Here is a 57,671-nt window from a genome sequence, read left to right as displayed (position 1 = left end):
CGGCGACACCATCGAGCTCACCGGCTTTCTGCCGGGCCGGCCCATCACCAAGGGCAAGGCCCGCGTCGGCGGGCACCGCATGTCGGCCGACTTCGCCCCGGTCGAGGGCGGCAGCCGCTTCTCGCTGTCGCTCGCGGTCGGCACCCTGCTCAACGCGGAGTCCCGGCGACTGTGGGTCGAGCCCAAGGGAGACCCGGCCGCGGCCGTCATGCTGGAGGGCGCGGAGGAGACCCGTCTGCTCATCGGCGAGCGCGAGGTCACGGTGCAGGGCGACCGGCGCGACCGCGTCGTCATCTCGGGCCACAAGATCCTGCCCCTGATCACCTCGGCCGAGTGGCACGACGAGTCGATCACGCTCACCGGCCGCTACCCCGACCCCGACCAGGGCCCGCGCGACCTCGTGCTGCGGCACCGGGGCGGGCTCACGATCCGCGTGCCGCTCGAGCGCGACGGCGAGCGGTTCACCGTACGGCTGTCGCCCGGCGCGATGCCGCGCTTCGGATCGGCCGTGCCGCTGGCCGAGGGCACCTGGAACGTCTCGGTGGCCCCGCCCGGCAGGTACGGCCCGGCCATGGTGCCCGCCCGGTTCGACCACGCCGGCCTCGACGCGCTGGACGAGAGCCCCCGGATCATCGGCGGCCGGGTCTACCGGTTCGTCGCCACCCGCTACGACGTGCCGGTGCTCGTGGCGGCCGAGGATCGGCCCGGCGACGAGCGGAGCGCGGCGGGCGTGTGGGCGCTCAGCCGCACCTTCTACCCCGCCGAGCGCGCCCGGCCGCTGCGCGAGGCCACCGTCTACGTCTCCTTCGACGGCCGCGCCTACTCCGACAACCCGCGCGCCATCTACGAGGAGCGGCTGCGGCGCGGCGACGAGGGCGAGCACATCTGGGTCGTCAGGGACGGCGCGTTCGTCCCGCCGGGCTCGCGTGAACTGGGCCTCGGCGACGGCGTGGTGCCCACGGTCGTCCGCGAGGGCAGCCGGGAGCACTACGAGGCGCTGGCCCGCGCCCGCTACATCGTCTCCAACAACTTCATGCCGCAGTGGTTCCGCACCCGCGAGGACCAGGTGCTCCTGCAGACCTGGCACGGCACGCCGGTCAAGCACATCGGCCGCGACCAGGCCCACATGAAGCGCGAGCCCCGGCCCCCGGTGTGGCACCGCCAGGCCGTGGAGGTCCGCGGCTGGGACCTGCTGCTGTCGCAGAGTCCGTGGGCGTCGTCCGTGCTGCGCAAGGCCTTCGGCTACGAGGGCGAGATCCTGGAGTCGGGCTACCCGCGCAACGACGTCCTCGTCGCCGGCGACCGTGACGCGCTGGCGGCGGAGATCCGGCGCCGGATCGGCATCCCCGAGGGCAAGCGGGTCGTCCTGTACGCGCCCACCTACCGCGACTACGACCGCAGGAACGCCGCGGTCAAGCTCGACCTGGCGGACGCCAAGCGGGCACTCGGCGCCGACCACGTGGTGCTGGTCCGCGGCCACATGATGCAGGCCTTCCCCCACGTGAACGCGCACGACGGCTTCGCGATCGACGTGACGACCTATCCCGACACCGCCGATCTGCTGCTGATCGCCGACGTGCTCGTCACCGACTACTCGTCGGTCATGTTCGACTTCGTGGCGACCGGGCGGCCGGTCGTGCTGTTCACGCCGGACCTGGCCAAGTATCGCTCGTCCCGTGGGCTGTACCTCGACCTGGAGTCGCAGCGCCCGGGACCGCGGCTGGAGACCTCGCCCGAGGTCGTGGAGGTCCTGCGGAACATCGACACCGCGACCGCCAAGCTGGCCGACCGTTACGCGGCCTTCGTCCGGACCTACGCGCCGCACGACAACGGCAAGGCGACCGCCCGCGTCATCGACCAGGTGTTCTCCTCCTGACCGGAACCGAGAACGTCGCGGATTGCGAGGTAGAGATGTCCGACGAACGAGGCTGGCAGGGGACGAGATCGGGACCGCGGCCATACGGGCGAATGCTCGTGCTGGCCGCGGTGGTTCTTCTCGTGGACCAGGCCTCCAAGTTCTGGGCGATCTCCGCGCTTTCGGACGGTGAGGGCATCACGCTGATCCCGCGGCTTATCGGGTTGCGGCTGTTGCTGAACCCCGGTGCCGCGTTCTCGATCGGCGAGGGGACGACGTGGGTGTTCACCCTGACGGCGGCCGCCGCGGTCGCCGGCATCCTGTACGTCGGGCGGCGGCTGCGTTCGCCGGCGTGGGCTTTGGTGCTGGGTGCCCTGCTGGGCGGCGCCACCTCCCATCTGCTCGACCGCCTCTTCCGCCCGCCCGGCTTCGCCCAGGGGCATGTGGTGGACTTCATCGACTACGGCGGCTTGTTCGTCGGCAATGTCGCCGACATCGCGCTCACCGTGGGCTGTGCCCTCCTCCTGCTGCTCATCCTGCGCGATGTCCCTCTCGGAGACGTGGCCGGCAAGGGACGTCCATCCGCGTAGGCGGGTCCCGCCGGTTCTTCCTCCTGGCCGGTAAGCCTGCGACGGCCCGGGGTTAGGCATCTCGCGCCGACGCTTGGCGGGATCCCGTCGGCATGTGTCGTCAATTCCCCTGGGAAGGGATGCCGGCCGACTGGTTGGCTTTCTGACGCGGGTCCGCCGTCACCATTCGCAGTGCGGCCGTCTGCTCGCGTCATCGGAGACCCATCCCAGAAAGCCGCACGCTCATGAGTCTTGTCCTGCCGATCCTGATCGGCCTCGCCTACGCCGTGCTGATGTCGCTGATCCCCGAACCGCACCGCCGCCGCTTCAACGCCGTCATGGTGGCCGGAGCGGGGGCCGCCTATCTCAGCGGCGGGGGCCTCGGCGGCTGGGAGTTCCCCTTCACCGCCCTCGTCGCGTACTGCGCCTACCGCGGCCTGGAGTCGTGGACGTTCATCGGGATCGCCTGGCTGCTGCACACCGGGTGGGACATCCTCCACCACCTCAAGGGCAGCCCGATCATTCCCTTCGCCCATGACTCGTCCTTCGGCTGCGCCATCTGCGATCCCGTCATCGCCCTGTGGTGCTTCTGGGGCGGTCCCTCGCTCATCAGCCTCGTCCGGACCCGACTCGCCCGGCTTCGCACCCCGGATGGGTTTTCCTCCTAGCGGGTGCGCCCTATTTCCACCCCCGGGGGGGGGGGGGGGGGGAGCGCCTTTCCGCCTGCTGCCGTCACCTCCTTCGACTCTGTTACTTTCTGTGTCTCTCAAATGACTATGCGTACTATCGAGGTGTAGGGAGACGGAGAGGATGGCGAGGGGATGGCGCTCACGAAGCCGACGAGGCAGGGCAGACGGCGGCACGTCTTCAGATCTGCGGCCTCGGCGCCCGCCGATGTGCCCGAGCCGGAGCCGACCGACGGCGAGGACGACATTCGGCGACTGTGCCAGGAACTGAACGACGCCGGCTACCCGGCCGAGATCACTTATGGCCGGGTCGTCGTGAGCCCTAAGGTCAGCCGTGAACAGTCGAACATCACCTTCCGGCTGATGAACCAGCTTTTCGACTCGGTCCGGGAGAATCGGTGGGTCATCCATTCCAACTGGGGAGTGCACATTCCGCCGTTCCCCGACATGCGGCTTCCCGATCTCATGATCGCGCCCCAGGACGCCGAGCAGTACGACGACATGCACATCCTTGGACACAGTGCGCTGCTCGTGGTCGAAGTGTGCTCCAGGGGAACTCGGTCGGTTGACTGGGACGAGAAGCCGCTTGAGTACGCGCGTGCGGGGGTGCCGCTTCTCCTGATCGTCGACCCGGTGACCGAGCCCGCGACCGTGACGCTGATGAGCGAGCCGCGCAAGGATCTCGCAATGGACGACCTCCGCGAGCCGTACGAGCGGATCGAGACGGCCCATGCGGGCGACTCGCTCCGGTTGCCGGCGCCGTTCCACATCGACCTCGACACCGGCACGCTGCTCGCCTGAGGGAGGCCGGGGACCGGTTCGGCTGGGTGAGGCGACGGTCGGATGGCCCCCGGCTCACGACGAACCGGGCCTGCTCAGGCCTGGTTGGTCGGCAGCACGACGACCTGGCGGAGGTTGACGTGCTTGGCCCGGCTGACCGTGTACCCGATCAGGTCGGCGATCTCCTCGGCGGTCATGGGCGTGATGACCTGGAACATCCCGGCCAACTGCGCCCCGAGCTCCGGGCTGTCGACGTGGTCGCCCAGCTCCGTCGCCGTCAGGCCCGGCTCGATGTTGGTCACCCGCACGTCGCGCGGGCCGAACTCCGCACGCAGGTTCGTGGACAGGTGGGTGAGGGCCGCCTTGGTCGCCCCGTAGACGGCGTAGCCGGGGAAGACGAGGTGGGCGCCGATCGACGAGATGTTGACGAGGTCGGCCGTACGGCCATCCGCCGCAGCGGCGAGCAGGTCGGCCGTGAAGGCCCGCGTCACCCGCAGGACGCCCGCGATGTTCGTGTCGAGCATGCGCGTCCACTCGTCGATGCGGCCGTCGTCGATCGGGTTGGGCAGCATCACGCCCGCGGCGTTGACCACCAGGTCCACAGCCCCGAACTCGGCGTGGACACGGTCCACGGCGGCGGCCACGCTGTCGTCCCGGGTGACGTCCGCGGTCACGGCCAGCGCGGTGCCGCCGTCCGCGGCGATCTTCCGGACCAGGTCCTCCAGCCGGTCGGCGCGGCGGGCGAGCAGCGCGACCTTCGCGCCTGAGGCGGCCAGCAGCCGGGCCGTCGCCTCTCCCATGCCGCTGGCGGCCCCGGTGACCACGGCGACGCGTCCGGCCAGGTTCTCGTAGCTCATCGTGACTCCTTCGCGTTCGAGCTTGACGAGAGCCACTCTGGCGGGGCGTGCCGGGCTTACCCAGCGCACGCCTTTTACTGGTAACCGCAGTACTAGTCTTGGGCGCATGGATGGTGATCTGGGACGGTTCCTGCGCTCTCGCCGGGCCCGGATCCGGCCCGAGGACGCCGGGCTCCCCGCAAACGGGCGGCGGCGCGTCAGCGGGCTGCGGCGTGAGGAGGTCGCGCTGCTCGCGGGCGTGAGCGTCGAGTACTACATCCGCCTGGAGCAGCAGCGCGTACGCAACGTCTCCGACGAGGTGCTCGACTCGGTCGCCCGAGTGCTGCGCATGGACGGCACCGAGCGGGCGCACCTGCGCCGCCTCCTCCGCCCGCCGGACGACCAGCGGGCTCCCCTCGCCCATGTCCGGCCCGGGGTGCGGATGCTCCTGGACGCGGCCGACTCCCTGCCGGCCTGCGTCATCGGGCCCCGGATGGACGTGCTGGCCTGGAACGCCCTCTCCGACCGGATCAACGGCTTCTCGGCCATGCCCGCGGATGAGCGCAACATGGCCCGTCAGACGTTCCTGTCGCCCCGGGCGCGTTCGTTCTACCGCGACTGGCCGGCCGTGGCCGCCGAGACCATCGCCCACCTGCGCCTGTACGCCGGGAGGCACCCCGACGACCCGCTGCTGGGCCCGCTCGTCGCCGACCTGTCCGCCGACCCGGACTTCGCCCGCCTCTGGGAGGAGCACCGGGTGGCCGAGAAGACCTTCGGGGTCAAGCTGCTGCGGCACCCGGAGCTCGGCGACCTGGACTTCGCGTACGAGACCCTGGCCCTGCCCGGGGAGCCCGACCTGCTGGTCGTCATGTACACCGCCGATCCGGCCTCCCCGACCGGCCGCACGCTGGAGCGGCTCCGGCAGGCCCATCGCGGCGACCTCCACCACGAGCCGGGCGTACGGGTGACGGCGGCCGGCTGATCCGCCCCCACTAGGACACGGAGTGGGCATTCGGGCACGATCTGTCCCAGTGATCTGGTGGAATGCTGTGCTGTGAGTGGTCAGAACTACCGGCTGGTGCGGCGCGGGGGCGTGGGACGTCGCGCGGCTCCCGTGCTGGACGAACATCAGCGCGCCGTCGTGGAGCACGAGAGCGGGCCCCTGCTCGTGCTCGCCGGGCCGGGCACCGGCAAGACCACCACGATCGTGGAGACCGTCGTCGACCGGGTCGAGCGCCGCGGCGTTGACCCCGAGCGCGTGCTCGTCCTCACCTTCAGCCGCAAGGCGGCCGGCGAACTGCGCGAGCGGATCACCGCCCGGATGCGCAGGACCACCAGGACCCCGCTGGCCCTCACCTTCCACAGCTACGCGTACGCGCTGCTGCGCCGGGAGGCGGTGCTGGCCGGTGAGCCGCCGCCGCGCCTGCTCACCGGTCCCGAGCAGCTGCTGGAGATCCGGCGGCTGCTGCACGGCGAACTGGAGGACGGCGCGCGGCACTGGCCCGCCGACATGCGCGAGCTGCTCAAGACCCGGGGGTTCGCCGAGGAGCTGCGCGACTTCCTGTCCCGGGCGGCCGAGCGCGGCCTGTACGGCGACGCGCTGGTGCAGCTGGGCCGCGAGCACGGCAGGCCCGACTGGGAGGCCGCCGGGCTGTTCTCCTACCGCTACCAGGACCGGTTCGACCTCGATCCGGTGCCCGCGCTGGACTACTCGGAGCTGATCCGCGAGGCGGCCGGCCTGCTGGCCGACGGCGAGGTGCGGCGGCGCGAGCGGGACGCGTACGACCTGGTGCTCGTCGACGAATACCAGGACACCGACCCGGCGCAGGAGTTCCTGCTCAGGCAGCTCGCGGGAGACGGGCGCGACCTGATCGCGGTGGGCGACCCCGACCAGTCCATCTACGGCTTCCGGGGCGCCGACGTGCAGGGCATCCTGCGCTTTCCCGAGCGGTTCCCGACGCGGGACGGACGGGACGCCCCGGTGGTCGCGCTGCGCGTGTGCCGTCGCAGCGGCCCGGCCCTGCTCGAGGCCTCCCGGCGCGTCGCCTACCGCCTGCCCGCCGTACCGGGTCACGAGAACAGGACCGGAGGCCACCGCGACCTGATCCCGGTCGGGGACGCGGACCCGGGCGAGGTGAAGGTCCTGCTGGCCGACAGCGCCAGCCAGGAGGCCGCGGTGGTGGCCGACACGCTGCGCCGGGCGCACCTGCTCGACGGGGTGCCGTGGTCGCGCATGGCGGTGCTGGTGCGCAGCGCCGTACGGCACGTGCCGCTGCTGCGGCGGGCGCTGGTCACCGCCGGCGTGCCCGTCGTGGTCGCGGGCGACGAGCTCCCGCTGGTGCAGGAGCCCGGCGTCCGGCCGCTCATCACGCTGCTGCGGATCGCCGTCGCGCCGGGCACGCTCGACGTGGCGACCGCCGAGGAGTTGCTGACCGGCCCGCTCGGCGGCACCGACATGATCGGCGTACGCCGGCTGCGCCGCGCCCTGCGGATCGCCGAGCACGAGGCGGTCGCCGCGGAGTCCGCCGCGGCGGAGGAGGCGGGCCAGCCGGCGCTGCCCTTCACCCCGCGCTCGTCCGACGAGCTGCTGGTCGCGGCGCTGCGCGACGCCCGGGAGCTGGGCGGCGTCGAGCCGCACGTCGCGGCGCCGGCCGAACGCCTCGCGCGGCTCATCACGACCGCCCGCGAGGCCGTACGGCACGGCCAGGGTGCGGAGGAGACGCTGTGGGAGATCTGGCAGGCCAGCGGGCTCGCCGAGCGCTGGACGGAGGCCAGCCTCGCGGGCGGGGCGCGGGGCGCCCAGGCCGACCGGGACCTCGACGCCGTCGTCGCCCTGTTCGACCACGTGGCCCGCTTCACCGACCGGCTGCCCAAGGCCGGGGTCGCGGTCTTCCTCGACGACCTGACCTCCCAGGAGATCGCCGGCGACTCGCTGGCCGAGTCCGCCCCCGAGGGCGACGCCGTACGGATCCTGACCGCGCACCGGTCCAAGGGCCTGGAATGGGACGTGGTGGTGGTCGCGGGCGTGCAGGAGGGCCTGTGGCCCGACCTGCGCCTGCGCGGCTCGCTCCTCGGCACCGAGGCGCTGGTGGAATTCGCGGGCGGCTCGGCGCTCGACACCACGCAGGCCGCGACGGCGGCGCTGGCGTCCAAGCTGCTCGCCGAGGAGCGGCGGCTGTTCTACGTCGCGGCCACCCGCGCCCGCAGGAGGCTCGTCGTCACCGCCGTCGGCGGCGAGGACACCGACGAACGGCCCTCCCGGTTCCTCACCGAGCTGCTGCCCGGCGGCGTGGAGCCGGCGACCGTGGACGACCGGGCCCGGTGGCCTCGAGCATGTCGGCGCTGGTCGCCGACCTGCGCGCGGCCGTGTGCGACACGAGCAAGCCCGAGGCGGTGCGCCGCGAGGCCGCCGCGCACCTCGCCAGGCTCGCCCAGGCCGGGGTGCCCGGCGCCAATCCCGGCGAGTGGTACGCGCTGACCCCGATCTCCGACGACCGGCCGCTCGGCTGGCCCGACGACGTCGTCCAGATCTCGCCGTCGTCGGTGGAGAGCTTCACCAAGTGCGGGCTGCGCTGGATGCTGGAGACCGCGGTCGGGGCCGGGTCGTCGAACGTCACCCAGAGCCTCGGCACGGTCGTCCACGCGATCGCCGCGATGGCCACGGAGGACGGCACCGACTACGTCAAGCGGCTCGACGACATCTGGGACCAGTTCGACTTCGGCGGGCTGTGGTTCAACCGCAAGCAGCGCCGCGTCGCCGAGCAGATGGTCGACAGGTTCGTCCGGTGGCAGAAGGACAAGCCGCGCGACCTGGTCGCGGTGGAGGAGGCGTTCACCGTACGGGTGCCGGGTCACGACATCCAGATCACCGGCCGGGTGGACCGGGTCGAGCGGGACGAGGCCGGCCGTGCCGTGATCATCGACATCAAGACCGGCAGCGGCAAGCCCAAGGACACCGAGATCGACCGGCATCCGCAGCTCGGGGTGTACCAGCTCGCCACGACGCTCGGGGCGTTCGAACGGCACGGCCTCGTCCAGCCGGGCGGCGCGTCCCTGCTGCACCTGGGCAAGGCGGCCGGCCAGTCGGCCGACGCCAGGGGGGCAGGCGCAGCGGGCGCTCGCCGACGACCCCGAGCCCGACTGGGCGGAGAGCCTGGTCAAGACGGTGGCGACCGGCATGTCCGCCAACGTGTTCGTCGCCACGGTCAACGACGGCTGCCGCACCTGTGCCGCTAAAATCGCCTGCCCTGTGAACGACAACGGAGGACAGGTGTGCTGACGCCCGGTGAGCTGGCCGGCCGGCTCGGGATCCTCCCGCCCACCCCCGAGCAGGCGGCCGTCATCGAGGCGCCTCCGGAGCCGATGGTGGTCGTGGCGGGGGCGGGATCCGGCAAGAGCGAGACCATGGCCGGGCGGGTGGTCTGGCTGGTCGCCAACGGCCTGGCCAGGCCCGAACAGATCCTCGGCCTCACCTTCACCCGCAAGGCCGCCGCCGAGCTGGCCGAGCGGGTGCGCCAGCGGCTGGCCGGGCTGGCGGCGGCCGGGCTGGTCGAGCCCGAGCTGCTCGACTCCGAGCCGACGGTCTCCACCTACCACGCGTACGCCGCCCGGCTGGTGACCGACCACGCGCTGCGGGAGGGGCTCGAGCCCACCATGCGGCTCGTCACGCCAGCCGTCGCCTGGCAGATGGCGGCCCGGGTGGTCGGCCAGTACGACGGGCCGATGGACCGGGTGGACCTGTCCCCGCCCAGCGTCACCGCCGCCGTGCTCGAACTGGCCGGTGAGCTGGCCGAGCACCTGCGCGACCCGGCGGACGTACGCGAGGTCGGCGACTGGCTGCGCGAGCGCCTGGCCTCGCTGACCGGGCGCATCGTCAAAGAGCAGCGCAAGCCGGTGGAGACCCAGGCCGTCCGCGAGCAACTGCTGCCGATGGTCGAGGCGTACGAACGGCTCAAGCGCGGCCGGGAGGTCATCGACTACGGCGACCAGATGGCGCTGGCCGCGCGGATCGCCTCGCGGCACCCGGAGGTCGGCGCGTCCGAGCGGTCCCGGTTCTCGGTCGTGCTGCTCGACGAGTACCAGGACACCAGCCACGCCCAGCTCGTGCTGCTGCGTTCGCTGTACGGCGGGGGCCACCCGGTCACGGCTGTCGGCGACCCCTGCCAGTCGATCTACGGCTGGCGCGGCGCGTCGGCGGGCAACCTGTCCCGGTTCCCCCGGGACTTCCCGGCGGCGTCCGGAGATCCGGCGCAGGTGCGGCGGCTGTCGGTCAGCTTCCGCAACGGCGAGCACGTGCTCGGCGTCGCGGCCCGGATCCAGGCGCCCCTGCGGCGGGAGGCCCGTGAGGTGCCGGTGCTGGTGCCGGGCGGCAACCGGGCGGGCCGGGGGCGGGTGCTGTGCGCCTTCCACGAGACGGCCGAGGATGAGGCGGAGTGGATCGCCGAGGGCCTGGCCGGGATCCTGCACGGCGAGGGCGCCCCGGACGGCCTGCCCTGGGGCGAGGGCGAGCGGGCCAAGCGCGGCCCCGCCCTGCAGCCGCAGGACGTCGCGATCCTCGCCCGCAAGCGGTCGCAGTTCCCGGCCCTGCGCCGGGCCCTGGAGGCCCGGGGGATCCCGTGGAGGTCGTGGGCCTCGGCGGGCTGCTCACCGTGCCCGAGGTGGCCGACATCGTGGCGACCCTGCGGGCGCTGTACGACCCGACCGCCGGGGACGCGCTGGTCCGGCTGCTCGCCGGGCCGCGCTGGCGGATCGGCCCGGCCGACCTCAAGGTGCTCGGCGACCTGGCTCGCGAGCTCAACAAGGAGATCAGGGCGGCCAGGGGAGGGCCGCGCCCGGAGGACCCGCTCGACCAGGTCGTCGCCGACCTCGCCGAGGAGCGCGGCAGCCTGATCGACGCGCTCGACGAGCTGCCCGACCGGCCTGACTGGCTGGAACGGTTCTCCCCGCTCGCGCGGATGCGGCTGCCCGCCGTCGCCCGCGAGCTGCGCCAGTTGCGCGCCCATGCCGGGCAGCCGCTGCCCGACCTGATCAGCGAGATCGAACGCCGGCTCGGGCTCGACGTCGAGGTCGCCGCCAGGGGAGGCAGCCCGCTGGCCGCCCGCGCCGACCTCGACGCCTTCCTCGACTCCGCCTCGCGGTTCGCCGGAGACTCCGAGGACCCGACGCTCGGCGCGTTCCTGGCGTACCTGAAGGCGGCGGAGAGCGAGGAGTTCGGCCTGGAGGCCGGGCGCGTCGGCGACAGCAACACGGTCAAGCTGATGACGGTCCACGCCTCCAAGGGACTGGAGTGGCCGGTCGTGGTGGTGCCGGGCCTGTCGCAGCTCACCTCCCAGAAGGGCGGGCTGATCAAGGGGAGCATTTTCCCCGCGACCCCGGTCACCAACTCGCGGTGGACGGAGAACCCGCGCAAGCTGCCGTACCCGCTGCGGGGGGACAGCGCGGACCTGCCCGAGCTGGCCGGGCTGGACCGGGAGGCGCTGGGCGCCTTCGACGAGCGCTGCCGCGACCGTGACCTGATGGAGGAACGGCGGCTGGCGTACGTCGCCGTCACCAGGGCGCACTACCTGCTGATCGCCTCCGGCTACCGCTGGGGGACCTCGTCGCGGCCGCTGGAACCCTCGGAGTTCCTGCGGGAGATCCGCGAGGCGGGCGCCCGCGTCGTCCGCTGGGCCGAGGATCCGGAGAGTTCGGACAACCCGCTGCTCGCCGAGCCGCCCGTGGCCGAGTGGCCGTCCGTCACGGTACGCGACGCGATCCTCGACGGCGCCCGCCTCGTGGAGGAGGCGATGATGGGCGACGGCCCGCCCCCGGCGGCCGACGGCCACGCGCTCCTCAGGGACCGGGACCGGGAGCGGATGCGGGCCTGGGCGCGCGACACCGACCTGCTGCTGCGCGAGCGGGAGACGAACCGCCAGCGGGCCGGGGCGGTCGTGGAGCTGCCGTCGCGGCTGTCGGTGTCGTCGCTGGTCACGCTGGCCCAGGATCCGGCGGCGTTCGCCCGGCAGGTGCGCCGGCCGGTGCCGCGCAGGCCCGCCCCGCTGGCGCGCAGGGGCACCACCTTCCACCGGTGGCTGGAGTCGCGCTGGGGCCAGCAGCGCCTGATCGACGACCTGGAGCTGCCGGGCGCCGCCGACGAGATGTCGGAGACCGACGTCCAGCTCGCCGAGCTGCAGGAGCGGTTCGAGGAGAGCGAGTGGGCCGCGCGTGAGCCGGTCGACCTGGAGATCCCGTTCGAGACCATGATCGGCGACCGCCTGGTGCGCGGGCGGATGGACGCGGTCTTCCGCGAGGGCGACGGCTATGTGGTGGTCGACTGGAAGACCGGCGAACGGCCGCAGGGCAGGGCCGCCGAGACCGCGTCGGTGCAGCTCGCGGCCTACCGGGTGGCCTGGGCCGCGCTGGCCGGGGTGCCGCTGGAGAAGGTCGGGGCGGCCTTCCACTACGTCCGCTCGAACGAGACCGTCCGTCCCGTGGACCTCCTCGACGCGGACGGCCTCACCGCGTTCATCCAGCGGGTTCCCGAGGACTGACCCAGGGGAGCCGCCGGCCGTCGCCGGATCACGAGGCTCGCACGCCGCGGGAGCCCGCGGTCAGTCCTGCCCGCCTGCGACCGCCTTGATCAGACGCATCAGGTCGCCCAGGTCGGCCTCGAACTCCGTGTCGAGGTCGGACGGCAGGTCGAGCCACGGCGCGAGCCTGCTGTGGCCGGGAAGCTCGCCCTCGGGCAGCCGGCCTCGGCGGCCGCGCGGATCGAGGGAGCCGGTGCCGAAGCGGCCGGAGGCCTCGGAGGCGGCGAAACCGATCACGAAGGTGGCGATCAGGCGCTCCAGCCGGGGCACCTCGCGGTCCGGAACCCCGGCCTCGAGGAGCGCGGTGTAGATGAGGTCCACCACTCGCACGGCGTCCGGTGTGACCGCCGGCCGGGAGAAGAGTAACTGCGCCGCCCAGGGATGTCGCCGGGTCATCGTACGGACGGCGTGCGCGAGGGCGGCGAGCCGTTCGTCCCACGCCTGATCCCGCCCCGCGTCGGGCGGCAGGAGCCCGGCGAGGAGCCGGCCGACCATGCCGTCCAGGAGTTCGGCCTTGTCGCTGACGTGCCGATACAGCGCCATCGGCGTCACTCCGACACGCTCGGCCAGCGCACGCATCGAGACCTTGCCGATGCCGTGCTCGTCGGCGATCGCCAGCGCGGCGTCCAGGATCTCTTCCCTCCTGCCACTCACGTGTATACAGTGTAGACGTATACGGTGTAGACCTGGTGGGGGCGGGATGCTCGTCGCGGAGGGGTTGGTGAAGCGCTACGGCCGGCGTAGCGCGCTCGACGGCTTCGACCTCGCGGTCGCGTCCGGCGAGATCGTCGGCCTGATCGGGCACAACGGAGCGGGCAAGACGACCTTCGTCGAGGTCGTCACCGGCCTCGTACGCCCCGATGCGGGCCAGGTACGCATAGCGGGTCGTTCCGGTCGTGCCGTACGTCGGCTGCTCGGTGTGGCTCCGCAGGAGTTCGCGCTCTACAACGGCGTCAGCGTGCGCGACAACCTGCGGCTGTTCGCCGGGCTGGCCGGGCTGCGCGGGCGGCGCAGGGACACGGAGATCGCCCGCGTCCTGGACGAGCTTCACCTCGCCCCGCTCGCGGACCGGCCCGCCGGCGTCCTGTCCGGCGGCCAGCGCCGCCGCGTGCAGGCGGCCACCGCCATGGTGGGCTCGCCGCCGTTGCTGCTGCTGGACGAGCCGACCGCGGGCGCCGACCCGGAGACCCGCTCGGCCCTGCTGGCAGCGGTCAAGGCCCGCGCCGAGGCGGGTGCCGCGGTCCTCTACACGACCCACTACCTGCCGGAACTCGTGGACCTCGACGCGACCGTGGCGCTCGCCCGAGCCGGTCGGGTCGTCGCGCGCGGCACCCAGCAGGAGCTGACCCGAGGGCTGCCGGGCGAGCTCAGGGTCACCTTCGCCGACCCCGCCGAGCCCGAACTGCGCCTGCCGACCGTCGACCCCGGCGCCGACCTCGCCGCGTTGCTCGCCGCGGGCCGTACGCCCACTTCCGTCGACGTACGCCGTCCCAGCCTGGACGATCTCTATCGCTCGCTGGAAGCCGGGAAGGCTCGTGATGTCGCCGCGTGAGTCCGTGTTCCGTACGGGTGTCCTGGTCCGTCACAACCTGCTGCTGATGCTGCGCGAGCCCGGCCCGCTGCTGAGCCGGATGATCCTGCCGCTCGCCTTCCTCACCCTGCTGCGCCCGCTCTACGTGGCCGCACAGGGACGGGCCGCGGGCACGGAACAGGCCGTCGTCGGCACCCTGGTCACCTTCTCGCTGCTCGCGCTCAGCATCTCGGGCAACTCGATTCTCACCGAACGGCTCGGCCGGACCTGGGACCGCATGCGCGCCACGGCCCTCCACCCGGCGGAGATGCTCGTCGGCAAGGCCGTGCCCGTCTTCGCCGCTCTGCTCGCCCAGCAGGTGCTGATCATCGGCTTCGGCGTGTGCGCCCTGGACCTGAGCGTTCCCCACCCGCTCCCGCTGCTGGGCGTCCTGCTCTGCTGGAGTTGCACCTTGCTCGGTATCGGCGCGCTGCTCGGCGTGCTTGTCCGGAGCACGGGCGAACTGTCGGCGGCGTACGACATCGGTGGCATGCTGCTCAGCAGCCTGGGTGGCGCGCTCGTCCCGCTCGACGCACTGCCGGGGTGGGCCGCCGCCGTGGCACCGGTCTCTCCCGGATACTGGGCCGTCCAGGGCCTGCGCGCCGCCATCGCCGGGGATACGCACACCGTGGCGACGGCCTGCGGCGTGCTGCTCGTGGTCGCGTCGGCCTCCGGCGCCCTGGCCGCTGTCCGCCTTCAGGGGCGCGGCGGACGCCTGGTCGCGCTGTGATCCGGACGCCTCCAGCGGCCTCCGGACAGGATTGCTAGTCGAAGAGCGCGCTCGTCTCGATCTTGATTCCGAAGGGCTCGGGCAGCTCCAGGACCTCGCCCTCCTCGACGGTGACGATCCGCCGGTACGCCTGCCGATCGTCGAAGGGGTCGAGGTCGGGGAGCGGGTCGCTCATCAGGGTCATCGTGCGTGGAGTCGCCACGGGGTCCACGATCAGGAACAGCGGGACGCCCGCCCGCGCGTAGTCGAGCGGCTTCTCCTTCCAGTCGACCTTGTATGTCCCGGGCGAGCACACCTCCACGACCAGCAGGAGGCTGCGCCCGTGAGCACGCATGTCGTCGAACGCTTCGGCCGTGTCCGGCACGACCATGAGGTCTGGCAGTCGAAGGTCGGGCTGGGGCGGAATGTGAACTCCCCAGTTATAGAAGAAGCGCCAGCGGTTGGGCAGCTTGAGGGGGTACAGCAGGTTGGAGAGCCGGTCAAGAATGACCTCGTGCTCCATGTTCGCCGCAGGGCTCACGACGACCTGCCCGTTGTGGATCTCCGCCCGGTAACCGGCTTCGTTGAGCGCCAGGCACAACCGCAGCAGCTGGTCCTCGAGACTTCCGGGCTCCCTGACCTCCTGGGGCTTGTGCTCGTCGAGGATGGGACCGTCCTGCATGTGCGGGACGGGGTGGTCGTGCCTGCCGCGCTTGATCGGCTTCGTGAGGGCCATGTCGCCATCCTCTCCTGCTCCTCCATGTGATGGTACGGAAGGTTTCCGGAACGCCACGGAAAGTAACAGGGGAGTGAGGGGAGGGAGATTCTTCGCAGGGGGCGGCGAGGTGAAGGAAAGCCTCACCGGGAGGAGGAAAACCGGCTCTGTGAATCGGTCATGAGTGACGTACCTGCCGCAAGTGTCCGGGGCCGGGATCGGGATTCTCCGCGAGCGCGAATACTTGTTCCGCCGACGCCGACTATTCATGATCGGCTATGAATGGCCAACGTCGGTTTGCGGACGGCGATGGCGGCTGATCCTGTCCTGGTGAGGTTCAGCGCAGGTAGTGGAACGTCGGCTTCGGATGCATGAGGAAGTCGTGGTGGGAGATGTTCCACGCGTACGCCCCGGCCATGGCGAAGGCCACGACGTCGCCGACGGCGAGTGCGGCGGTCACCCCGCGCGCGAAGACGTCCTTGGGGGTGCAGAGCCGGCCCACCAGGGTCACCGGCCCGTCCTCGCCCTCCCCGCTTCTCGCAAGGACGGCGAAGGGCTGGTCGTGTCCCTTCGTGACCGGGGTCCGCAGGTGGTGCGTGCCGCCGGAGAGCACGGCGAAGCGCTCCCCGTGGACGCGCTTCACGTCGAGCACGGTCGTGAGATACCACCCGCAGTAGGCCGTCAGGGCGCGTCCCGGCTCCACGCGCAGCGTCTCGCCCGGCCGGGCCAGCGCCCGCAGGCCCGCGCCGTACGCCGCCCAGTCGAACCGCTCCTCCGGGCGGGTGTAGGAGACGGCCATGCCGCCGCCCAGGTTGAACTCGCGCAGCCCGAGGCTCCTGCCGTACGCGAGGACGGCCTCGGCGAGCGCGAGCAGGCCGGGGGCGGCCAGGCCGCTCGCGGAGGGTGGGCGGTGGACGCCGCGCAGTCGCACCGGCGAGGACCCGAGCAGGGCGAGGCACTCGGCGATCCCGTCCGGGTCCATGCCGAACGGCGTGGCGCCGCCGCCCATCGCGAGGGCCGCACCGGTGACGTTCACGTCGAGGTTGACCCGCAGCAGCACGTCCGCCGGTTCGCGCAGACGCCGCAACTCGGCCGGGCTCTCGACGTGCCACCGGTGTGCCGAGGAGGCGAGGGCCAGCTCGGCGTCGGTCTTCCCCGGCCCGCCGAAGCTCAGCGGGACCTCCGGCAGCACCGCCCTGACGTGCGCGAACTCGCCGCCGGAGGAGACCTCGAAGCCGTCCACGTGCGGCGCGAGCGTCCGCAGCACCTCGGGGTCGGGATTGGCCTTGACGGCGTAGCAGATCTCCGTTCCCGCCAGGGCGGCCCGTACGCCGGCCGCGTGGCGGGCGAGCCCGGCCAGGTCGTAGACGTAGGCGGGGACGTCGTCCAGCGACTCGGCGGCCCTCCGCACGCCCGCCGGAACCTCGATGCTCATCGGCGCTCTCCTTCCGCCGCGCCGAACGGGTTCGGGACGGGCACGTATCCGGCGGCCCGGTCGGCCGCCCTCGCCCAGCGCACGCCCAGGTTGGCCTTGGCCGGCAGCGGCGCCCCGGCCAGCAACCGGGTCAGCGGCTCGGCCGGGTCGGTGGCGTGGTCCGCGACGTAGCGCTCCAGGCACTCCCGGGCGACCGCCCACAACGAGCGCAGCACGCCGTCCGCCCCTGTATCGGCCCCTGTATCGGCCCCTGTATCGGCCGTTGTCGCGGCCACCTCCGCCAGGTGATTGACGAACAGGCAGTAGGCGACCCGGTCCCAGCCGCGCGCGGCGTCGTACGACAGGGGGCCCGCCACCTCGCCCGGCACGCCGGTCAGGTCGTGGCGGCCGGAGACCAGCTTGGTGCCCTCCAGGTCGCGGAAGACCGCCTCGACCGGCCAACCGGCGGCGTCGAACCCGACGAGCACGTTCTGCACGTGGGCCTCGAGCACGACGCCGTGCCGGAAGAAGGCGTCGAGCACCGGGAACGCGACGCGCTCGACGTACGCCTCCCACCACGCGACCGGGTCGGCCGTCCGGCGGGCCAGGACGGCCTCGGGCACCCCGTCCGCACCGGCGGCCAGGGCGCCGGCGAGGACCGGCGTGGTCCCCGGCTCGCACACCGCCCACGGGCCGGTACGGACGATCACCCCGAGCCCTTCGAGCAGCCGGGTGCCGAGGGCGGCCGAGCGGTAGCCGGGCTCGGGCAGCCACCGCGTGCCGGGAAAGCGCCGGGCCAGCCGCTCGAAGACGGGGCCGAGCCGCCGGGTCAGCTCGACGGCGCCGGACAGCTCATACCACGCGTTCTTCCGCACGCAGTTGGTGATCCGCACGTCCAGGCTGAACTTCAGGCACATGCCGGTGCCGGGGTCGTACACGGTCCGGACCGACGAGGTGGGCACGACCGCGCGGGGGCCGGTCCCGAGGTCGAGCAGGCGCCCGTCCGCGAGCGGTTCGCGCAGCTCGGCGGCCAGCAGGTTGAGCTGCCAGGGGTGGGCGGGCAGCGGGACGTATCCCGCAGGCGCGTCGCCGAACGCGTCGAGCGCCGCCGTGTCGCCCTCCTGGGCGACCAGGTCGGCGCGCACCCCGAGCAGCCGCGGCGCGAACCGCGCGTGCGTCTCCGGCGCGTAGTCCAGCCAGCCGTCGCCCGAGCGGGCCTTGGGAGCGGGGTGGAACGGGTGCCCGGCCACGAGGGCCTGCTCGGAGGCGAGCCACGGGTCGGCGGGTGGGACGGCCCGTGCCCGGGCGGCCAGGATCGCCGCGACCGCCTCCCGTCCGGCCCGCACCTGGGCGGCGAACTCCGCGTTGCCGCCATCCAGCTCCCGTTCCACCAGTGCGACGAGCGAGGGCAGGTCAAGGGGCCGCCAGTGTCCCTCCTCCAGGTGCTCCGGCGGGCCGTCGAAGCGCAGCGCGATGCCGCCGCGGGCGCGTACGCGCACCGGCGTGCCGGCCACACGGAGCGTCAGGTGGGGCCCGGCGGCGCGCACGTGGCCACGGGGGCCGCCGACCTCGCGCAGCCAGCAGCGCAGCAGCGCCCCGAGCGCCGCCTCCTCGGCCGGGGCGGCGTGCGGGTCCAGCAGGAGGCGGTCCATGCTCAGGCACCCCTCAGGTAGTTGGGGCCGGTCGTGCCGTAGAACTTGTTGACGTCCCCGGCCCCGGTGCGGTCCTTGGCCACGAGCGTCCCGGCGACGACCATCGACTTGCCGGTGAGGCGGGCGGCCTCCAGCGTGCGGGCCCGCAGCAGCCGGGCCATCGGGTCGTCCCCGTACGGCTCAAGCGCGGCCCTGAGCGCCTGTGTGACCATCGCGGCGCCGGAGCCCGGCAGTACGCCGTGGGCCACGGCCGTGGCGGCCAGGTGCAGGGTGATCGTCACGAAGACGTCGGCGAGCGCGTAGGGGTCGTCGGTCAGCATGCGCTCGTCGCCGAAGCCGGGCGCCTCGATCCCCGCCGCGTGCAGCCGCAGGGGCGAGGCCAGCAGCCCGTCGTTGTCCTTGACCAGCAGCCGCATGGGCCCGTCGCCGAACACCAGCGCGAGGTTCTGCTGGTGGGCCTCCAGTGCGACGCCGTACCGGACGAACAGCGTGACGTTCCACGCGAGCAGCGCAGTGAGGTAGTCGCGGAGCAGCGCCTCCACGTCGCCGCCGTGGTGGCGCTCGGCCACCTCGTGCACGACGAGCCGCCCGCCGGAGTCGGCGAGCGGCGCGAGCAGGGCCGCGACCGGCACGATCTCCCCTTCGGGCAGGGCGCGGACGAGCCAGCCCAGGTATTCGTGCTCCGCGTGCCCGTAGGTCTGCTCGTCGGCGAGGCAGACGCGCAGGCCGGGCTCGCGCGCCAGGATCTCGCGCAGCAGTGACTCGGCCAGCGCGCCGTCCCGCAGGGTGCCCGGTTTGATCGAGCGGCGGTTGCGCAGGCCCAGCGTGCTCACCGGGAGCGGCACCTTGAGATGGACGCGCTCGGAGACCTCGACCGTACGGGTGGACAGGGTCGGCCGCACGGTCACAAAGGGCCGCGGGCCCGCGACCAGCCCGGGAAGCCCGGCCACCAGCGGCTCCGTCAGCGGATGGACGGGAAGGAGCACGTGCGTGCGGGCCAGGCCGGGCGGCAGCCCGACGTCTCCGGGCGCGGGCCACCAGCCGGGGAGGTCTGGCCGGGAGAGCGTCACCCGCTCGCGCGGCGCCGCCGTCCACCGCATGGCGAACTCCGGGGCGAACTCCGGGGCGTAGGCCGCCAGGCCGGCGGGGGAGATCCCGAGGCGGCACCGGGCCGTCGGGTAGAGCGGATGGTCCACCGAGGCCGCCAGCGACTCGTAGCGGATGAGGCCGTACCGTCCGCGCAGCCGTCGGGCCACCTCGCCGCGCATCCGGTGATGGGCCTCCAGGGCCGCGAGCGTCTCGTGACACTCCCGCTCGAAGGCGGCGACCCCCTCGGCGTCGGCGGGGTGGGCGACGGCCTCCAGCGTCTCCAGCACCTCCGCCAGGCGCAGGCGCTCGTACGGGGCCGTGGAGAAGTCCTGGAACGGGTTGCCCGCCGCGAGCCCGACCCGCCGTCCCGAGGCGAGGACGATCGCGACCCCGTCCTTGTCGTGGGTGACCCTGGCGGAGATCCCGGCGTAGTCCTCCCGCAGCAGGGCGTTCAGCACCCGCGCGGCCAGGTAGTGCTCCCGGTCCGTGGTCTCCTGGTCATCGGGGGCCGCCGGGATCATGCGAGCACCCAAGGGTGCTCCTTCCTGAAGGTGTCGATCGCGGTGTCGACGCTCGCGCGGTCCGGGCCCACGGCGCGGAGCAGGCCGAGATAGTCGCGGTTCGTGCCCGTCACCTCGACATGATCGCCGATCTCGCGCAGCGCCCGGTGCCACAGTCGCACGCCGTCCTCCGTACCGGGCGGGGACAGGTCCGCCGGGTTGAGGTCGGGCGGCGCGGCGGTGACCGTGCCGGAGCGCTCGGCCACGAGGCTCACCACGGATCCGTACGCCGCGCGAAGACCGTCCGGATCGAACACCGGCAGCGGTTCGCCCGCATGGACGCGCAGGATCCACTGGTGCAGGGGGACACCGAGCAGGTCCGCCAGCAGGAAGTCGCAGTTGTCGCCGATCAGCCGGTAGTTGATCTCGATGACGCGGGGGCCGTCCCGGGTGACGGCATACTCGGTGTGGCACACGCCGAAGCCGATCCCCGCCGCGTCGAGCGCCGCGCTCAGGTGAGGCAGGTGGCCGGCGTCCGGGGGCCGCCAGTCCAGGCGCTCCTCCACGAAGTGCGGCAGCGGGCCGAGCGTGGTCGCGAACCCGCCGAGCACGTGCCGCGCGTCGCCGTCGCCCAGCGTCTCCAGCGTGCGGAGCGGCCCGTCGAGGAACTCCTCCGCGACCAGGACCTCCTCAGGCCGCCGCTCCCTGATCGCCGCGACGGCGGCGGCCAGCGCGTCCCGGTCGTCCACCAGCACGACGTCCTCACTGGCCACGCCCAGCGCGGGCTTGACCACGACCGGGTACGGCAGGTCCTCAGGCACCTGCCCGCCGGGCGGCAGCCGTACGGACCTGACGGGTTCGACGGCGGCGAGGGCGCGGCGGGTGAGCGCCTTGTTCTTGGCGGTGACGCAGGCCCGCCAGTCCTTGCCGGGCAGGCCGAAGTACGCGGCGGCGAGCGCGGTGGCGGCCTGGAGATGGTCGGAGTTGGAGAAGATCACATCGGGCCGGTGGTGGGAGGCCACCGCGTCGATCACCGCCCGGGGATCGCGGACGTCGGCCGCCACGACGTCGTACCCCGAATACCGATCAGGCTGGTCGGTGAGTATCGTCACGTCCCAGCCCAGCGCGGCCGCGGCGGGAAGGAATCCGCCGGTCACGGAGTCGGTCGGGTTGAGCGTGGTGAGGTACAGCCGCACCGGCCCTCCATAGGTAAGGCTAACCTAAGCGACTGCATCCTAGCGGGGTCGCGATCTCTTGGCCGGAAGATTGCCGGGGCGGCGGCAGTGGAAGGATGACGGCGTGGAAATCCCCGAAGGACTGCTCGGCCCCCTGCTCCTGGCGAGGAGCGCCATCGACAGATCGGCGGCACTGCGCGGCGACGAGGAATGGCTGCGGCGCGCGTGGGAGGCGGAGAAGACGAGAGTCCTCCTCATCCACGACGGCCGCACGCTGGTCCGCCGCTTCACCGACGGCGCGGCCCTGGTGCTCACCTCGCCGGCCGAGGCGCCGGAGGGCACCCGTTACCTGCTGGGCGTGGACGAGGACGGCGTGGCCTACTTCGCGGTCAACGCGCCGCTCCCCGAATCCCCCCAGAGCACCGGCGACGCGGCGGGCCTCAGGGAGGCCGCGGTGCTGCTGGACGACCGCGACGCCGGGCTCCTCGTCTACGCGGTGGCCCTGGAGGCGTGGCACGCGACGCACGAGTACTGCCCGAGGTGCGGCAGCCTCACCGACGTCACCGCGTCGGGCCACATGCGGGTGTGCCCGCGCGACGGCAGCCAGCACTTCCCGCGCGTCGACCCTGCGGTGATCATGCTGGTGCACGACGACGAGGGCCGCATCCTGCTCGCGCGGGGCCCGGAGTGGCCGCAGGGCCGGATGTCGGTGCTCGCCGGGTTCGTCGAGCCGGGGGAGTCGCTGGAGCACGCGGTGGTCCGCGAGGTCCTGGAGGAGGTGGGCGTCGCCGTCACCGCGCCGCGTTATCTCGGCAGTCAGCCCTGGCCGTTCCCGCGCAGCCTGATGCTCGGCTTCTTCGCCCGCGCCGTCACCACCGACCTGCGTCCCGACCTGGAGGAGATCGCCGAGGCCCGCTGGCTGTCCCGGGAGGAACTGGAAGCCGCGGTGCGTTCGGGCGACCTGGTGCTGCCCGGCCAGGTCTCGATCGCCCGGCGGCTGATCGAGACCTGGTACGGAGCGCCGATCCCCGACACCGGCTGGTGAATCAGCAGGCGCCTTCGAGGTGCCGCTTCACCTCGGCCACCGAGGGGTTGGTCATGGTGTGGCAGTCCGCGACCACCGTGGGGACGACCTGGTTGCCGTTGTTCACGCTCGCGACGAAATCTGCGGCGTCCGGGTGGCGCTCGATGTCGACCTCGCTGAAGACGATGCCCTCCCGGGTGAGCTGGCTCTTCAACCGCTTGCAGGGGCCGCACCAGCTCGTGGTGTAAACCGTCAGCGCCATCTGTCGTCCCTTCCGTGCGCATCACTGTTGCCGAGAGCAGTCATGGCAACATCGCGGACGCGCCACGTGTTCCCGGCTACGGGGCCACACGCCCCAGCCGGGCGACGATCCAGGCCTGGACGGTCTCGGCGACCCCCGGCTCCCGGTACAGCGGGGCGCTGTGCTGGGTGCCGGCCATCGTCTTGACGGTCATCTGGACCCCGACGCTCTCCAGCGACTCCTTGAGCAGCTCGCTCTGGTAGGGCGGGACGAACTCCTCCGAGGAGTGGACGGTGAGCATCGGCGGGTCACCGGCCGAGGCGTGGAACGGCACCTCCATGCTCGACCAGACGCGCGGGCACTTGGCCGGCGTGCACCCGCCGGCCAGCCTGATGGCCGCCTTGCGCAGCTTCTGCTGCTCCTTGCTGCCGAACACGCTGCCGTCCGCGAACGCTGACAGCGGCGAGACGGGCGGGGAGATCCCGACGACGCCGCGCAGGCCCGGGCGGCCGTCGCCGTACGCGCCGACGGCGGTGGCGAGGTGGCCTCCGGCGGAGAACCCGACCAGGACGTAACGGTCGGGGTCGGTGTTGAAGAACGCCGCGTGCCTGCGCACGGCGTTGACGGCGGTCAGCACGTCGGTGCGCTGCGCCGGCCAGGCCGCGTCGCCCGACAGCCGGTAGTCGAGGTTCACGACGGTGTAGCCGAGCTGGGAGTAGCTCCGGCTGATCGACGTCATGTACTTCTTGTCGCCCCCGGCCCACCAGCCGCCGTGGATGACGAACACGGCCGGGCGCCGCGGGCCGGCGGTGTGCCACCACACGTCCATGATCTGGCGCGCGTGCGAGCCGTACGCGTAGGTGCGGATCCGCACGTCGGGCGGCGTGAGCGCCGGCGAGGGCGAGGCCGACGGGGACGGCGAGGGTGACGGGCTCGCGGTGGGCGACGGGGAGGGCCCGGCGGAGGGCGCCGCGGACGGAGCCGGGGAGGCGGAGGGGTGATGGACGGGGTCGCCCGCCGAGGTGGCCGCCTGGGCGTCCGGCGGGGCGAGCATGAGGGCGGCGAGGGCGGCGACGCCCATCCCTAAAGCAGTTCGGACCGCGGTGGCCACGGCGTGTTCCTCCCCGATGTCGCGTCGTGCGCCGACCGGTCCCCGGGACACGCTCGGTCGGCTGCTGGAAGGATGATGCCAGTAACAACGTCCGCAACGCATGTTGGGAGCCGTTCCTTGGACGTCCTCGACGGTCTGGATCCCGAGCAGCGCGAGGTCGCCCAGGCGGTGCGCGGACCGGTCTGCGTGCTCGCCGGGGCGGGGACCGGCAAGACCCGCGCCATCACGCACCGCATCGCGTACGCCGTGCACACCGGGGTCGTCGAGCCGCAGGGTGTGCTCGCCGTGACCTTCACGACCCGCGCGGCGGCCGAGCTGAAGCAGCGGCTGCGCGGCCTCGGGGCGCCCGGCGTGCAGGCCCGCACGTTCCACGCGGCGGCCCTGCGCCAACTCAGCTACTTCTGGCCGCGAGTGGTCGGCGGCGACCCGCCGCAGGTGGTCGAGTCGAAGCTGCCGCTGCTCGTGGAGGCGGCCAGGCGCCTGCGCAGGAACCCCGACCGCGGCGAGCTGCGCGACGTCGCGAGCGAGATCGAGTGGGCGAAGGTCACCCAGATCGGCCCCGAGGACTACCCGGCCGCCGCCGCCAAGGCCCGCCGCACCCCGCCGATCGCGCCCGAGGAGGTGGCGCGGCTGTTCGAGGGGTACGAGGACCTGCGCCGCCAGCGCAACCTGATCGACTTCGAGACGATCCTGGAGCTCACGGCGGCGGTGATGACCGAGCACCGCGAGGTCGCGGCGCAGATCCGCCAGCAGTACCGCTACTTCGTGGTCGACGAGTTCCAGGACGTCAACCCGCTGCAGAAGCTGCTGCTCGACACCTGGCTCGGCGGGCGCGACGACGTGTGCGTGGTGGGCGACCCCAACCAGACCATCTACTCGTTCACCGGCGCGACGCCTCACTATCTGACCAACTTCGCCGTCGAACACCCCTCGGCGGCCGTGATCAGGCTGGTGCGCGACTACCGCTCGACCCCGCAGGTGGTCACGCTGGCCAACCGCGTCATGGCGCGCTCGCCCCACCGGCTGGAACTGGTCGCCCAGCGGCCGGACGGACCCGAACCGGTCTTCACCGAGTACGACGACGAGCAGGCCGAGGCGCTCGGCGTCGCGCTCACGGTCAAGAAGCTGATGGCGGACGGCGTGCCAACGCGCGAGATCGCGGTGCTGTTCCGGGTCAACGCCCAGTCGGAGGCGTACGAGCAGGCGTTCACCGACGCCGGCGTGCCCTACCTGCTGCGCGGCGCGGAGCGGTTCTTCGAGCGCCCCGAGGTGCGCCAGGCCGTGGTGCTGCTGCGCGGCGCGGCCCGGTCGGCCGGCGAGGAGCCGCTGGCGCCCGCCGTGCACGCGATCCTGTCGGGCATCGGGCTCACCGCGGAGCCGCCCGGCGGCGGCAAGGCCAGGGAGAAGTGGGAGTCGCTCAAGGCGCTGGCCGACCTGGCCGAGGACATGGCGGCCGAGGGCGCCGACCTGCCGCGGTTCGTCGGCGAACTGGAGCGCAGGGCGATGGAGCAGCACGCGCCGCCGGTCGAGGGCGTGACGCTCGCCTCCCTGCACGCCGCCAAGGGCCTGGAGTGGGACGCGGTCTTCCTCGTCGGTCTCACCGACGGCATGGTCCCGATCGTCTACGCGGAGACGCCGGACCAGATCGAGGAGGAGCGGCGGCTGCTGTACGTCGGGATCACCCGCGCCCGTGAACACCTGCACATGTCGTGGGCGCTCGCCCGCTCGCCGGGAGGCCGCCGCGCCCGCAGGCCGTCGCGCTTCCTCGACGGGCCTGTCCCCCCGTACGGCGAGCCCTGGCCCGGCCCGAGCGGCCGGGAGGCCAGGGCGGACGGGCGAAGCGGTCGGCGGCGCCGCTGCACTGCCGGATCTGCGGCAAGACGCTCTCGGTCGCGGCCGAGCAGAAGCTGGGCCGTTGCGCGACCTGCCCGGCGGACTACGACGAGGCCCTGCTCGAACGGCTCAAGGCGTGGCGCACGGCGGAGGCGAAGGAGGCGAAGGTGCCGGCGTACGTCGTCTTCACCGACGTCACCCTCCAGGCCATCGCCGAGCGGGTGCCCACCTCAGAGGAGGACCTGCTCGCGATCGCCGGAATCGGACGCGTCAAACTTGAGCGGTACGGCGACGCGGTCCTCGAGCTCTGCCGCGGCGCCGATAGTGTTACCGACGAGTAATACCCCCGTGCGCTGGAGGCCCCTGTGAACTCGGCCCTGAAGGAGCTGCTGGACCTGCTCGACCTCGAACCGATCGAGCTCGACATCTTCCGGGGGCGCAGCCCGGAGGAGCGCATCCAGCGGGTCTTCGGCGGCCAGGTGGCGGCGCAGGCGCTCGTGGCGGCCGGCCGTACGGTGCCGTCCGACCGGATGGTCCACTCGCTGCACGCCTACTTCATCCGGCCCGGGGACCCGGCCGTACCGATCGTCTACAACGTGGAGCGGGTGCGCGACGGGCGGTCGTTCACCACCCGGCGCATCACGGCCATCCAGCACGGCAAGGCGATCTTCTCGATGTCGGCGTCGTTCCACATCGAGGAGCCGGGCGTGAGCCACCAGGCCGCGCGCATGCCGCAGGTGCCGGACCCCGAGACCCTGCCGACCTTCCAGGAGCGGATGCTCGACGTCGTGGGCGACGAGCCGGGCTGGCGCGAGCTGCTGGCCAAGCCGCGCCCGGTGGACGCGCGATATGTGAACGCGCTCACGTGGGAGGCCGCCCACGACCCCGCCCTGGTCACCCCGGAGAACAACGTCTGGTTCCGGTACGACGCCGACCTGCCGGACGACCCGCTGCTGCACGTCGTGCTCGCGGCCTACGCCAGCGACTTCACCCTGGTGGACACCGTGCTGCTGGCCCACGGGCTGGCCTGGGGGTCCTCGGCGGTGTCCGGCGCGTCGCTGGACCACGCCATGTGGTTCCACCGGCCCTTCCGCGCCGACGAATGGCTGCTGTACGCCCAGGAGTCGCCCTGGTCCGGGGCGGCGCGCGGGCTCGCCCGCGGGCAGATGTTCACCGCCACCGGGGAGCTGGCGGTCTCCGTGGTCCAGGAATGCTTGATCCGGGTGTCGCCCGCGCTGCATCCCGATGTCACGAAGTCGTGAAAATCGCAGGTAGAAAATAGGTTGCCCGCCCTGCCGCGGCGGTTTAGGGTCTTGGACATGTCAGCCGGACGCTTCCGTCCGGCACGATCGCACTGAAATGGAGGTGAGTCCAGTGAGGAGCATGACGACGTCCCGCACGCTGTGGCTCGCCTCCGCATGCCCGGCCGCCATTGTCATGCCGACGAAACTGCGGCGTGGCGAGGCCGCCCCTGCCCTGGCTCCGGTCGCCGGAGTCGCGGGCTCGGCCGCCTTCGGCGCGTTCGCCCGCCTGGCCAGCCACCGCAACCCCGCCCACCTTCCGGTCTATGTCAACCGGCCGATGGGCGATGAGCAGATCCGCACCGCCGCTCGCGGCGGTGCGCAGGGTCCGCACGATGCCTGGAGAGGACCAGTCATACCCTGACCGGTCTCCACCTCCGGGCCGCGGATCCGCACCAGGATCCGCGGCCTTCTTGTTTGTCGGCCACGAATCCACACCCCACAACGAGGACACCCAGACCAATCCATTCGAAGAGGTGACGCAGATGGCGGCCCCGGTCATGGACCTGATCGAAGCCGAAATCCCCTGTCGTACCGACCCCGACCTGTGGTTCGCCGAGTCTCCCGAGGACGTGGAGTTCGCCAAGGCGCTCTGCGGCGGCTGCCCGATCCAGAAGGCCTGCCTGGCCCGCGCGCTGGAGCGCGAGGAGCCGTGGGGCGTCTGGGGCGGGGAGCTCATCCTGAGGGGGGTCGTCGTGCCCCGCAAGCGTCCCCGTGGGCGCCCGCGCAAGTCTCCTGTCGCCGCCTGACCAGCAAGCACAGCAATTCATTCCGGAAGGAACCGATCCAGATGAGCATCTCCCCGATCACCACCCTGTATCTGCATCAAGAACTGGCGCACGAGCGAATACGGACCCTCCATGAGGAGGCAGCGCAGGAGCGGCTGGCCGGCCGGATCAGGAGCGTGCAGAAGGCACGCCGGCAGGCCGAGCGCGCGTCCCGGCGGCTGAGTTCCGCGCTGGCGCGCATCTGACGCGGCCCTGACGCGCCACCAACGGTGCGAACAGTGCGAACAGTGCGATCCGAAGGCCCGGGCCCGGCGAACGGCCCGGGCCTTCGGCCGTTCCCGCGCAGGCCGTACTCCGTGCAGGCCGTACTCCGTAAAGAAGAGATCACCGGACGCACAGAAGATCGCCTGCCGTGGGAGGCCACCGGGATCACGGGGTATGAGCGGGATCGCCACCGGGGCCGGATGGTCACGGGCGGCAGGCGGAACGATGCGCGAGCAGTGGGTGGGACTTGGATGGGCGACCGGGCGTCAGGCGCGCTTGATCTCGTGGCGGCTGCGCGACGGTTCGCCGTCACCGCGCTCGTCATCGGACTGTGGGGTTCCGTCATGCCGGGGGCCGGGGCCGCGCCGGTTCCCGGAGCGTTCCGGGTGGCCCGCCATGGTAGCGGCCACGGTCACGGCGACGGTGACGGAGCGACCCAGGGCACCGGGGGCACCAACACCTCGAACGCACCCACCATCAAGAGCCCGCCCAAGCAGATTTCGGGGGGCCGGCGCAACGTGAACGCCCCCGCGGCCAACAGCGCGGTCACGTTCGCGGGCATCCAGCAGGTGTCGAGCGTCAGCGTCTTCACCAACACCCTCAACGGCAACTGCAAGAGAGGGATCAACCGCTGCATCATCAACCAGAACCTGCGGACGGTCGAGAGCCGGGGCGGCCGATAGCCCCGAGCGGCCGGCTCAGGTGAGGGCGAGCGCGCTGTCCTCGGACTCGCCCGTCTCGTCGGCGAAGCCGGGGACCCAGCGCACCACCTCGTCGCGGAAGCGGGCGGTGGCGCCGAGCTGGCACAGCACGCCGACGCCGGCCGCGTGCACGCGGTGGATCAGCACGTACGACGCGGGCAGGTTGAGCTGGCGGACCACGTTGTTCGGCCGCAGGTCGGCCACGGTCGCCGCTTGCTCCCGCAGCCACTGCCTGCTGAAGGCGAACTCCTCCACCCGGGTCGGCTCGACGTACGGCGCGAGGAAGGCCCGCAGGGCGTCGACGTCGACCTCGATGTGCGGGCGGATGAACCCCTCCGCGCGCAATCCGCGCACGACCGTCTCCATGTCGCCCTGGTTGAAGATGCGCGTGAGCGTGCCGAAGGCGACGGGGTAGCCGCCGGGCATGCGGTTGACCGCCCCGAAGTCCAGCACGCCGAGCCGCCCGTCCTCCATCAGCCAGAAGTTGCCGGGGTGGGGGTCGGCGTGCAGCATCCCGACCCGGGCCGGAGAGCAGAACAGGAAGCGGACGAACAGCAGGCCGGCGTGGTTGCGCTCCTCCTGCGTGCCGTCGGCGATGATCCTGGAGAGCGGGGTTCCCGTCATCCACTCGGAGACCAGGATCTGCTCGTTGGCCGCGATCACGGCGGGCACGTGGAAGTCCAGGTCGTCGCGGAACTCCTCGGCGAACGCGTGCTGGGCCTCGGCCTCCTTGAGATAGTCGAGCTCTTCGGACACCCGCTCCTTCAGCTCGGCCAGGACCGGCTTGATGTCCAGGCCGGGCAGCAGCGCGCCGAAGAGCTTGCCGAGCCGCGCGAGCTGGTTGAAGTCGGAGATCAGGGCCTTGCCCGCCCCCGGATACTGGATCTTCACGGCGACCGGGCGGCCGTCGTGCCACACGGCGCGGTGCACCTGCCCGATGGACGCCGCGGCGCTCGGCCTGTCGTCGAACTCCAGGAAGTTCTCCCGCCAGTCGTCGCCGAGCTGCTCGGTCAGGACCCGGTGGACGGTGGCGGCCGGAAGCGGCGGCGCGGCGTCCTGCAGTCGCGTCAGCGTCGCCCGGTACGGCCCGGCGATCTCGGGCGGAAGCGCGGCCTCGAAGATCGACAGCGCCTGGCCGAGCTTCATGGCCCCGCCCTTGAGCTCGCCGAGCACCTTGAAGATCTGGTCGGCCGTACGCTGCTGGATCTCCTGGGCGACGATCTCCGCGGAGGCGCCACCGAGCCGCCTGCCCAATCCGAGCGCGGTGCGGCCGGCGAACCCGAGGGGGAGTGTCGCGAGCTTCGCCGAGCGGGTCACGGCACGGTGGGGAAGGTCACTCACACGACCATTGTCGGCGATGAAGGGTGCTTTCGACCACAATTTCCGATCGGCTGGCCGCAGAGGCTCCGGCGGTCGCGAGCCATTCGGGGAAATAGGCGGTCTATGACATTGGTCACACCATCGCTGCCGTGACGGGAGTTTCCGCTGGTGAGAGGCGTGAAGCTCACGCGATGCGGCCGGCGACGTCGTCGCGCAGGCATCCGCACCTGTCGTGCGCGTCCAGGCGGCGGTGCCGCCAGCGCCATCCGGGCGATACCTCCAGCAGGCCGCCGGGCACGCGTCCCTCGTCGAGATAGGCCAGCGCCTGACCGGCCGCCTGCGCGGCGACCAGGCAGGACAGCACCACGTCGCAGGCGATCTCGCCCGCCGGGTAACCCCCGAGCCGGGCGCCCACGAGCGGCCAGGAAGGGTCCCGGTCGCGGCGGGTGAGATCGAGGCAGCGCAGGCAGGGGGTGAGCCCGGGGACGACGAAGGGCCCCACGGAGCCGTGCCCCTCGAAGGCGCAGACGAGCAGGTGCGCCACGCCCTCGGCGACGATCTCGTGGACCAGCGTGGCGTCGAGCGGGTCGGCGGGCGCGAGGATCACGAGGTCGGGGCGGACCCCGCCGTCGGACAGGCGGGAGGCGGACCGGCCCGGCCAGGCGTTGACGGCGGGGGAGATCCGCCGGGCCGCGAGCACGGCGGCCTCCTCGCGGGTCATCCCCGTCTCCGCCCGGCCGAGCCCGCCCGGGACCACGTCGCCCGCGGTGGCCGTGCCGGGATCGACCACGCAGATGTGGCCCACGCCGGCCGCGGCGAGCAGGGTGACGACCCGGGCGCGACCCGGCCGGCGCCGTACACGCGGACCCGGGCCGCCCGCCGCGCCGACAGGGCGCTCATGCCGCCGTCGGTGGAGGTCAGCGACAGCCTGTCCAGTTCGGGGCGGAGGCGGTCCCGCTCGGCCAGCGGCAGGCCGGCGAGGGGTTCCGGCCGGGCCGCGGCGTCCTCGATCAGGCCGTGCGCGGCGAGCCTCGCGACCACCTCCTGGGCGGACGCCTCGTCGAGGCCGCTGCCGGCCACCGCCTGCCGGAGGGAGCGGGTGCCGTCCAGTCCGTCGATCAGGCGGCGTACGGGCGGCTCGACGCCCGTCAGCACGACGGCCCGCAGCGGATGGACGCCGAACTGCAGCGTGCGGCCGTCCCGTTCGATCCGGCGCAGGACGGGCTTGAGGCGAGGTCTCATAGTCGCAAGACCTTGCCATACGCCGGGAAGGCCCGGCGTCGGAACCAGCGGGGCTGTGGATAATTACCGGGGTGATCGTGGTTGGTGAATATCCGCAACCCCGTAGTTTTCACGCCCGCAAGGTCACGTTCGCCCGATTGACCAGGGAGAACGTGTACCACCCCCTGTGGAATTCGGCGCGTGTCGGCTACCTTTCATATGTGCCCCCCGAGACAGTCGAGGTTCGTCGGAGCGCACGACGGCGGCGAACCGTTTCCGCGTACCGCGATGGAGACAAGACCATCGTGTTGCTTCCGGCTGGTCTGAGCACGACCGACGAGGAGCAGTGGGTACGCCGCATGCTCGACCGCCTTGCGGCCAAGGAGCAGCGAAGACGCCCGAGCGACGACGACCTGCTCGAACGGGCGACGGAGCTGTCGGCGCGCTACCTGGACGGAAAGGCCGTGCCGATCAGTGTGCGCTGGGTGGAGAACCAGCTGCACAGATGGGGTTCGTGCACCCCCGACCACGGCACGATCAGGCTGTCGGCGCGGCTGCGGGGCATGCCGGCCTGGGTCGTCGACTACGTCATCATGCACGAGCTCGCCCACCTGCTCGTGCCGAGCCACGGCCCGCGGTTCTGGGCCCTCGTGGAGCGCTACCCCCGGGCGGAACGCGCCAGGGGCTTCCTGGAGGGCTTCTCGATGGCGGCCAACGGCGCCCCGGAGGAGTGTTGACCAGGGTCGCCGCGGTGCTGGTCACGCCAGGCATGGCCGACGCCGCTCCGCCCGGCGTCGACCCGGCCGGGTTCCTGACGGCGATGGCCGAGGACACCTACGAGATGGTCGCCGGGCTCGAACTGGTGCGGCCGGTGATCCTGTCGGCCGGTGTGCCGGGGCTCGAGGACATCGCCTGGCCGGGCACGCCCGTCCTGCCGATCGTCTCACCCGCCGACGCCTTCGCCGCGCTGCCTCCGGCGGACGAGGCGGTGATCGTCAGCGCCGACGCCCCCGACCTGCCGCCGCTGCTGATCGGAAAGCTCTTCCGGGAGCTCGGGCGGGCGCATCTCGCGGTCTGCCCGGCCGAGGGCGGCGGCGCCGTCGCCGTGGCGGCGCGCCTGCCGGTCCCCGAGTGGGCCGCGCCCGACCTCGACGAACCCGACGTCGTCGCGGCGATGCGCCGCCGGGCGCCGGGCCCCCGCATGGTCGCCACCGGTCCCGGCTGGCACCGGCTCAGGAAGCCGGAGGACGTGGCCCGTCTCGACCTGGGTCTCGAAGGCTGGGACAACACCCGGGCCCTGCTGACCTGAGTCCTGCTCGTAGGGGTCACAGGCTCCGGGGCAGGCGAAGCTCGGCGAAGAACGCCCGGTGGTCGCTGCCCGGGACGCTGTGAACGCTGGTGCTCACCGCCGACGCCCTCTCGTCGTACAGCACGTGGTCGATCGTGATCAACGGCGGGAATCGCCTGTCGGCCGGCCAGGTGGTGGTCAGGCCGTCGCCGGTCGCGTCGGCCGCGTCCGCGTATCCCCGCCCCAGCACCGCGCGCAGGGCCGCGTGGTCGAGGCTCGCGTTGAAGTCGCCGGCCAGGACGCGTACGACGCCGGGGGACGCGGCCGGGAGCGCCGCCAGCTCGGCGGTCCACTGGGCCACGTCATGGCCGTTCAGCGGGGCGAGGGTGTGCACGTCGACGATCTCCACGGGCGGCCCGGACGGCAGAGCGAGCCGGGCCCTCGGCATGTTGTGGCCGCCCTCGGGCACGAAGTCGGGCGCGGCGGTCAGGGGGTGGCGGGCGTAGATCCCGCTGCCCGAGGGCCCGGGCCCGTCCTCCAGGTGCCGGTACGGCAGCAGCGTCCCCACGCCCGCCGCGTCCAGCGCCCGGACGGCCTCGGGGGTGAGCTCCTGCGTGTTGAGCACGTCCGGATCGAGCCTGCGTACGAGGTCCACCACGGTCGCGGCGTCGCCCGCGCCGAAGAAGAGGTTGACCGTGAGGATCCGCAGCGACGGCCCGGTGGCCGTGGGGGCCGAGCCCGCCGCGCGGGGCAGGACCACGGCCGCCAGGAGGACCGACGCCGCCACCGCCACCGCGATCACGGCCGCGCGGCGGGCGGCCAGTGCGATCGGCACCGCCAGGAGCGACGCGGCCGCGACGTACGGCGTGCCCGTCATCAGCGCGACGCCGACTCCCCAGATGTGGACGGCGCTGTCGATTCCGGCGAGCCGGGCCGCCGCCCAGACCGCGAACGGCGCCACCGCGATCCACGCCAGGAGCGGGGAGACCCGGAGCCTCCGGCGCGGGGGAGAGACGATCTCGCCGCCCACGTCAACCTTGGTCACGGTCCGACCCTAGCCAGCGGTTGCGCACGGCGAGGTAAGAGTGACGTGCACAAACCGTGCAGAAGTCAGGCGCGGCGGAGCGACCGGGCGCGGCGGGCCAGCCGCCGCGTGGCCTCGTCGCTCAGCTCCGGGATCTCCTCCACGGGGAACCAGCGCAGGTCGAGGGACTCGTCGCTGATCACCGCCTCGGCTCCCGGCGGCGCGACCGCGCCGTACTCGACGTCCAGATGCCAGCTGTGCGGCGGGTGGCACCAGACCTTGTGCCGGTCGAGGGCGAGCGGCCCGTCCAGCAGGACCAGCCCGGGGATGCCCGACTCCTCGGTGGCCTCGCGCAGGGCGACCTGCGCGAGCGTGGCGTCGGATGTCTCGCAGTGCCCGCCCATGGGCAGCCACATCCCGGCCTTGGGGTGCAGGGTCAGCAGCACCCGTTCGCCGTCGTGCGACAGGACGGCCGTCGTCGCCGTGAGATGGCCGGGAGCGCACTCGCGCCACATCGCGTCCTCGTGGCTGCGCAGGTGCGTCAGGAACTCCTCGCGGAGCCGCTCCTCCTCGGGGGTGGGCGCGACCCATCCGGCCAGTACGGCTTGCGCGTCACGATGCAGGCTCACCGGCGCAGCCTACCGACAGGCGGCGAACCCTACTCGCCGGTCTCCCCGCCGGAGCCGGGCTCCTTGGGCTCTTCCAGCGCGGACAGGTCGAACTCGGCCTCGCCCTTCACGAACGACTCGGGGTTGTCCAGGTCGTCCGCGGTGGGCATCAGGTCGGGGTGACCCCAGACGGCGTCCCTGCCCTCGATCCCGCGCTCGTCGCCCAGGGCCTTCCACAGGGCGGCCGCCTCACGCAGCCGTCTCGGGCGCAGCTCCAGGCCCACCAGCGTGGCGAAGGTCCGCTCGGCCGGGCCGCCGGTGGCACGGCGGCGCCGTACGGTCTCGGCCAGCGCCGCGGCGGACGGGAGCTTGCCCTCCGCGGCGGCGTCGACCACCGTGGCCACCCAGCCCTCGACCAGCGCGAGCGCGGTCTCCAGCCGGGAGAGCGCGGCCTTCTGCCGCTCGGTCTCCTCGGGCTTGAGCAGCTCGCCGCCGCCCAGGACCTCCTGGATGCGCTCCGGGTCGCTGAGGTCGAGCCCCTGGAGCTTGTCCTGCAGGGCGGACACGTCCACCGTGATGCCCTGGGCGTACTCGTCGACCGCGCCGAGCAGGTGCGCCCGCAGCCACGGGACGTGCTGGAAGAGCCGGTGGTGCGCCGCCTCGCGCAGCGCGAGGTAGAGACGGATCTCGTCCGAGGGCGTCTCCAGGCCGCTGCTGAAGGCGGCGACGCCTCCGGGCAGCAGGGCGGCGGTGTCCGACAGGGGCAGGCCGATGTCGGAGGAGCCGACCACCTCGCGGGCGAGCGAGCCGAGGGCCTGGCCGATCTGCTGGCCGACCATCATGCTGCCCATCTGCCTGAGCATGCCCATGAGCGGCCCGGCCATGGCTTGCGCCTCGGGCGGCAGCCCCGCCCCGCCGAGCGTGCCGCCCATCGTCTCCACCATCTGGGCGGCGACGGGATCGCACAGCTGTTTCCAGACCGGGATCGTCTTCTCGATCCACTCCGACCGGCTCCAGGCCTGCGGGGTGGTCACGCCGCTCGGCAGCGTGGTCACCTCGTTGAGCCACAGGTCGGCCAGGTTGAGGGCCTCGACGATCTGGCGTCGCTCGCCCTCCATGACGCTCGGATCGCCCTCGGCGACCACGGCGTGCCGTGCGATGTTCTTCGCCATGTCCCAGTTGACGGGCCCGGCCTCCGGTGAGGCGGACAGCATGTCGGCGAACTGCCGCATGGCCGCGGCGATCTGCTCCGGGCTGCCGAACATGGCGAACGGATTGTCGTTGGGGTCGTTTTCGCGACCTGGCAGGTCAGTCACCGCGCCACCTCGTGCAGGATGGAGGAGTCCACATCCGCCACGTTATCCGCCGTGGGGCGGATCAGTGCAAAGTGAGGACCTCGTGCTACCTCGAAACGCCTGCGTCCCCCCGTCGTCGCCGTCACCGGCGCCGCCTCCGGTCTCGGCCGGGCGTTCCTCGCAAAGGTGGCCTCGTCTGCGGATTTCCGCCGCGTGGTGGCCATCGACGAGCAGCGCGGCGACGTCCCGGACGTCACCTGGCGGGTTCTCGACATTCGTGATCCGCTCTTGGCGAACCGGATCTCCGACGTGGACGTCCTGGTGCATCTCGGCACGGACGAGTCGCTCGACACCGATCCCGCCGAGCGCCGCCGCTACAACCTGCGCGCCGCCCAGACCGTGCTCACGGCCTGCGCCGCGGCCCGAGTGCGGCGGGTCGTGCTGGTGACGAGCGCGATGGTGTACGGCGCCGCCGCCGACAACCCGGTGCCCCTGCCCGAGGACGCCCCGGTAGCGGCCGAGCCCGACACCGGCCTGGTGGGCGATCACCTGGAGATCGAGGCCCTGGTGCGGCGGTCGCTGCGGGCGCATCCCGGCCTGGAGGTGACCGTGCTGCGGCCCGCCGCCCTGGTCGGGCCGGGCGTCGACACCGTCATCACCCGCCACTTCGAGGCGCCCCGGCTGCTGGTCGTGAAGGGCTGCCTGCCGCGCTGGCAGTTCTGCCACGTCGACGACCTGGTGTCCGCGCTGGAGGCCGCCGCCCTGGGCCGGGTTGGCGGGGTCGTGGCGGTCGGCTCCGAGGGCTGGCTGGAGATGGAGCAGGTGGAGGAGATCTCCGGCCTGAAGCGGTTCGAGCTGCCGGCGGGTGTGACGTTCGGCACCGCACAGCGGCTGCACCGGCTCGGCATCACGCCGACCGCCGCGACCGACCTGCACTACGTGGTCTATCCGTGGGTGGTCGACGGCGTGGCGCTGCGGGAGGCGGGCTGGAAGCCGGCCTGGACCAACGAGGCGGCCCTGCGGGAACTGCTCGAACTGTCCGAGGGCAGGCACGCGGTCGTCGGCCGCCGCCTGTCGGGCAAGGAGGCCACGATCACCGCCGCGGGCGCGACCGTCGCGGTCATCGGCACGGCCGCGATCGTCCGCGCCGCCCGGCGGAAGCGCCGCACCTGATCGGGCTCAGGTACTAATCTCGGGAACGTGGACGTCATCCGATTGCTGGGCATTCGCGACACCCCGCTGTCCGTGGACGAGGTGCTGGGCGCGGTGGAGGACCACGCCGCCGGGGGCACGGCGGTCTTCGTCGGCACCGTACGCGAGCAGGACGGCGGCAGGCCGGTGACGCTCCTGTCGTACTCGGCGCACCCGTCCGCGGAGGAGCACCTGCGCAGGGTCGCGGAGAAGGTGGCGACCGACCACCAGGTGACGGCGCTGGCGGCCGTCCACAGGGTGGGCGACCTGCGCCTGGGGGAGATCGCCGTCGTCGTGGCGGCCGCCTGTCCCCACCGCGGTGAGGCGTTCGAGGCCTGCCGCAGGCTGATCGACGACCTCAAGCACGAGGTGCCCATCTGGAAGCACCAGGTGTTCGCCGACGGGGACGCCGAGTGGGTCGGCGCCTGCGATTAGCGCCCGCGGAATGCCAGGAGCCCGGAACGCATAGAGTTCGTCCATGTCCCGACGCGCTCTGACCCTGCTGGTCGCGGGTTTCCTCGCGCTCGCGTTGGCCGTGATCGGCGCCATGCTGCCGGTGCCGTACGTCGTGCTGAGCCCCGGCCCCACCGAGAACACGATCGGGGACGTCAAGGGCAAACCGGTTGTCACGATCTCGGGCCATGAGACCTATCCCACACAGGGCAGGCTGAGCCTGGTCACCGTCGCCTACCAGGGCGGGCCCGACAACCGTCTCGACCTGCTCACCGCGCTGCGCGGCTGGCTCGACCCGACGGTCGCCGTGGTGCCCGAGGAGACGCTGTTCCCGAAGTCCACCTCGGCCCAGCAGGTCGCGGAGCAGAACACGCAGGAGATGACCGACTCGCAGCAGTCGGCCACCGCCGCCGCGCTGAACGCGCTCAAGATCCCCATCGAGAAGGTGGTCACGGTCGCGCAGACCGACAAGGGGGCGCCGGCCGACGGGAAGCTCAAGCCGGGTGACGAGATCACGGCGGTGGACGGGACGGCGGTGGGCGAGCTCACGTCCGTCGCGTCGTCCGTGCAGAGCCACAAGCCCGGCGAGCAGGTGACGTTCACGGTCAGGCGCGCCGGCGCCTCGACGCAGGTGCAGGTCGGCACCGTGGCGGGCAAGGACGGCAAGTCCAAGGTCGGCGTCCAGATGCGTTCGGGCTACCGGTTCCCGTTCAAGGTCGACATCAGCGTCGGCGAGGTCGGCGGGCCGAGCGCGGGCCTGATGTTCTCGCTGGGCATCTACGACAAGCTGACGCCGGGGGCGCTCACGGGAGGCATGTCGATCGCGGGCACCGGCACGATCGACCCGGCCGGCCAGGTCGGCCCGATCGGCGGCATCGAGCAGAAGATGGTGGGCGCGCGCCGGGCCGGCGCCACGGTCTTTCTCACGCCCGCCGGCAACTGCGCCGACGCCGTCAAGGCCGCGCCCGCCGGGCTGCGCCTGGTGCGGGTCGAGACGCTGGACGGCGCGATCAAGGCGATCGACGCCCTGCGCGATCACTCGGGCGAGGTCCCCGCCTGCCCGGCCGGCTGAGCGTACGCCGCGGGCGCGGGGCCGTGACCTGCCCGTCTTGAGGCGGGAGGGCGTCACGAGAACGATCAGATCTGTTACCACGACCACGCCGGTCGCAGTGTAGGTTTCCAAGCACGGACCGTTGCCCTCTGACAATCATGGCCCTGCCAATCTGAGACAAGGGGTTGAGCGTTGAGCTTCCGGAGCCCCGGAGCCGGACGGGCGGTGCGCTTGCCCCGACGGCCGCGCCTTCTGATACCCGTGCTGATCGCCGTCGTGGCGATCGTCGTGTTACTGCTGGTCTTCTCGGGGATCTACACCGACTACCTCTGGTACGACTCGGTGAACTTCTCCTCGGTGTTCTCCACGATGCTGCTCACCCAGGTGGTGCTGTTCGTCGTGGGCGCCGCCCTGATGATCGCCATCGTGGGCGGCAACATGGTGCTCGCGCACCGCACCCGCCCGATGTTCGGGCCGGGGATGTTCGGGGCGCCGCAGGGCGCCGACCGCTACCGGGTGGCCCTCGATCCCCACCGGCGGCTGGTCTTCCTGGTCGGCCTGGGCGTGCTGGCCCTGTTCACGGGTTCGTCCACGGCCGGACAGTGGAAGACCTGGCTGCAGTTCGTGAACCGCACGCCCTTCAACGAGAAGGACGCGCAGTTCGGCCTCGACCTGTCGTTCTTCGTGTTCACGATCCCGTTCCTGCGGATGCTGCTGAACTTCCTGTTCACGGCCGTCGTCCTGTCGATCATCGCGGCCGTGGTCGTGCACTACCTGTACGGCGGGTTCCGGATCTCCTCGCCGGGCGGGGTGCACGCCACCCGGGCCGCCAGGGCGCACCTGTCGGTGCTGCTCGGCGTGTTCGTCCTGCTCAAGGCCGCGGCCTACTGGCTCGACAGGTACAGCCTGGTCTTCTCCGACCGCGGCAAGGTCTTCGGCGCGTCGTACACCGACGTGCACGCGGTGCTCCCGGCCAAGGGGATCCTCGCGGTCATCTCCCTCATCTGCGCGCTGATCTTCTTCGCCGGCGTCATCAGGCCGGGCGGGATGTTCCCGGGCGTGGCGTTCGGGCTGCTGGTGCTGTCGGCGGTCCTGATCGGCACCGTGTATCCCTCGCTGGTCGAGCAGTTCCAGGTCAAGCCGAACCAGCAGAGCAAGGAGCAGGCGTACATCCAGCGCAACATCGACGCGACCCGAAAAGCCTACGGAGTCGACACGGCGAAGGTCACGGAGTACAGCGCCAAGACCGACACCGACGCCTCCGTGCTGCAGACCGAGGCGTCGGCCATCCCCGGCATGCGCCTGCTCGACCCGAGCCTGCTGTCGCCGACGTTCCAGCAGAAGCAGCAGATCAAGGGCTACTACCAGTTCCCCGAGCAACTCGACATCGACAGGTATCCCGTCGACGGCAAGCCGCGCGACACGGTGGTGGCGGTCCGCGAGATCGGCCGCCCGCCGGACGGGCAGCGCAACTGGATCAACGACCACCTGGTCTACACGCACGGTTTCGGCTTCGTCGCCGCGCCCGGCAACAAGGTGGACAGCAGCGGCCTGCCGGAGTTCAGCGAGCGCGACATCCCGCCGGTCGGCGACCTCGGCGACTACGAGCCCCGCGTCTACTTCGGCGAGAACTCGCCCGACTACTCGATCGTCGGCGGTCCGAAGTCGGGCAAGAAGATCGAGCTCGACTACCCGCAGCAGGGACAGCCGGGCGCCGACCAGCAGAACAACACGGGCCAGGTCAACAGCACCTATGAGGGCAAGGGCGGCGTCTCGATCGGGAACTTCTTCCGCCGCCTGCTCTACGCGGTGAAGTACGGCGAGACCAACCTGCTGCTGAACTCGAACATCAACTCCGAGTCCCGCATCCTCTACAACCGCGAGCCGGTGGAGCGCATCCAGCAGGTCGCGCCGTTCCTCACGCTGGACCGCGACCCGTACCCGGCCGTGGTGGACGGGCGGATCGTGTGGATCGTGGACGCGTACACGACCTCCGACTCCTACCCCTACTCCGAGCGCAAGAGCCTGGAGTCGCTGACCACCGACGTGCAGTCGAGCCGCCTCGGCGTGCCGCAGGTGCCCAGGGACGAGATCAACTACATCCGCAACTCGGTCAAGGCGACCGTGGACGCCTACGACGGCACGGTGACCCTGTACGCCTGGGACGAGTCCGACCCGGTGCTGAAGACCTGGGAGAAGGCCTTCGGCGGGGTCGTCAAGCCGGCGTCGCAGATCAGCCAGGCGCTGCGCGCCCACCTGCGCTACCCGGCCGACCTGTTCAAGGCCCAGCGGGAGATTCTCACCTCCTACCACGTCACCGACGCCAACGCGTTCTTCGGCGGCCAGGACTTCTGGAAGGTCCCCGAGGACCCGGCGACCGGCAAGAGCAAGCAGCCGCCGTACTACGTGACGATGAAGATGCCGGGCAGCGAGACCGAGCGCTTCTCGCTGACGACCACGTTCGTGCCCAACCAGCGGCAGAACATGGCGGCGTTCATGGCGGTCGACGCGACGGCCGCCACGCCGAACCCGCCACTGGAGATCCTCCAGTTGCCGAGCACGACCGCGATCCAGGGTCCGCCACAGGCGCAGAACCTGTTCGAGTCGAACACCACGGTGTCGACCGAGCTCAACCTGCTGCGGGGCGGCGGCACCGACGTGCTGTACGGCAACCTGCTCACGCTGCCGTTCGGCAACGGCCTGCTGTACGTCGAGCCGGTCTACATCCAGCCGCGTGCGGAGACCTCGGGCAAGTATCCGACCCTCCGCCGGGTGCTCGTGCTGTACGGCGAGAAGGTCGGCTTCGGCCCCACGCTCGGCAACGCGCTGGAGCAGGTGTTCGGCGGCACCGTGGCGACACCGCCCGAGCAGACGCCGAACCAGCCACCAGGGCAGGTAACTCCGCCGGAGAACTCGTCGGCGCTGACGTCGGCGCTCGACCGGGCCCAGCGGGCGTACGACGACTCGCAGAAGGCGCTGTCGGCGAACCCGCCCGACTGGAAGGCGTACGGCGACGCGCAGACCTCGCTGAAGAAGGCGCTGGACGACCTGGCCAAGCTGAAGGGCGGGACGCCCGCCGCGACGGCGTCTCCCGCTGCGACGGCGTCTCCCGCCCCGAGTGGGAGCGCCAGTCCGAGTGCGAGCGGGAGTCCGCCGGCCGGTGCGACTCCCAGCCCCACACCGAGCGGCTGAGCCCTTCCGGAGCCCCGCGTCCCCACGGGCGCGGGGCTCCGGTTTGCCTCCCGCCCGATACCGGGATAACCTCGTAGAGCCGACGCGGGGTGGAGCAGCTCGGTAGCTCGCTGGGCTCATAACCCAGAGGTCGCAGGTTCAAATCCTGTCCCCGCTACCAAGAGTCAGAGGCCCGGTCCCCGGAAACGGAGACCGGGCCTCTGGTCGTTCGCGGGCCGCCCTGTCGCCGGCGAGGCCGCCACGTTCACCGTCACCCGCTCCGGTGGCGAGGTCGCGGTCTCCTCCTCCCTCGCCTCCGGCTGGACGTACGAACTCGCCTGACTCCACAAACGATTTGGCACTTGTCTCCGGTGGCGGGTAAGCTTCAAACACAACGACGCGGGGTGGAGCAGTTCGGTAGCTCGCTGGGCTCATAACCCAGAGGTCGCAGGTTCAAATCCTGTCCCCGCTACCAAGAGTCGAAGGCCCGGCCTCCGGAAACGGAGACCGGGCCTTCGGCCTTCCACGGGTCCGGTACGGGAACATCCGTCGCGCCCTGCGGCAGGAGTAGCGCATGATCACGTTGGATCGCCTGGTCAACGTGCTGGGCGCGTACGGCGTGCGGCTGTGCGGGCGGCCCGAGCGGCGCTCGGCGCGGCTGCGCAGCGTGGCGATGCCGGACGCCACCGACGGCCGGGTCACCGGTGACGTGCTCGTGGCCGTGGGAGCCGGGTCGGTGACCGAGGCGGTGCGGTGGGCGGTCGCGGCGCAGGCCACGGTGGTCCTGGTGCGGGCGGGAGCCGAGACCGCCCGCGAGGCGGCCGTGGCCGGCGAGAGCCACGACGTGTCGGTGATGCTGGTCGACCCCGCCGTCTCGTGGAGCCACCTCGTCGGGGTGGTCTACGGACTGGTGCTGGAAGGGCGGGAGACCGAGTCGGGGCGGGGGCCCACGGACCTGTTCGCGCTGGCCGACAGCCTGGCCGACACCGTCGGCGGCGCGGTGACGATCGAGGACCCGCTCTCGCGGGTGCTCGCGTACTCCCGCTCCCAGCAGGCGGGCGACCCGGCCCGGCTGGAGACGATCCTGGTGCGGCAGGTGCCGGAGCGGCTGCGGGAGATGTTCCGTGCGCGTGGGGTGTTCGCCCGCCTGGCGGCGACGGACGAGCCGATCTTCGTCGAGCCGGACCCGTCGCACGGCATGACCGGGCGGATGGTGGTGGCGGTGCGGGCCGGCCGCGAGCTGCTCGGCTCCGTATGGGTGACCTGCGGCAGCCCCCTGACCGGCACGCGGCACACCGCGCTGGCGAACGGCGCGCGCACCGTGGCGCTGCACCTGCTGCGCTCCCGGGCGAGCGCGGACCTGGAACGGCAGGTGGAGTCCGACCTGGTCGTCCGGCTGCTGGAGGGCACCGCCGACGCCGCGACCGTGGTCAGCCGCCTGGGGCTGTCCGCGCCGGAGATGCGGGTGGTGGCCGTGCGCACGCTCACCTCCGAGGAGCCGCACGCCATGCTCCTGCTGGCCTTCGAGCGGGCCACCACCGGTTTCGGCTGGTCCAGGCCCGGGAGGAGCACGCTGCTCGGCGACACGCTCTACACGATCCTGCCGGACGCGGGGGCGGCGGCGGCCCGGGAATGGGTGGCCAACCTGGGCGCGGGGCTGCCGTCGCGGGTGCGCGTCGCGGCCGGAATCGGCGCGGCGGCCCAGGCGGCCGAGCTGCCGGCGAGCCGCCGGGAGGCGGAGGAGTGCCTGGCGCTGCACGAGAGGGACGCCTCCCACGCCGTGCCGCCCAGCGGGCCGCCCGCGTACGACGAGTCCTGGGACGACATCCTGCTGCAGCGGTTGCGCGCCGCGGCGCGCGCGGGCCGCGTCCCCGCACGCGGACCGGTGAGCGCGCTGCGCCGGCACGACGCCCTCCACGACACCCACTACGTGGCGACGTTACGGGCGTGGCTGGAGGCCCAGGGCGATCTCGCGGTCGCCGCCGAACGGCTCGGCGTGCACGCCAACACCGTCCGCAACCGCCTGCGCAGGATGAGCGAGGTGACCTCACTGAACCTGGACGACCCGCGCAAGCGCCTCGCCATGGTCATCACTCTGGCCGCCGAGGACGAATAAGCGGTTGTCCGAAATCCACAACAGGGGCCCGGTGATTGTGCGGCCGCTACAACGGTCCGCGGCGCCGAACGGGCGATGCTGACCGGGTTAGCAGTCGCCTGGTGTGGAGGTTGGGGCATGTCCGAGCGCGTTGACGACTGGCCGCGGTCGGTCATCGTGGTGGGCGCGGGGATCGTGGGCCTGTCCACCGCGTGGTTCCTGCAGGAACGCGGTGTGGAGGTCACCGTGGTCGACCGCCGGGGCGTGGCGGCCGGCGCGTCCTGGGGCAACGCGGGCTGGATCGCGCCTGGCCTGGCCATCCCGCTGAACGAGCCCTCCGTGCTGCGTTACGGCCTGCGCTCGCTGCTCAACCCGGCCGCGCCGCTGCACGTCCCGGCGACCGTCGATCCGGGACTGTGGGCGTTCCTGACCCGCTTCGCCGCCAACTGCCGGTGGTCGTCGTGGACCAGGGCGGTGCGGGCCAACCTGCCGCTCAACGAGGAGTGCATCGAGGCGTACGAGGTGCTCGCCGGCAACGGCGTGGCCGCCCCCGTCGAGGACGCGCCGATCACCGCGGGGTTCCGTACGCCGCGCCAGGCCGAGGGGCTGCTCCGCGAACTGCGCCGGATGGCCGAGGCCGGGCAGCCGGTGGACCACACCGCGCTGGACGCGCGGCGACTGGCCGAGGCCGTGCCGCTCGCCTCGGAGGCCCTCACCGCGGGCGTGCGGATCGACGGGCAGCGCTACATCGACCCCGGCCGCTTCGTCCACGCCCTGGGCGAGGCCGTCGTCGCCCGGGGCGCCACCGTCGAGAAGCACGAGGTCGCCGACGTGCGCACGGACACCAAGAAGGTCGTCGTGGTGGCCGGGGACGGCGCCGCCCTGTCCGCCGACGCCGTGGTGCTGGCCACCGGCGCCTGGCTGTCCCGGCTGGCCGGCCGCTGGGGCGTACGCGTCCCCGTACAGGCCGGGCGCGGCTACTCGTTCACCGTGCCGGTCGACCACCCCGTCCCCGGCCCGATCTACCTGCCGGACGTGCGGGTGGCGTGCACGCCCTACCAGGGCGGGCTGCGTGTCGCGGGCACGATGGAATTCCGCGACCCCGACGCTCCGGCCGTCGAGGCCCGGCTGAAGGCGATCATCGCCTCGGCCCGCCCCCTGCTGCGGGGGGTGCGCTGGGAGGAACGCACCGACGTCTGGGTCGGCCCCCCGGCCGGTCACGCCGGACGGACGGCCCCTGATCGGCGCGACCGACGCCCCGGGGATCTACGTGGCCGGCGGGCACGGCATGTGGGGCCTGGCCCACGGCCCGGCCACCGGACGGCTCCTCGCCGAGCAGATCACCACCGGCAAGCAGCCCGCCGCCCTGCGGGAGTTCGACCCGCTGCGCTGAGCGCCGCCTTTCCGGCCCTGCCGCCGGAGCACTCCGGTGAGCGCGTCCTCAGGTTCCCGGCGCACACGCCGGAAGCTCCGGCGCGGGGCCGCCGATGTACCGCTCCCAATCCGCTTGGGAGAGCGTCCGGCCGGCGACCTGACACGCCGTACGGATCCATGAATCTTCTGAGATGGGGAACTCGCGGAACTCGGTCTGATTTCCATCCGCTGGTTCCGTCACCATGACAAGCGTCAGGCCGTCTGGAGTGAAGGCCATGCCCGTCTTTCGGTAGGGTGATTCCTCGGACAGTTGGACGACGCCCAACATGCTGCCCGAGTCGATGTCGGTGATTACGGCCGTGGAATCAGAACGCCGGCGTATCACGAGATTCTTGCCGTTGGAGACGACTTCTCCGATGTAACGATCGTCTCCCGGGAGCGAACGGATAATCCTGCGGGCTTCGGAATCCCGCACTTCCAGACGGTCGTCGATGTACTGGATCAAGGTGCGATCGCCGGCATAGGCAACTCGCCAAGCGCCTTCGGATATTTTCCTGACTGTTCCGCGCCGCAGGTCTATGAAGAATGCTTCATTCTTGTCTTCGGGTTCGACTCCGACGATGATCGCCGCGGTCATCGTCCGGCCGTTCATGGCGACGCTGAGGGGGCAACTTCGGAGGTTCAAGGTAGGCACTGTCCGCAAGATGCTTCCCGTGGAGATGTCGCGGACCAGTATCCGGCCGGACGTGTGGAACTCCATGATATTTCTGGCATCGTTCGACCATGCCATGTGGCATACGGGATCGTCCGGCGACGGCCAGCGGGCGATCGGGTCGGGATCGTCAGGTGTTCGAATCTCGATGGTTTCGTCCACCTCGTTGAACAACAACAACTTCCGGCCATCGGGGCTCCACAGCGGAGCCGTCCCGCCACCCGGAATGACGAAGGGCTGATCAGGTGAACCCAGGTTCTTCAGCGCCACCGACCCTCCGGTGCCGCTCACCACGGCGGCCTGTCGCCCGTCCGGCCTGATCGCGATCGAAGGCGCCCGGCAGCCGTTGCATGCTCCGTCGACCGTGACCTGTCCATGCACCCGGAACAACGATGATTTGTCGAGATCCCACAGGGTGAGCCGATCGTCGGAGGCCGAGACCAGACGACTGTCGCGGTCTCCGAGGAAAAGCAGGATTCCGTCGTTCACGGACCCGTTGCCGGTCAAGGCGATGGGCGGCTGGGGTGCGGATCCTTTCCCGGTTCGAGTAGCGGCGACATAGATGGTGCTGGTGTCGGCGACGGCCAGCCGCGTTCCGTTCCGGCTGATCGCGAGCGCGTTCGGGCTGCTGCCCTCGACCAGAGCGGTGCGATCGGGGTGGTCAAACCGGTCGGGATCGGCATTCGCACGTGCCGCCCAGAGGGGAACGGTGGTTTCCCCGTTGGTGTAGCTGATGAACGTGCCGTCCGGTGAGAGCCCTGACGCCAGGTTGTAGATCCCGAACCCCAACGAACCGGATGCCTTCGTCGTCAGCTCGGGCAGGGTGCGCCGCTCCCAGTATCCGTAGGCGAGATCGAGCAGCACTACTTCGGACGAACTGGGAAACGCGATTCGGTCCGGGGCCTGTTGCGTGTTCTTCGTCAACCATCGGTTGGAATCGGCGGCTATGACGCTCAGAAACGCCGCATCGATGGTTTCGCCCTCCTGGGCGACGACCACAAGTTCGCCGTCGGGTGAAACACCGACGGACACGGGGGTGCCGCCCCGCGGCGGCAGGGGAAGCGGTTCTGCGGACCGCCCGGATCGCCACCGAGTGATCGTCTTGCCGTCGGTGGCGATGATCTGATCGCCCGAGCCGTCAACGCCGACACTCCTGACCCGCCCGGCGAGCCGGGCCACGACCTTCCGATCGCGAGCCTCGACATCCCACCGCAGAACCTCACCCTCCTGCGTACCCGCCACGATCACGTTTCCGTCCCCGGACGCGGCGATCGTCGTCACATACCCGGTCGCGTACAGGTATCGCATCAGGTGAGGGGTGGCCGTGCGCGAGTGGAACAGCGCGGCGCGAGTCTGCGGGTTCTGGTCCAGGCGGTACGCCTGGACAGCGAGGAGCTGGGCGACATCGGCGCGAGTGCTCAGCAAGGATTCCGAAACGGCTGCCGCCTGCCGAGCCGTGGCGATCCGCTCGCGTTCGTGTGCCCTGTTGTTCTGGTCGACCGCGAACACGGCTGCCGTGCTGGCGGCCAGGGCGAGCACGGCGAGGATGGCGACGGCTCCGGTGCGCAGGCGTTGGGTACGCCGCCGCAGCCGGGTGGACGCGGCCAGAAACGCTCGCGCGGTGGTGGTGAGGACATGATGCGATCGGGTGGTGGCCCAGGCCCGTGTGGTCTCCAGGTGGGCCCCTCGGTACAGCAGGGAGGGATCACGGCCCTTGCGTTCCCACTCGGTTGCCGCTTCTTCCAGCTTCTGATGGGTCAGGTGGCCGACGCGGTCGTCGTTGATCCAATCGCGTAGCCGGGGCCAGCCGTGCAGGAGCGCCTCGTGGGTGATCTCGACAGAGTCCTGGTTGCGGGTGAGCAGGCGACCTTGGGTGAAAGCGTCCACGACCACTGTGGCCGAGCCGCGGTCGACGCCCGAGCTGAGGAGATCGTTGCGGGTCACGCGGCGCCGTGTGTCTTCGACGCCGTCGCCGATGGCGACCAGGCGCAGGAACAGGGCCCGGGCGGTCTGCCGATCCGCCGAGTCCAACCCGGTGAAGATGCGTTCGGCGGTGGTGGCCACGGCTTGCTGGATGCCTCCGGTGACCCGGTAGCCGTCCACGGTCAGCCGGTGGCCGTGCCGCTGCTGCCAGGTGGTGCGCAGCGCGTGGGCCAGCAGCGGGAGACGCCCGGCCTCGTATCCGTCGCCGGAGCCGGCCCCCATGTCGCTGAGCAGGAGTTCGACCAGCCCCGGCTCGACGTCCAGCTCCACGTCCCTGGCCGGGTACAGGATCGCCTCGCGCAGTTCGTCCTGCGACATCGGCCCGACGAACACCTGCCCGTCCTGCAATGCGGCCCGTAGCGGGGGGTAGCCGGCGCACGGGGTGTAGAAGTCCGAGCGCAAACCGCAGACGACCAGCGCGACAGGAGGGGTTCCATCAGGGCCGGGGGCGGCCAGGTGGGTGATCAGATCGACGAAGCGGTGCCGTTCGGACTCGTCCGCGCACTGCGTGAACAGTTCTTCCAACTGATCGACGACCACGACCATGCGTGCCCCGACAGCGTCCTGACCAGCGGCCCGGGTTCGCAGTGCCTGGCGCAGCATCCGCGCGCACAGGTCCGGGTCCGCCGCGGTCGCCTGACCCGCCTGCTCCGGCCCGAGGCCGGCACACGCCTCCAGGTTCGTCGTCAACGCCGCCATCGGCTGGGCCGTGGGCGTGAACGACAACCGAGGCCAGTGCCTCGACCCGGGAAGGGCGCCGTCCTCCAGGGCGGGCATCAAACCGGCTCGCAGCAGCGATGACTTGCCCGCCCCTGAGGGAGCCACCACCATCAGCGGGCCGCCGCGCCGTGCATGCTCATCCAGCCGCTCTGTCAGCTCCGCCAGCAGCCGGTCCCGGCCGAAGAACCAGCGGGCCTGCTCGGGCCCGAACGCGGCCAACCCCGGATAGGGGCAGTGGTCGATAACCTCGCCTGTCTGGGCTTTTCGCCGGTGCCGGACTCCGTCCTGATAGTAGAAGTGCTGGTCCCGGCCTGCTTGGTAAACCCGGCCCGCGCCGGAAACCTCGGCGTGGAAATCGGGACCGGCGTGCTCGTGGTCCGCCGGACGCTGGGACGGCCGGGTCATTTCTCGTCGATGTGCTGGTCCCGGCCCGCTTGGAACACGCGCCCGTGCCCGTATGCCCTGGCCGTCATGGTGATGTCGCGGACCTGGGACTGTTCGGCCGCGGGCAGCAACGGAGTCAGCTCCTGGTCCAGGATCCGGCGCAGCTCGTCACCCAGTCGCGGGTCGGCGGCCAGCAGTCGCCGCAGCTTGCGCTGCCAGTCGTCGACCAGGCCCTGCTCGGCCTGCCGATCGCCCGCTTGACGTGCGATGACCATCTCCGCACGCGTCTCCTCCAGCTCGGCTTCGACCGCCGGCACCCGCTCGGGATGCACCCGCCGCCAAAGTGCGACCACCGCCTCGCGGGCCTGCTGCCAGCCTTCGGTCGTCATCGCGGTCACCATCGCGGTCGCCGCGGCGAGCACCAGCGGGTCCATCCTCGCCCTCCCACAGGCACGAATCCGGTCACCGAATTCCACCGTACCCAATTCCGGCGCCATGCAAATGGGAGAATGCGAGAATTGATTCGTGATAAATCCCAGAAATTTATGACACTTCTCAATTCGGTCGCGGGCGCTCGTGCGACACCCGGAACGTCTACCGGGCGCGGGCGGCGACATGAGCGGCCGGACCAGCCCGCCCGTCCGGGAGCCTTCGGCCCGGCCGTCGGCGGGGGGCCGAGCTGACCGCCCTGCACCAGGAAGGCATCCCCGGATTGTCGTGATACGACAACAAATGCCGCATCGATGGTCGTTGGCGACATTGAGGCGGGACCGTCCGGTGGTGAAGGCTCCCCGCATGCAGGCCCGCATCACACTGGAGGATGTCGCCGCGCTGGCCCGTGGCTGCGCCGTGCTCGGCACCGGCGGCGGCGGGGACGTCCGTCCCGGCGCCATCGCCGCCCGGCGCGCTATACGCGAGCACGGCGAGGTGCCGCTGGTCACCCTGGACGAGTTGCCCGGCGACGCCCTCGTGCTGCCGCTGTCGGGGATCGGCGCCCCCACTGTCAGCAACGAGATGGTCCACGGCACGGACGAGCCGGTCAGGATCGCCGAGGAGATCGAACGGATCTTCGGCCGGCCGCCCGCCGCCGTCATGTCCTCGGAGATCGGCGGCGGCAACGGCGTCGCCCCGGTGGCCTGGGCGGCCAGGCTCGGGCTGCCGCTGCTCGACGCCGACGCGATGGGCCGGGCCTTCCCCGAGGTCCAGATGGTCTCGATGTACGTGGCCGGGATCCCGGCCAACCTCGTGGTCATGTCCGACGTCGTCGGCAACGTCGTGACGATCCGGCCGATCGACGGCCTGTGGTCGGAGCAGATCGCGCGGGCCGTCTGCGTGGCCGCGGGGTCGAGCGCACTGATGGCCGACTACGTGCTGACCGCGCGGGAGTGCGCGGGCGCGGTGATCGAGGGCACGGTGACCCGGGCGATCGCGGTCGGCCGGGCGACCGAGGGCGCCGCCGACCCGCTGGCCGCCCTGACCGCCGAGCTCGGCGCGGTACGGCTGATCACCGGCAAGCTGGCCGACCTGGAGCGCAGGACCACCGGAGGGTTCGCCCGGGGCACGGCGACGATCGAGGGCACCGGCGACGACCGGGGCAGGACGCTCACCCTGGAGATCCAGAACGAGAACCTCGTCGCCGTCGAGGACGGCCGGGTCAGGGCCATGGTGCCCGACCTGATCACGGTGGTCGACAGCCAGACGGCGACGGCGATCCAGACCGAGGGGTTGCGCTACGGCCAGCGGGTGACCGTGCTGGCCTGGCCCTGCGACCCCCTGTGGCGTACGCCGAAGGGCCTGGAGACGGCGGGCCCGCGGGCGTTCGGCTACGACATGGACTACCTGCCGGTGGAGAAGATCGCATGAGTAACACCTTGCGGGTCGGCATCGACGTGGGCGGCACCAACACCGATGCGGTGGTGCTGGACGACGACGACCGGGTCCTCGCCACCGCCAAGCGGCCCACCAGCCCCGACGTGACCGAGGGCCTGCGCGCGGCGCTCGACGCGGTCCTCGCAGAGCTGCCCGAGCCGGGCCTGGACAAGCGCGTGAAGCGGGTGATGCTCGGCACCACCCACGCGACCAACGCCATCCTGGAGCGGCGCGCGCTCGGCCGGGTGGCCGTGCTGCGGCTCGGCGCCCCGGCGACCACGTCCGTGCCGCCGCTCAGCGAGTGGCCCGACGACCTGCGCGACACCGTCGCGGCGGGCACCGCGATCGTGCGCGGCGGGCACTTCGTGGACGGGCGCGAGATCGCGCCTCTCGACGTGGACGCGGTCAGGAAGTTCGTGGCGACCACGCCGGCCGACGCGATCGCCGTCACCGGCGTGTTCAGCCCGGCGAGCGCCGACCAGGAGAACCGGGTCGCCGAGATCATCCGTGCCGAGATCGGCGACGTGCCGGTGAGCCTCAGCCACGAGATCGGCTCGCTCGGCCTGCTGGAGCGCGAGAACGCGACCGTGCTCAACGCCGCCCTGTACGGCGTGGCCCGCGACGTCACCGCCGCGCTGCGCGGGGCCCTGGAGGCGAGGGGCCTGGAGGTCGAGACGTACTTCGCGCAGAACGACGGCACGTTGATGGCCGTCGACTACGCGGCCCGCTACCCGGTGCTGACCATCGGCTCGGGGCCGGCCAACTCGCTGCGCGGAGCGGCGTACCTGTCGGGCGTGACGGACGCGATCGTGGCCGACGTCGGCGGCACCTCGACCGACCTCGGCGTGCTCGTGGGCGGCTTCCCCCGGGAGTCCGCCGCGGCGGTCGAGATCGGCGGGGTGACGACCAACTTCCGGATGCCGACATCCTGTCCATCGCGCTCGGCGGCGGCACGATCGTCGGGGCGGAGCCGCGCTCGGTCGGCTACCGGATCGGCACGGAGGCGCTGGTCTTCGGCGGCTCCACCCCCACCATGACCGACGCCGCGGTGGCGGCCGGGCGGGGGACGGTCGGCACCCGTCCCGTCCCCGAGGAGTGGTACGAGCGCCTGGCCGGGGGCCGTACGGGCGGCCGACGAGGCCGTCGCGGACGCGGTGGACCGCGTGGCGCTCGGGCGGGCCGACCGGCCGCTCGTCGCGGTCGGCGGCGGCGCGTTCCTGCTGGCCGATCACGTGCCCGGGGCACGTGAGGTCATCCGCCCGGCGCACGCGGAGGTGGCCAACGCCGTGGGCGCGGCCATCGCCCTCGCCAGCGGCAGGCTCGAAACGATCGTGCCCGCTTCTGGGGGCGGGAGCTCCAGGGCTAGATTGATCGACAACGCCAAGGAGGAGGCGGCCGCGCGGGCCGTCGCCGCCGGGGCCGACCCCGCAACCGTTCAGATCGTCGAGCTCAGCGAGATCCCTCTCAGCTACCTTCCTGAGCCCGCGGTGCGCCTGCACGTCAAGGCCGCCGGCCCCCTCGCCCGGCAGGCCGGATAGGAAAGGAACTCCCTCACATGCGCTGGCACAAGCGTCTTCTCGCCGCGGGAGCCGTGACCGCCGTGACGGTCACCGCCGCGGCCTGCTCGGGCGGGCAGGTCCGCGGCGCCGCCGACTCCACCCCGCAGCCCGGCTCCTCGGCCGGCTCGGCCGGAGGCTCGGCCGACAGCACGTTCGTGTACGTCCCCAACCTGGACGTCGTCACCGACTGGGACCCCGCGAGCTCGTATTCCAACGAGATCATCGCGATGGAGAACATCTACGAGTCGCTGACCCGCTACAACCCGCAGACGAAGAAGGCCGAGCCCCGCCTGGCGTCCTCGTGGACCTCCTCCTCGGACGGCAAGAAGTGGACGTTCACCCTGCGCCAGGGCGCGACGTTCCACACGGGCAAGCCGGTGGACGCCGCCGCGGCCAAGGCGGCGATCGAGCGCACGATCAAGGAGGGGCAGGGGGCGGCCTACATCTGGGGCGCGGTCGACAAGATCGAGGCCAAGGACGCCACGACGCTGGAGTTCACGCTCAAGTACCCCGCCCCGCTCGACCTGGTCGCCTCGGCCGGCTACGCGTCGTACATCTACGACACCACGGCCGCCTCCGGCGACCTGAAGAAGTGGTTCGGCGAGGGCCATGACGCGGGCTCCGGGCCCTACACGATCGAGAGCTGGCAGAAGGGCAAGGAGACCGAGCTCACGCTCAAGGCGTTCGACGGCTACTGGGGTGGCTGGGACGGCCAGCACTACAAGAAGATCGCCTTCCGGGTCACGCCCGAGCTGACCACCGCCTGGCAGCTGCTGCAGCGCGGCGAGGTGTCGTTCGTCCAGCGGCTCAACTCGCAGCTGTTCGCCCAGGCGGGGGCCACGGACACGGTGCAGACCTCGCAGACGCCGTCGTTCCAGAACCTGCTCGTGCTGTTCAACACGGCCGACGGCCCGCTCAAGGACGTGAAGCTGCGCCAGGCCCTGCAGAAGGCGATCGACTACGACGGCCTCGTGGCGGCGATGAAGGGCTCGGGCGTGGCCGCCAGCGGCCTGGTCCCCGAGGGCCTGCTCGGCAACATCCCCGGCATGACGCCCAAGCAGGACCTCGCGGGCGCCGAGGCGCTGCTCAAGGAGGCCGGGTACGGCCCCGGCGGCAAGCAGCTCGACCTGACGCTGACCTACGCCCAGGGGGACTCCGACCAGGAACTGCTGGTCACGCTGCTCTCCTCGGCGCTCGACAAGCTCAACGTGAAGCTGTCGGCCAAGCCGCTGCAGTGGACCACGCAGTGGGACCAGGGCAAGGCGAAGGACCCGTCGAAGCGCCAGGACATTTTCATCATGTACTGGTTCCCCGACTACGCCGACGCCTACTCGTGGTTCGTCAACGTCTTCCACGGTGAGAAGAACGTGCAGTTCAACCTCTCCTACCTGAAGGACGCGGCGATCGACAAGGAGATCGACGAGCTGCCCGCGCTTACCGCGACCGACAAGGCCGCGGCGGAGAAGGCGTACGCCGACCTCCAGAACAAGATCATTAACGAGCAGGCGGCGGTGGCCGTGCCGTACGTGCAGAACTACCAGCGGGCCTACGCCAAGTCGGTCCAGGGGTACGTGGACAATCCGGCCTACCCCAACGTGGTGTTCGTCTACGACCTGAAGCCCGGCGCCTGATCATGCCGAGGTACCTGATCCGCCGGCTCGGCCAGGCCGTCCTGGTCGTGGCCGGCGTGATCGTCCTCACGTTCGCCGTCATGCGCCTGGTGCCCGGCGACCCGGCCGTGGCGTACGCCGGGCCGAAGGCGACGGCGGCCGAGCTCGCCGAGGCCCGGCGGCGGTTCGGCCTGGACGACCCGCTGCCGGTGCAGTTGTGGAACTACGTGCGCGACCTGCTGGGCGGCGACTGGGGGACCAGCCTGCACACCCGGCAGCCCGTGCGCGACGACCTCTTCCAGGCGTTCCCCGCCTCCCTGGAACTCGTGGGCGCGGCGCTGATCATCGCGCTGGTCGCAGGCATCCCGCTGGGGATCGCCGCCGCCCGCTACAAGGGCCGCCTGCCCGACCTGTCGGTGCGGCTGTCGTCGATGCTGGCCGTGTCGGTGCCGGTGTTCTGGCTGGCGCTGGCCCTGCAGACGGTCTTCGCCAGCGGGCTCGGCTGGTTCCCCGTCGCCGGGGAGTACGACGCCTCGCTCGACCGGACCAGCCCGCTGCACCTCTACACCAACATCACGCCGTGGACGCGCTGATCACCGGCAACTGGCCGATCCTCACGAGCACGCTGTCGCACCTGGTGCTGCCCGCCCTGGTGATCGCGGCGTACCCGGCCGGGGTGGTGGCCCAGATGACCAGGGCCGCCCTCATCGAGGAGTCGTCACGCGACCACGCCCGGCTCGAGCGCGCGCTCGGCTTCGGGGAGACCGCGGTGCTCACCCGGTTCGCCCTGCGGCCCGCGCTGAACCCGGTGCTGTCGCTGATCGCGCTCGTCTTCGCGTACTCGATCGTGAACGGCTTCCTCGTGGAGGCCGTGTTCAACTGGCCGGGCCTCGGACGGTACGCCGCCGACTCGATCCGCTCGCTCGACACCCCCGCCATCGCCGGGGTCACGCTGCTGGTCGCCGTGCTGTACGTCATCGCCAACCTCGCCGTGGACCTCCTCCAGGGCGTGGTCGACCCGAGGGTGAGGGCCCGGTGACGGCCCCCGCTCTGCCCGTGTTCCGCCGTACGCCGCTGCGGCGCCTGGCCGGAGTGGACCGCCTCGCGGTGGCGGGGGCCGTGCTGCTGGGCATCGTCGTGCTCGCGGCGCTGCTCGCGCCGTGGATCGCCCCCTACCCGGAGGACGGCGGCTCGGCCACGCACCCCCTGGAGGCGCTGCTGCCGCCGAGCGGCGCCCACTGGTTCGGCACCGACCAGGTCGGCCGCGACGTGCTCAGCCGGGTCCTGTTCGGCGCCCGCACCTCGCTGCTGATCGCCGTCGCGGTGCTGGCCGTCAGCGGCGTGGCCGGCGTCATCCTGGGCGTGGTCGCCGGGTACGCCGGCGGCTGGGCCCGCGACGTGATCATGCGGGTGACCGACATCTTCCTCGCCTTCCCCGCGCTGCTGCTGTCGCTGGCGCTCGCCGTGGTGCTCCAGCCCAGCGTGACCACGGTGATCGTGGCGATCGCGGTCACCTGGTGGCCGTGGTACGCCCGGCTCACGGCGTCGGTCGCCTCGTCCGTGGCCACCCGGGGCTTCGTCGACTCCGCGCGCTGCCTGGGCGTGCCCGCCCCGCTCATCGTGCTGCGGCACGTGCTGCCGAACTCGCTCACGCCGGTGCTGGTCCAGTTGTCGCTGGACGGCGGCGGGGTCATCCTCACCGCCGCCGCGCTGTCGTACCTCGGGCTGGGCGCCCACGAGCCGACCTCCGAGTGGGGGCTGATGGTCCAGCAGGGCCAGTCGCTTTTCACCACCGACTGGTGGGTGGTGACCTTCCCCGGCCTCGCCATCCTGGTCACCGCGTTCTCGTTCAACGTGCTGGGCGAGGGGCTGAGGGCGAGGCTGTCGCGATGAGCGAGCGTAGCGAGCGAATCAATGAACACAGCGTCTGGCGAATGCCACTCCGAGCCGAAGGCGAGGAGGGCGCATGAGTTTGATCAGCGTGAGGGACCTCGTCGTGAGGATCGGCGACCGGGTGATCGCGTCGGTCCCCGAACTCGACGTGGCCGCGGGGGAGTGCGTGGCGATCGTCGGCGAGAGCGGATCGGGCAAGACCACCACCCTGCTCAGCACGCTCGGCCTCGTCCACGGCGCCGACGTCTCCGGCCGGATCACCGTCGGCGACGTGGACGTGCTCACGGCGAGCCCGGCGCGGCTGCGGGACATCCGCGGGTCGCGGGCCGCCCTGGTGATGCAGAGCCCGCAGGCCGCGCTCAACCCCACCATGCGCCTGGGCACGCTCATGCGCCGCGCGCTCGCCCGCCACGGCGTGAAGGGCGCGGACGCGCGGGAGCGGGCCGAGGAGGGCGTCCGCGCGGTGCTGCTCGACCCGGAGATCCTGCGCCGCTACCCCCACCAGGTGTCCGGCGGCCAGGCCCAGCGGTTCGCCATCGCGCTCGCCCTGGCGCTCGGCGCGCAGGTCGTGCTGGCCGACGAACCGACCAGCGCGCTCGACGTGACCGTGCAGGCCGAGGTGGTCGCGGTGCTGCGGCGGCTGCGCGACGAGCGCGGCCTCGCCGTGCTGCTGGTCTCCCACGACCTCGCGCTGGTCTCCACGATCGCCGACCGGGTCGTGGTCATGCGCGACGGCGCCGTGGTGGAGAGCGGGTCAGCCGCCGAGGTGTTCACCCGGCCGCGCGACCCCTACACCCAGGAGCTGATCGCCGCGGTGCCCGCACTACCCGACGCTGGGCCCGCACTGCCAGAACGCGCGGAGGGGTCATGACTCTGCTCGCCGCCGAGGGGGTCACCCTCGCCTACGGCACGACGGCGGTGGTCCACGACGTGAGCCTCGCCGTGGACGAGGGCGGCGTGGGCCTGATCGGGGAGAGCGGCTCGGGCAAGACCACGCTCGCCCGCGCCCTGCTCGGCCTCATGCGCCCGCGATCCGGCGTCGTCCGGTACGGCGCCGGCGACCTGGCCGGGCTCGGCAGGGCGGGCCGGGCCGAGTTCCGCCGGGCCGTGCAGCCGGTCTTCCAGGACGGCAGCGAGGCGCTCGACCCCCGGATGACGGCCGGGGCGTCGATCACCGAGGCCCTGACCACCCATCACCGCATGTCCAGGGCCGAGCGGCGGGACCGGGTCGCCGCGCTCCTCGCCGACGTGGGGCTCGACCCCGCGCTCGCCGCCCGCAGGCCGCACGAGATGTCCGGCGGCCAGCGGCAGCGGGTGGCCATCGCCCGCGCCCTGGCCGTGGAGCCGCGCCTGCTGGTGCTCGACGAGCCCACGAGCGCGCTCGACGTCACGGTGCAGGCCAGGATCCTCGACCTGCTGGAGAGGCTGGCCGCCGAACACGGGCTCGGCTACCTGCTCATCACGCACAACCTCGGCGTCGTGGGGCGGCTGTGCCGTACGTCGTCGGTGCTGTTCGCCGGGCGGGTCGTCGAGTCGGGCCCGACCATGGAACTGCTCACCCGCCCGGCCCACCCGTACACCCGGGCGCTGCGCGACGCGGTGCCGCGCCTGGGCGGCGAGCCGCCGCGCGCGGCCGGGCGGACCGAGGCGGCCGCGGCGGCGACGGGGTGCCCGTTCCGGCTGCGCTGTCCTCTCGCGGTGGACCGCTGCCGGGAGGAGACGCCGCAGGCGCGTGAGGTCGAGGGGCGTAAGGTGGCATGTCACCGTGCGGAGGAGGTGCTGACCACCCCGGCCTCCTCGGCTCCCCGCGATCCCCGTGACGAAGGTGAGACCCCCGATGCGCCGCGTCAGTGACCTGCTCAGGACGCCCGCGGGCCGCAGGCTGACGCTCGTCGCCGGGCCCTGGGACGCCCGGGAGGTCGGCAGCGTCGTCCTCGTCGACGAGATGCGCGAGCTGGCCTCGGCGGCCCCCGGCGCGCTGGCGATCCTGTCCCGCCACGCCATGCGGTCGTGCGACGTGCTCGACGCGCTGCGCCTGGCCGGCCGCGGCGGCCTGGCCGGGATCGTGCTGCCGGGCCCCTCGGGCACCTCGCCGGAGATGGTGGAGCTGGCCAGGCGGGAGGGGGTCGCGCTGCTCGCCGGCGCCTCCGACCACTCGCTGTCGGACACCGTGCTCGGCCTCAGCGCGGCCGTACGCGCCGACCCCGGGCTGCTGCTGCGCCGTACGCGCGAGGCCATCGAGGGCCTCGGCGCTATGGAGGGCGCGGGCGAGGACGACATCCTGCGCGCGGCGTCCGCCTCCGTCGGGGTCGCGTACGGTGCGCCGACCTGGCCGACCCGGCGGCCAACGCGACCGTGATCCGGGTCGGCGGCCGGCCGGACGGCTACGTGTGCTGGGAGGGCGAGGACCCGGCGGCGGCCATCGTCGCCCAGGTCGTCGCGACCACGCTCGGCCGGGTGCGGGCGGCCGCGCGGGAGGCGGAGGCGGCCCGCGAGCGCGCGCTGCTGGCCCTGCTCGGCGCCAAGGAC

The 57,671-nt window shown here is 72.1% G+C and carries 48 protein-coding genes, 2 tRNA genes and 4 pseudogenes (1 of these 54 running past the window's edge); 37 read left to right on the top strand and 17 right to left on the bottom strand.

Features of this window, described 5'->3' with window-relative positions:
• The 4 genes from B1L11_RS17500 to B1L11_RS17485 form a co-directional block, all read left to right on the top strand.
• A protein-coding gene (locus B1L11_RS17500; RefSeq protein ID WP_079315471.1) for a CDP-glycerol glycerophosphotransferase family protein crosses the window boundary here: on the top strand, positions 1 to 1,876 show its 3' portion. It extends 1,022 nt beyond the left edge of the window; only the last 1,876 of its 2,898 coding nucleotides appear in the window; its start codon lies beyond the left edge, outside the window; the stop codon is at positions 1,874 to 1,876.
• 92 nt (positions 1,877 to 1,968) lie between these two features.
• Positions 1,969 to 2,445 (top strand): signal peptidase II, encoded by a 477-nt coding sequence (locus tag B1L11_RS17495; RefSeq protein ID WP_218671178.1) that lies wholly within the window; start codon positions 1,969 to 1,971, stop codon positions 2,443 to 2,445.
• A 224-nt stretch (positions 2,446 to 2,669) separates the two neighbouring features.
• Positions 2,670 to 3,092 carry a DUF6010 family protein gene (locus B1L11_RS17490; protein ID WP_079315469.1) on the top strand — a complete coding sequence of 141 codons (423 nt, stop codon included), beginning with the start codon at positions 2,670 to 2,672 and terminating at the stop codon, positions 3,090 to 3,092.
• 153 nt (positions 3,093 to 3,245) lie between these two features.
• On the top strand, positions 3,246 to 3,911 hold the full coding sequence (locus tag B1L11_RS17485; RefSeq protein ID WP_079315468.1) for a Uma2 family endonuclease: 666 nt from the start codon (positions 3,246 to 3,248) through the stop codon (positions 3,909 to 3,911).
• Positions 3,912 to 3,985: 74 nt separating this feature from the next.
• On the opposite strand, the gene B1L11_RS17480 is transcribed toward B1L11_RS17485, so the two are convergent.
• Positions 3,986 to 4,747 (bottom strand): SDR family oxidoreductase, encoded by a 762-nt coding sequence (locus B1L11_RS17480; RefSeq protein WP_079315467.1) that lies wholly within the window; start codon positions 4,745 to 4,747, stop codon positions 3,986 to 3,988.
• A 106-nt stretch (positions 4,748 to 4,853) separates the two neighbouring features.
• Here B1L11_RS17480 and B1L11_RS17475 point away from each other — a divergent pair, with 106 nt between their 5' ends.
• From B1L11_RS17475 to B1L11_RS17465, 3 genes and pseudogenes are all read left to right on the top strand, one after another.
• Positions 4,854 to 5,708 carry a helix-turn-helix transcriptional regulator gene (locus B1L11_RS17475; RefSeq protein ID WP_079315466.1) on the top strand — a complete coding sequence of 285 codons (855 nt, stop codon included), beginning with the start codon at positions 4,854 to 4,856 and terminating at the stop codon, positions 5,706 to 5,708.
• 72 nt (positions 5,709 to 5,780) lie between these two features.
• Positions 5,781 to 9,005: pseudogene (locus B1L11_RS17470) on the top strand (ATP-dependent helicase).
• A pseudogene (locus tag B1L11_RS17465) lies at positions 8,999 to 12,255 on the top strand (ATP-dependent helicase). The pseudogenes B1L11_RS17470 and B1L11_RS17465 overlap by 7 nt, the downstream one beginning before the upstream one ends.
• A 60-nt stretch (positions 12,256 to 12,315) precedes the next feature.
• Here B1L11_RS17465 and B1L11_RS17460 read toward each other — a convergent pair.
• The gene (locus tag B1L11_RS17460) at positions 12,316 to 12,948 is read right to left on the bottom strand and encodes a TetR/AcrR family transcriptional regulator (protein ID WP_079315465.1); all 633 of its coding nucleotides are present in this window, start codon (positions 12,946 to 12,948) and stop codon (positions 12,316 to 12,318) included.
• A gap of 67 nt (positions 12,949 to 13,015) precedes the next feature.
• Between B1L11_RS17460 and B1L11_RS17455 the strand changes: the two genes are divergently transcribed.
• Together B1L11_RS17455 and B1L11_RS17450 are read left to right on the top strand one after the other, a co-directional pair.
• Complete coding sequence (locus tag B1L11_RS17455) at positions 13,016 to 13,846, top strand: ABC transporter ATP-binding protein (protein WP_256862642.1); 831 nt, start codon at positions 13,016 to 13,018, stop codon at positions 13,844 to 13,846.
• On the top strand, positions 13,833 to 14,594 hold the full coding sequence (locus tag B1L11_RS17450; protein WP_079315463.1) for an ABC transporter permease: 762 nt from the start codon (positions 13,833 to 13,835) through the stop codon (positions 14,592 to 14,594). The genes B1L11_RS17455 and B1L11_RS17450 overlap by 14 nt, the downstream gene beginning before the upstream one ends.
• A gap of 34 nt (positions 14,595 to 14,628) precedes the next feature.
• Here B1L11_RS17450 and B1L11_RS17445 read toward each other — a convergent pair whose 3' ends face one another.
• The 5 genes from B1L11_RS17445 to B1L11_RS17425 form a co-directional block, all read right to left on the bottom strand.
• Positions 14,629 to 15,309 (bottom strand): Uma2 family endonuclease, encoded by a 681-nt coding sequence (locus B1L11_RS17445; RefSeq protein ID WP_179155201.1) that lies wholly within the window; start codon positions 15,307 to 15,309, stop codon positions 14,629 to 14,631.
• 316 nt (positions 15,310 to 15,625) lie between these two features.
• Positions 15,626 to 16,723 (bottom strand): decarboxylase, encoded by a 1,098-nt coding sequence (locus B1L11_RS17440; protein WP_079315461.1) that lies wholly within the window; start codon positions 16,721 to 16,723, stop codon positions 15,626 to 15,628.
• A complete protein-coding gene (locus tag B1L11_RS17435) occupies positions 16,720 to 18,354 on the bottom strand; it encodes an IucA/IucC family siderophore biosynthesis protein (protein ID WP_079315460.1) in 1,635 nt (544 codons plus the stop codon). The genes B1L11_RS17440 and B1L11_RS17435 overlap by 4 nt, the downstream gene beginning before the upstream one ends.
• A 2-nt stretch (positions 18,355 to 18,356) precedes the next feature.
• Positions 18,357 to 19,976 (bottom strand): IucA/IucC family protein, encoded by a 1,620-nt coding sequence (locus B1L11_RS17430; RefSeq protein WP_256862641.1) that lies wholly within the window; start codon positions 19,974 to 19,976, stop codon positions 18,357 to 18,359.
• Positions 19,961 to 21,139 (bottom strand): acetyl-CoA carboxylase biotin carboxylase subunit family protein, encoded by a 1,179-nt coding sequence (locus tag B1L11_RS17425; RefSeq protein WP_079315458.1) that lies wholly within the window; start codon positions 21,137 to 21,139, stop codon positions 19,961 to 19,963. Before B1L11_RS17425 ends, B1L11_RS17430 begins: the two co-directional genes overlap by 16 nt.
• 103 nt (positions 21,140 to 21,242) lie before the next feature.
• Between B1L11_RS17425 and nudC the strand changes: the two genes are divergently transcribed.
• Positions 21,243 to 22,163 carry an NAD(+) diphosphatase gene (gene nudC, locus B1L11_RS17420; RefSeq protein WP_079315457.1) on the top strand — a complete coding sequence of 307 codons (921 nt, stop codon included), beginning with the start codon at positions 21,243 to 21,245 and terminating at the stop codon, positions 22,161 to 22,163.
• 1 nt (position 22,164) lies between these two features.
• On the opposite strand, the gene B1L11_RS17415 is transcribed toward nudC, so the two are convergent.
• Together B1L11_RS17415 and B1L11_RS17410 are read right to left on the bottom strand one after the other, a co-directional pair.
• Positions 22,165 to 22,404: a mycoredoxin gene (locus B1L11_RS17415; protein WP_030507399.1), complete on the bottom strand. Its 240-nt coding sequence runs from the start codon at positions 22,402 to 22,404 to the stop codon at positions 22,165 to 22,167.
• A gap of 76 nt (positions 22,405 to 22,480) precedes the next feature.
• Positions 22,481 to 23,494, bottom strand: a complete 1,014-nt coding sequence (locus B1L11_RS17410; RefSeq protein WP_256862640.1) for an alpha/beta hydrolase — start codon at positions 23,492 to 23,494, stop codon at positions 22,481 to 22,483.
• Between the two features lie 72 nt (positions 23,495 to 23,566).
• Between B1L11_RS17410 and B1L11_RS17405 the strand changes: the two are divergent.
• The 7 genes and pseudogenes from B1L11_RS17405 to B1L11_RS45320 form a co-directional block, all read left to right on the top strand.
• Positions 23,567 to 25,150, top strand: a pseudogene (locus tag B1L11_RS17405) (ATP-dependent helicase); the annotation flags it as partial.
• Positions 25,151 to 25,203: 53 nt separating this feature from the next.
• A complete protein-coding gene (locus tag B1L11_RS54905; RefSeq protein ID WP_372974688.1) occupies positions 25,204 to 25,668 on the top strand; it encodes an HRDC domain-containing protein in 465 nt (154 codons plus the stop codon).
• Positions 25,669 to 25,692: 24 nt separating this feature from the next.
• Entirely contained in the window at positions 25,693 to 26,589 is an 897-nt protein-coding gene (locus tag B1L11_RS17400) for an acyl-CoA thioesterase II (RefSeq protein WP_079315455.1), read from the top strand.
• 121 nt (positions 26,590 to 26,710) lie between these two features.
• Positions 26,711 to 26,992, top strand: coding sequence for a hypothetical protein (locus B1L11_RS17395; RefSeq protein ID WP_079315454.1), 282 nt, complete (start codon positions 26,711 to 26,713; stop codon positions 26,990 to 26,992).
• Positions 26,993 to 27,113: 121 nt separating this feature from the next.
• Entirely contained in the window at positions 27,114 to 27,377 is a 264-nt protein-coding gene (locus B1L11_RS17390; protein WP_079315495.1) for a WhiB family transcriptional regulator, read from the top strand.
• Between the two features lie 41 nt (positions 27,378 to 27,418).
• Entirely contained in the window at positions 27,419 to 27,601 is a 183-nt protein-coding gene (locus B1L11_RS17385; RefSeq protein ID WP_079315453.1) for a hypothetical protein, read from the top strand.
• 303 nt (positions 27,602 to 27,904) lie between these two features.
• Positions 27,905 to 28,303, top strand: a complete 399-nt coding sequence (locus B1L11_RS45320; RefSeq protein ID WP_143737335.1) for a hypothetical protein — start codon at positions 27,905 to 27,907, stop codon at positions 28,301 to 28,303.
• A gap of 15 nt (positions 28,304 to 28,318) precedes the next feature.
• Here the strand turns inward: B1L11_RS45320 and B1L11_RS17380 are convergent, their stop codons facing one another.
• From B1L11_RS17380 to B1L11_RS51090, 3 genes are all read right to left on the bottom strand, one after another.
• Positions 28,319 to 29,662: an AarF/ABC1/UbiB kinase family protein gene (locus B1L11_RS17380; protein ID WP_079315452.1), complete on the bottom strand. Its 1,344-nt coding sequence runs from the start codon at positions 29,660 to 29,662 to the stop codon at positions 28,319 to 28,321.
• A 163-nt stretch (positions 29,663 to 29,825) separates the two neighbouring features.
• A complete protein-coding gene (locus B1L11_RS51095; protein ID WP_256862639.1) occupies positions 29,826 to 30,446 on the bottom strand; it encodes a ThiF family adenylyltransferase in 621 nt (206 codons plus the stop codon).
• Complete coding sequence (locus tag B1L11_RS51090; RefSeq protein ID WP_256862638.1) at positions 30,359 to 30,883, bottom strand: hypothetical protein; 525 nt, start codon at positions 30,881 to 30,883, stop codon at positions 30,359 to 30,361. Before B1L11_RS51090 ends, B1L11_RS51095 begins: the two co-directional genes overlap by 88 nt.
• A 200-nt stretch (positions 30,884 to 31,083) precedes the next feature.
• On the opposite strand from B1L11_RS51090, the gene B1L11_RS17370 reads away from it, so the two are divergent.
• Both B1L11_RS17370 and B1L11_RS17365 read left to right on the top strand, forming a co-directional pair.
• Positions 31,084 to 31,599: a M48 family metallopeptidase gene (locus tag B1L11_RS17370; protein ID WP_079315451.1), complete on the top strand. Its 516-nt coding sequence runs from the start codon at positions 31,084 to 31,086 to the stop codon at positions 31,597 to 31,599.
• A complete protein-coding gene (locus B1L11_RS17365) occupies positions 31,596 to 32,171 on the top strand; it encodes a hypothetical protein (protein ID WP_079315450.1) in 576 nt (191 codons plus the stop codon). Before B1L11_RS17370 ends, B1L11_RS17365 begins: the two co-directional genes overlap by 4 nt.
• A gap of 16 nt (positions 32,172 to 32,187) precedes the next feature.
• Here the strand turns inward: B1L11_RS17365 and B1L11_RS17360 are convergent, their stop codons facing one another.
• The 3 genes from B1L11_RS17360 to B1L11_RS17350 all read right to left on the bottom strand — a co-directional run bounded on the left by B1L11_RS17360 (position 32,188) and on the right by B1L11_RS17350 (position 35,098).
• Positions 32,188 to 33,195, bottom strand: coding sequence for an endonuclease/exonuclease/phosphatase family protein (locus tag B1L11_RS17360; RefSeq protein ID WP_079315449.1), 1,008 nt, complete (start codon positions 33,193 to 33,195; stop codon positions 32,188 to 32,190).
• A gap of 65 nt (positions 33,196 to 33,260) precedes the next feature.
• A complete protein-coding gene (locus tag B1L11_RS17355; protein ID WP_079315448.1) occupies positions 33,261 to 33,803 on the bottom strand; it encodes an NUDIX hydrolase in 543 nt (180 codons plus the stop codon).
• A 29-nt stretch (positions 33,804 to 33,832) separates the two neighbouring features.
• Entirely contained in the window at positions 33,833 to 35,098 is a 1,266-nt protein-coding gene (locus B1L11_RS17350; RefSeq protein WP_372974687.1) for a zinc-dependent metalloprotease, read from the bottom strand.
• A 99-nt stretch (positions 35,099 to 35,197) separates the two neighbouring features.
• Between B1L11_RS17350 and B1L11_RS17345 the strand changes: the two genes are divergently transcribed.
• The 8 genes and pseudogenes from B1L11_RS17345 (at position 35,198) to B1L11_RS17310 (ending at position 44,431) form a co-directional block, all read left to right on the top strand.
• Entirely contained in the window at positions 35,198 to 36,250 is a 1,053-nt protein-coding gene (locus tag B1L11_RS17345) for an NAD-dependent epimerase/dehydratase family protein (RefSeq protein ID WP_079315446.1), read from the top strand.
• A 27-nt stretch (positions 36,251 to 36,277) separates the two neighbouring features.
• A complete protein-coding gene (locus tag B1L11_RS17340) occupies positions 36,278 to 36,703 on the top strand; it encodes a molybdenum cofactor biosynthesis protein MoaE (RefSeq protein WP_079315445.1) in 426 nt (141 codons plus the stop codon).
• Positions 36,704 to 36,746: 43 nt separating this feature from the next.
• Entirely contained in the window at positions 36,747 to 37,793 is a 1,047-nt protein-coding gene (locus tag B1L11_RS17335) for a PDZ domain-containing protein (protein WP_079315444.1), read from the top strand.
• A gap of 240 nt (positions 37,794 to 38,033) precedes the next feature.
• On the top strand, positions 38,034 to 40,964 hold the full coding sequence (locus B1L11_RS17330) for a UPF0182 family protein (RefSeq protein ID WP_306291670.1): 2,931 nt from the start codon (positions 38,034 to 38,036) through the stop codon (positions 40,962 to 40,964).
• A gap of 83 nt (positions 40,965 to 41,047) precedes the next feature.
• Positions 41,048 to 41,124: transfer RNA gene (locus tag B1L11_RS17325), tRNA-Met, on the top strand.
• 217 nt (positions 41,125 to 41,341) lie between these two features.
• Positions 41,342 to 41,418, top strand: a tRNA-Met gene (locus B1L11_RS17320).
• Positions 41,419 to 41,517: 99 nt separating this feature from the next.
• Positions 41,518 to 43,059, top strand: a complete 1,542-nt coding sequence (locus tag B1L11_RS17315) for a CdaR family transcriptional regulator (protein WP_079315442.1) — start codon at positions 41,518 to 41,520, stop codon at positions 43,057 to 43,059.
• Between the two features lie 117 nt (positions 43,060 to 43,176).
• A pseudogene (locus B1L11_RS17310) lies at positions 43,177 to 44,431 on the top strand (NAD(P)/FAD-dependent oxidoreductase).
• A gap of 48 nt (positions 44,432 to 44,479) precedes the next feature.
• On the opposite strand, the gene B1L11_RS17305 reads toward B1L11_RS17310, so the two are convergent.
• Both B1L11_RS17305 and B1L11_RS17300 read right to left on the bottom strand, forming a co-directional pair.
• Positions 44,480 to 48,232, bottom strand: coding sequence for an NACHT and WD repeat domain-containing protein (locus B1L11_RS17305; RefSeq protein ID WP_079315441.1), 3,753 nt, complete (start codon positions 48,230 to 48,232; stop codon positions 44,480 to 44,482).
• Complete coding sequence (locus tag B1L11_RS17300) at positions 48,229 to 48,645, bottom strand: hypothetical protein (RefSeq protein WP_079315440.1); 417 nt, start codon at positions 48,643 to 48,645, stop codon at positions 48,229 to 48,231. The genes B1L11_RS17305 and B1L11_RS17300 overlap by 4 nt, the downstream gene beginning before the upstream one ends.
• A 346-nt stretch (positions 48,646 to 48,991) precedes the next feature.
• Here B1L11_RS17300 and B1L11_RS17295 point away from each other — a divergent pair, with 346 nt between their 5' ends.
• The 10 genes from B1L11_RS17295 to B1L11_RS17260 all read left to right on the top strand — a co-directional run bounded on the left by B1L11_RS17295 (position 48,992) and on the right by B1L11_RS17260 (position 57,501).
• Complete coding sequence (locus B1L11_RS17295; protein WP_239109317.1) at positions 48,992 to 50,074, top strand: DUF917 domain-containing protein; 1,083 nt, start codon at positions 48,992 to 48,994, stop codon at positions 50,072 to 50,074.
• The gene (locus tag B1L11_RS17290) at positions 50,071 to 51,117 is read left to right on the top strand and encodes a hydantoinase/oxoprolinase family protein (protein WP_256862636.1); all 1,047 of its coding nucleotides are present in this window, start codon (positions 50,071 to 50,073) and stop codon (positions 51,115 to 51,117) included. Before B1L11_RS17295 ends, B1L11_RS17290 begins: the two co-directional genes overlap by 4 nt.
• Before the next feature lie 126 nt (positions 51,118 to 51,243).
• Complete coding sequence (locus B1L11_RS51085; RefSeq protein ID WP_256862635.1) at positions 51,244 to 51,618, top strand: hypothetical protein; 375 nt, start codon at positions 51,244 to 51,246, stop codon at positions 51,616 to 51,618.
• Between the two features lie 17 nt (positions 51,619 to 51,635).
• Complete coding sequence (locus B1L11_RS17285) at positions 51,636 to 53,270, top strand: ABC transporter substrate-binding protein (RefSeq protein ID WP_079315438.1); 1,635 nt, start codon at positions 51,636 to 51,638, stop codon at positions 53,268 to 53,270.
• A 2-nt stretch (positions 53,271 to 53,272) separates the two neighbouring features.
• Entirely contained in the window at positions 53,273 to 53,842 is a 570-nt protein-coding gene (locus tag B1L11_RS51080; RefSeq protein ID WP_256862634.1) for an ABC transporter permease, read from the top strand.
• Positions 53,830 to 54,288, top strand: coding sequence for an ABC transporter permease (locus B1L11_RS51075; RefSeq protein WP_256862633.1), 459 nt, complete (start codon positions 53,830 to 53,832; stop codon positions 54,286 to 54,288). Before B1L11_RS51080 ends, B1L11_RS51075 begins: the two co-directional genes overlap by 13 nt.
• Complete coding sequence (locus B1L11_RS17275) at positions 54,285 to 55,142, top strand: ABC transporter permease (RefSeq protein ID WP_079315437.1); 858 nt, start codon at positions 54,285 to 54,287, stop codon at positions 55,140 to 55,142. Before B1L11_RS51075 ends, B1L11_RS17275 begins: the two co-directional genes overlap by 4 nt.
• Positions 55,143 to 55,215: 73 nt before the next feature.
• Entirely contained in the window at positions 55,216 to 56,013 is a 798-nt protein-coding gene (locus B1L11_RS17270; RefSeq protein ID WP_079315436.1) for an ABC transporter ATP-binding protein, read from the top strand.
• Positions 56,010 to 56,996, top strand: coding sequence for an ABC transporter ATP-binding protein (locus B1L11_RS17265; protein WP_079315435.1), 987 nt, complete (start codon positions 56,010 to 56,012; stop codon positions 56,994 to 56,996). Before B1L11_RS17270 ends, B1L11_RS17265 begins: the two co-directional genes overlap by 4 nt.
• Positions 56,980 to 57,501: a hypothetical protein gene (locus B1L11_RS17260; protein WP_079315434.1), complete on the top strand. Its 522-nt coding sequence runs from the start codon at positions 56,980 to 56,982 to the stop codon at positions 57,499 to 57,501. The genes B1L11_RS17265 and B1L11_RS17260 overlap by 17 nt, the downstream gene beginning before the upstream one ends.
• The last annotated feature ends 170 nt before the right edge of the window (positions 57,502 to 57,671 follow it).

The organism is Microbispora sp. GKU 823 (assembly GCF_002027145.1).
Taxonomy (GTDB): Bacteria; Actinomycetota; Actinomycetes; order Streptosporangiales; family Streptosporangiaceae; genus Microbispora; species Microbispora siamensis.
Note: the sequence above shows the minus strand (reverse complement) of the source record. Positions and strands in the feature narration are given on the sequence as shown.

Coding starts and splice junctions, on each gene's coding strand:
- B1L11_RS17495 (WP_218671178.1), top strand. CDS start 1,969: ATGCTCGTGCTGGCCGCGGTGGTTCTTCTCGTGGACCAGGCCTCCAAG.
- B1L11_RS17490 (WP_079315469.1), top strand. CDS start 2,670: ATGAGTCTTGTCCTGCCGATCCTGATCGGCCTCGCCTACGCCGTGCTG.
- B1L11_RS17485 (WP_079315468.1), top strand. CDS start 3,246: ATGGCGCTCACGAAGCCGACGAGGCAGGGCAGACGGCGGCACGTCTTC.
- B1L11_RS17480 (WP_079315467.1), bottom strand. CDS start 4,747: ATGAGCTACGAGAACCTGGCCGGACGCGTCGCCGTGGTCACCGGGGCC.
- B1L11_RS17475 (WP_079315466.1), top strand. CDS start 4,854: ATGGATGGTGATCTGGGACGGTTCCTGCGCTCTCGCCGGGCCCGGATC.
- B1L11_RS17450 (WP_079315463.1), top strand. CDS start 13,833: ATGTCGCCGCGTGAGTCCGTGTTCCGTACGGGTGTCCTGGTCCGTCAC.
- B1L11_RS17445 (WP_179155201.1), bottom strand. CDS start 15,309: ATGGCCCTCACGAAGCCGATCAAGCGCGGCAGGCACGACCACCCCGTC.
- B1L11_RS17440 (WP_079315461.1), bottom strand. CDS start 16,723: ATGAGCATCGAGGTTCCGGCGGGCGTGCGGAGGGCCGCCGAGTCGCTG.
- B1L11_RS17435 (WP_079315460.1), bottom strand. CDS start 18,354: ATGGACCGCCTCCTGCTGGACCCGCACGCCGCCCCGGCCGAGGAGGCG.
- B1L11_RS17415 (WP_030507399.1), bottom strand. CDS start 22,404: ATGGCGCTGACGGTTTACACCACGAGCTGGTGCGGCCCCTGCAAGCGG.
- B1L11_RS17395 (WP_079315454.1), top strand. CDS start 26,711: ATGACGACGTCCCGCACGCTGTGGCTCGCCTCCGCATGCCCGGCCGCC.
- B1L11_RS17390 (WP_079315495.1), top strand. CDS start 27,114: ATGGCGGCCCCGGTCATGGACCTGATCGAAGCCGAAATCCCCTGTCGT.
- B1L11_RS17385 (WP_079315453.1), top strand. CDS start 27,419: ATGAGCATCTCCCCGATCACCACCCTGTATCTGCATCAAGAACTGGCG.
- B1L11_RS51090 (WP_256862638.1), bottom strand. CDS start 30,883: ATGAGACCTCGCCTCAAGCCCGTCCTGCGCCGGATCGAACGGGACGGC.
- B1L11_RS17335 (WP_079315444.1), top strand. CDS start 36,747: ATGTCCCGACGCGCTCTGACCCTGCTGGTCGCGGGTTTCCTCGCGCTC.
- B1L11_RS17315 (WP_079315442.1), top strand. CDS start 41,518: ATGATCACGTTGGATCGCCTGGTCAACGTGCTGGGCGCGTACGGCGTG.
- B1L11_RS17305 (WP_079315441.1), bottom strand. CDS start 48,232: ATGACCCGGCCGTCCCAGCGTCCGGCGGACCACGAGCACGCCGGTCCC.
- B1L11_RS17300 (WP_079315440.1), bottom strand. CDS start 48,645: ATGGACCCGCTGGTGCTCGCCGCGGCGACCGCGATGGTGACCGCGATG.
- B1L11_RS17290 (WP_256862636.1), top strand. CDS start 50,071: ATGAGTAACACCTTGCGGGTCGGCATCGACGTGGGCGGCACCAACACC.
- B1L11_RS17285 (WP_079315438.1), top strand. CDS start 51,636: ATGCGCTGGCACAAGCGTCTTCTCGCCGCGGGAGCCGTGACCGCCGTG.
- B1L11_RS51080 (WP_256862634.1), top strand. CDS start 53,273: ATGCCGAGGTACCTGATCCGCCGGCTCGGCCAGGCCGTCCTGGTCGTG.
- B1L11_RS17270 (WP_079315436.1), top strand. CDS start 55,216: ATGAGTTTGATCAGCGTGAGGGACCTCGTCGTGAGGATCGGCGACCGG.
- B1L11_RS17265 (WP_079315435.1), top strand. CDS start 56,010: ATGACTCTGCTCGCCGCCGAGGGGGTCACCCTCGCCTACGGCACGACG.
- B1L11_RS17260 (WP_079315434.1), top strand. CDS start 56,980: ATGCGCCGCGTCAGTGACCTGCTCAGGACGCCCGCGGGCCGCAGGCTG.